Genomic DNA, 57,671 nt, shown 5'->3' with positions numbered 1-57,671 from the left:
ACAACAGCAACCCGTTCATCTAGGCCGCTTAAACGACCACCAGGTCGTCGGCGTGCACCGCGGGCCGGCGCAGCTCTCCCGGCAACTCGGAGGTCGACCGGCCCATCATCGAGGCGAGTTCGGCGGCGTCATAGGCGACCACACCGCGGGCCACCATCGCCGCATCCGGCCCGCGCAACTCGACGACGTCGCCGCCGTAGAACCGGCCGGCCACCGCGGTGATGCCCGCGGCCAGCAGCGAACGGCGTTGTTGCACAACGGCGCGCACCGCCCCGGCGTCCAGGGTGAGTGAGCCGGCCGACTCGGCGGCGTAGCGCACCCAGAACCGGCGCGCCGACATGCGGGCGGTGCGTGCGGCGAACACCGTGCCCGACGAGGCGTCGGTGAGCGCGGTCGCGGCGTCGGCGGCGGCGGCCAGCAGCACCGGCACCCCGGCGTCGGCCGCCAGCAGCGCCGACGACATCTTCGACGCCATCCCCCCGGTACCCAGCGCGCTGCCGGGCCCGGCGACCACGCCGTCTAGGTCCGCCGTCCCCGACACCTCGGGAATGAACCTGGCGCCCTCCGTCTTTCGCGGGTCGGCATCGTAAAGGCCGTCGATGTCGGACAGCAGCACCAGCGCCTCGGCGCCCACCAGGTGGGCCACCAGCGCGGACAGCCGATCGTTGTCGCCGAACCGGATCTCGTTGGTAGCGACCGTGTCGTTCTCGTTGACGATCGCCACCGCGTGCAGCGCCCGCAGTCGGTCGAGTGTGCGCTGGGCGTTGGTGTGCTGGGCGCGCATGGAGATGTCGTGGGCGGTCAGCAGGACCTGTCCGACCGTGCGGCCGTACCGGGCGAACGCCGCGCTCCACGAGTTCACCAGCGCCACCTGCCCAACACTGGCCGCCGCCTGCTTCGTCGCCAAGTCCTTGGGGCGACGGGACAATCCGAGCGGCTCCATGCCGGCGGCGATGGCCCCAGAGGACACGATCACCACGTCCGTGCCTGCCTTCATGCGCGCCTCGATCGCATCGGCGAGGGCGGCCAGCCTCCCGGCGTCGAACATCCCGGACGGCGTGGTCAGCGCGTTGGTGCCGACCTTGACCACGAGGCTGCGGGCGGTCCGGATGGCCTCACGGTGTGCGCTCACGGGGCGGCATCGGTGTCGCCCGCACGTTCGCGGCGCTGACGGCGGGCGGCCTTGCGTTCGGCGGCACCCACCCGCTCGCTCTGCTCGAGCCGCACATCGGTTCCCCGGCCGGACATGGCGACGTGTTGGCCCGCCGGTGTCTGTGGTTCCCAGTCGAAGGTCATCTCGCCGATGGTGACCGCGCAGCCGGGCTCGGCACCCAGCCGCAGCAGCTCATCCTCGACGCCCAAGCGCGCGAGCCGGTCGGCGAGATAGCCGACGGCCTCGTCGTTTTCGAAGGCGGTCTGCCGGACCCAGCGCTCGGGCCGCGCGCCGCTGACCACGAAACCGCCCTGTCCGTCGGGCTCGACGGCAAAGCCGCTGTCGTCGACGGGCACCGGACGGATCACCGGCCGCCGCGGCACGACCGGCGGGAGCGCCGCGTTGTACTCCGACACCATCCGCCACAGCCCGAAGATCAACGGCTGCAAGCCTTCCCGCGAGACGGTCGACACCAGGAACACCGGCCAGCCGCGTTCGGCGATCTCATCCCGCACGAATTCGGCGAGTTCGCGCGCCTCCGGGACGTCGATCTTGTTCAATACCACCGCCCGCGGCCGCTCGGCGAGGTCGCCCAGCGTAGCATCGCCCTGCAGCGTGGGCGTGTAGGCGGCGAGTTCGGCCTCCAGGGCGGCGATGTCGGAGATCGGATCGCGGCCGGGTTCGGCGGTGGCACAGTCGACCACGTGCACGAGCACGGCGCAGCGCTCGATGTGCCGCAGAAAATCCAGGCCAAGCCCGCGGCCCTGCGACGCGCCGGGAATCAGGCCGGGAACATCGGCGACGGTGAAGGTGTGCTCCCCCGCCGAGACGACGCCCAGGTTGGGGGCCAGCGTGGTGAACGGATAGTCGGCGATCTTCGGCTTGGCCGCGGAGATCGCGGACACCAGCGACGACTTTCCGGCGGACGGGAAGCCGATCAGGCCAACGTCGGCCACGGTCTTGAGTTCGAGCGTGAGGTCGCGGGCCTCGCCCTCCTCGCCGAGCAGGGCGAAACCGGGGGCCTTGCGGGCGCGCGACGCCAGCGCGGCGTTGCCCAGGCCGCCGCGACCGCCGGCCGCGGCCTCGAAGCGGGTGCCCGGGCCGACCAGGTCCGCGAGCAGCCTGCCGTTCTCGTCCAGCACGACGGTGCCGTCGGGGACCTTCACCTCCAGGTCCGCGCCGGCGGCGCCGTCGCGGTTGTTCCCCATGCCCTGCTTGCCCGAAGGGGCCGCGATGTGGGGGCGAAAGTGGAAATCCAGCAGGGTGTGCACCTGCGAATCGACGACCAGGACGACGCTGCCGCCCCGGCCTCCGTTGCCGCCGTCGGGGCCGCCCAGGGGCTTGAACTTCTCGCGGCGAACCGACGCGCAGCCGTTACCGCCCGAACCCGCACGCGCATGGATGGTGACGCGGTCGACAAACCGAGGCATCGCAGGGTCCTCTCAGGTATCGCCCGGCGACGATGCGAGCCGGGCGGCCCGGGAAGAGATCAGTCGGCCGCGACGATGCTGACGGTCTTGCGCCCACGCTTGACGCCGAATTCGACCGCGCCGGTCTCCTTGGCGAACAGCGTGTCGTCGCCGCCGCGCCCGACGTTCACCCCGGGGTGAAACTTGGTGCCGCGCTGACGGACGATGATCTCGCCGGCCTTGACGAGCTGGCCGCCGAATCGCTTGACGCCCAGCCGCTGAGCGGCGGAATCGCGACCGTTGCGCGAGCTCGAAGCGCCCTTCTTATGTGCCATGTCTGTCGCCTTTGCTACTTGATCCCGGTGACCTTCAGGACCGTCAGCTGCTGACGGTGGCCCTGACGCTTGTGGTAGCCGGTCTTGTTGCGGAACTTGTGGATGCGGATCTTGGGGCCCTTGATGTGCTCGAGCACCTCGCCCGTCACGGCGACGTTGGCCAGCGCGCCGGCGTCAGTGGTGACGTTGGTCCCGTCCACCACCAGCGCGACCGGCAACGACACACTCGAACCCGGCTCCGAGTCGAGCTTCTCGACCTTGACGACGTCCCCGACGGCGACCTTGTACTGCTTGCCGCCCGTCTTGACGATTGCGTAGGTCGCCATCGTTGCTCCTGCCTTCTGCTTCGCCGATTGCCCGCGCTTGGCGCGCGAACCACCGGCATCCTCGTGGTGGGTCCTGGTCGTGGATCTCAGTGCGGGGCCGCGCCGTCTTCCGGGAGTCCCGCCGTTCACCGGCCAAGGCTTGGGGCCCGGCCTGGCGACAACTGTCCAAGGGTACGTGGCCAGCGCCTACAGGGTCAAACTGGCCCGGTCACCGGCCTCAGTCGGCGTGGATGGGCGGCCCGGCCGGCCGGCCGGCGGCGCGCCGTCGGGAACGCCCGAACGTCGACCGGACCTCGACGATGCCACCGGAGTCGTCCGCGTCGGAGTCCTCGGAATCGTCGAAGTCCGAATCGTCGTCATCGTCGTCATCGTCGTCATCGCTGTCGTCATCCAACCCGACGTCCTCGTCGTCGTCGCCGAGGTCTTCCTCGTCGTCCAGCTCGTCCTCGTCGAGTTCGTCCTCGTCGTCGGTGTCGTCCGTGTCGTCGGCGCCGCCGAAGTCCTCCCGCACGGCGGTCACCTCCGCGTGCGTCCGTTCGTCGATGTCGCTCGACTCGTCCGATTCGCCGGTCTCGTCGGACTCCTCGTCGTCGCGCCCGTTACCGGCCGCCATCGCCTTGAACATCGGGTGCTCACCGGGGGCATGCGCGGGCACCTTGGCCACCGCGGGCTGGTCGGCGGACTCGTCGGACCGGCCCTTCTTCGACCGCCGGCCGCGCCGGCCGCCGGACTCGGCCTTGCGCCCGTTCGACGGCGTCGATTCGACGGGGTCGGCGTGCAGCAGGACGCCGCGGCCGCCGCAGTGGGGGCACGCCGTCGAGAACGCCTCGATCAACCCGGTCCCCAGCCGCTTGCGGGTCAGTTGCACCAGGCCCAGCGAGGTCACCTCGGACACCTGGTGGCGGGTGCGGTCGCGGGCCAGCGACTCGGTCAGCCGACGCAACACCAGGTCGCGGTTCGACTCGAGCACCATGTCGATGAAGTCGATGACGACGATACCGCCGATGTCGCGGAGCCGCAGCTGGCGAACGATCTCCTCGGCCGCCTCGAGGTTGTTCTTGGTCACCGTCTGCTCGAGGTTGCCCCCGGAGCCGGTGAACTTGCCGGTGTTGACGTCGATCACCGTCATCGCCTCGGTGCGGTCGATCACCAGCGTGCCGCCCGACGGCAGCCACACCTTGCGGTCCATCGCCTTGGCCAGCTGCTCGTCGATGCGATGCACCGCGAACACGTCGGGCGGCGGGACCCCCTCGGAGGACCCGGCCGTCTCGTACTTGTTCAGCTTCGAAACCAGGTCGGGGGCAACCGAATTCACGTACTCGGTGATCGTATTCCAGGCCTCGTCACCCGACACGATGAGCCCGGCGAAGTCCTCGTTGAACAGGTCGCGGATGACCTTGACCAGCACGTCCGGCTCTTCGTAGAGCGCGACCGCGGCACCGGCCGCCTTCTGCTTGATCTCGCTCGCCTTGGCCTCGATCTGCTGCCAGCGCTCCTGCAGGCGGGTGACGTCGCCGCGGATGTCGTCCTCTTTGACGCCCTCCGAGGCGGTGCGGATGATCACCCCGGCGTCCGACGGGACCACCTCGCGCAGGATCTCCTTGAGGCGTTGCCGCTCGGTGTCGGGCAGCTTGCGGCTGATCCCGGTGGACGACGCGCCCGGCACGTACACCAGGTAGCGGCCCGCCAGCGACACCTGCGTGGTCAGCCGGGCGCCCTTGTGGCCGATCGGGTCCTTGCTGACCTGGACCACGACGTAGTCGCCCGGTTTGAGGGCCTGCTCGATCTTGCGGTCGGATCCGCCCAGGCCGGCGGCTTCCCAGTTGACCTCGCCGGCGTACAGCACCCCGTTGCGGCCGCGGCCGATGTCGACGAACGCCGCCTCCATCGAGGGCAGCACGTTCTGCACGATCCCGAGGTAGATGTTGCCCACTAGGGAAGCGGAAGCGGCGGACGTCACGAAGTGCTCGACGACGATGCCGTCCTCGAGCACCGCGATCTGGGTGTACCGCGAACCTGGGTGCGGCGGTTCGGTGCGAACCCGGTCGCGCACCACCATGACGCGTTCGACGGCCTCCCGGCGCGCCAGGAACTCGGCCTCGGTCAATACCGGCGGGCGGCGCCGCCCGGCGTCGCGCCCGTCCCGGCGCCGCTGCCGCTTGGCCTCCAGCCGCGTCGAGCCGTCGATGCCCTTGATCTCGGCCGTCGAGCTGCCATTGCCGTCCCCGCCGCCCTTGCCCGAGCGCGGCGGCCGTTCGTGCACCACCGTGTTGGGCGGGTCGTCGGGCGACGATGAGTCGTCGTCGTCAGCCGCACCGGACTTGCGGCGCCTGCGCCGGCGGCGCCGGCGGGTGGCGCCCTCCGACGCGCCGCCCTCCTCGTCACCGGTGTCCGAATCGTCGGAGTCCTCGGAATCGTCCTCGTCCGAGTCGGATTCGGCGTCGTCGTCGCCGGAATCCTGGCCGTCGGGGCCGCCCTGCTCGCCGCGCCCGCGGCCCCGGCCGCGGCGACCCCGGCGCCGGCGGCGGTTGGCCGGCTTGTCGGCCTGTTCGTCGTCGTCGGTGTCGCCGTCCTCGGAGTCGTAGTCGGCGTCACCCTCGGAGGCCTCGCCGTCGTCGCCCCGGTCCTTCTCGATCGGCTGGGGCGCGACGAAAAGCGGCATGTACTGCGGGGGTTCGCCGGTGGTCTCCGCAGGCGGCGGCACGGGCCGGGCTGCCACGGGGGCCGGGGCACTGCTGAAGCCCGGGATGTTCGGCAGCGGCTTGGCGAAGATGAGGTCGCGCACGCGGAGCGCGTCCTCGCGGTCCACGCCCGACTGCACGTTGCGGGTCCGCCCGTCGAGCGAGACCAGGGCGTCCAGCACCTCTCTGTTGGTGCTGCCCAGCGCCCGTGCCAGCTGATGGACCCTCAGGCGGTCCGGCAGGTCCTCGTGCCCGGTCGGCTCTTGTGTCGGCTCTGTAGGGGGTGCACCGTCTACCACAAACTCTCCTTTAGCCCCCGGGCGCGTCATTTCGACGCGGCCACGCGAGGGCTTCGCTATGCGCCCGGGTCGCTTCTCCCGGGCCTGTAATGGTCTCGCCCCGAGCGGCTCGAATGAACTCGCCCGACGTCGTACTGAATGTCGGCCTGACATGCGGCGCAACACCGGCCCGATGGCAGTGGTCGCGCTTGTCTAAGTCTTCATTCGGGTGTCCGAAGCCGGTCCGGCGACGTTCACCCGCTGTCAGTATCCCATATCACTTCTCGCACCCACTCGCACCTGAGCGGGCGGTTCGTTCGGCCGAGCTAACTGTTGGGAAACCAGAGCGCGATCTCGCGCTTTGCCGAGTCGGCCGAATCCGACCCGTGCACGAGGTTGAACTGCGTCTCCAGCCCGAAGTCGCCGCGAATCGTGCCCGGTGTCGCCTTTTCGACCGGATCGGTGCCGCCGGCGAGCTGACGGAACGCGGCGATGGCCCGCGGCCCCTCCACGATCACCGCGACCACGGGTCCCGACGTGATGAATTCGAGCAGCGAACCGAAGAAGGGCTTGGCTTCGTGTTCGGCGTAGTGCTGAGCGGCCAGGTCTTCGGTGACGTGCCGAAGCTCCAGCGCGGCGATGCTCAGGCCTTTTCGCTCGATGCGGCTGAGGATCTCCCCGGTGAGACGCCGTTCGACGCCGTCGGGCTTGATCAGTACGAGAGTCCGTTCGGTCACGGCGCACAGCGTACAGAAATTGCCGCCGCCTCAGCCGGGCGGCTGGGCCTTCCCGCGTCCGGCCTCCCGCCGCCGCACCTCGGCGCGAAAGTACGCGATGAGGGCCCATAGGCCGGTGAACAGGACGCCGATGACGCCCACCCCCGGGTACACCGCGAAGCCGGCGAGCAGCGGGATCTGGACGCCGAGGTTCACCCAGATCGCCCAGGGCCGCCGCTGGAGCCCGGCGAGCAGGATCAGCAGCGCGGCCAGGCCGATCAGGTAGGCCAGCGAGGCCGACGTCAGGCCACCGCCGACCGCGCCGACCACCGGGATCGCGAGCAGCACCACGATCGCCTCGAGGATCAACGTCGCGGCCATGACCGCGCCGAAACTCTTCCACGGGTCGCCGGCCGGCGGCGGGCCCTGCTCGCTCATTGCGGATCACGACCGAACAGGGTGCGGGCCGCTCCGGCGGTGACGACCGAGCCGGTGATGACGATCCCGGTGCCGGAGAACGCCTCGACCTCCCCCTCCACCAGTCCGTCCCGCAGGGCGTCGTCGACGAGGGTGGTCGCGAGGTCGATCGCGTCGCTCAGGTTCTCGGCGCTGGTGACGCGGTCGGGCCCGAACCGCTGCTGCGCCACCAGCGCCAGCGACTCGACGTCCAGCGCCCGCGGCGACCCGTTCTGGGTCACGATGACGTGGTCGAACACGGGCTCCAGCTCGGCGAGGATGCCGCCGGCGTCCTTATCGGCGAGCACGCCGACCACGCCGACCAGGTAGCGGAAGTCGAACTCGCCGGTCAGCGTCTGCGCCAGCGCGGCCGCGCCCGCCGGATTGTGCGCGCCGTCGATGAAAACCGTTGGCGCGCTGCGCATGCGCTCCATCCGGCCGGGACTGGTGACGGCGGCGAAGCCGGCCCGGACCGCGTCGACGTCGAGCTGGCGCTGCGCGCCCGCGCCGAAGAATGCCTCGACCGCCGCGAGCGCCACGACGGCGTTGTGCGCCTGGTGCTCGCCGTGCAGCGGCAAGAAGATATCGGAGTACACGCCGCCGAGCCCCTGCAGTTGCAGGACCTGTCCGCCGATGGCAACCTGGCGGCCCAGGACCGCGAATTCGGAATCCTCGCGGGCGACGGCGGCGTCCGCGCGCACGGCCCGCGCCAGCAGCACCTCCATCGCCTCGGGCAGCTGGCGTCCGATCACCGCGACGGTGTCCGGCGCCCCCTCGGGTGCCTTGGCAATGATTCCGGCCTTCTCGCCGGCGATGCTGGCGATGTCGTCGCCCAGGTAGTCCACATGGTCGATGGCGATCGGGGTGATGACCGCAACCGGTGCGCCGATCACGTTGGTGGCGTCCCAGCGCCCCCCCATTCCAACCTCGACGACCGCGACGTCGACGGGCGCGTCGGCGAACGCGGCGAACGCCATCCCGGTGAGCACCTCGAATTTGCTCATCGCCGGTCCGCCGTCCGTTTGAGACTGCGCGTCGACCATTTGCACGAAGGGCTCGATCTCTTGGTACGTCGCGACGTACCGGGCCGGGCTGATCGGCTTGGAGTCGATCGCGATGCGCTCGACCGCGGATTGCAGGTGCGGGCTGGTGGTTCGGCCGGTGCGGCGGCCCAGGGCGGTCACCAGGGCGTCGACCATCCGCGCCACCGAGGTCTTGCCGTTGGTGCCCGTGATGTGAATCGACGGGTAGCCGAGCTGCGGCGAGCCCAGCAAGTCCATCAGTGCGCTGATGCGGGTCAGGCTCGGCTCGATCTTGGTTTCCGGCCAGCGCTGGTCCAGCAGGTGTTCGACCTGCCACAGTGCCGCGATCTCGTCGGGCGTGGGCGGGGCATCGGCCTCGGGGACTTCGGGGTGTTCGGGGTGTTCGGGGTGTTCGGGGTCTGCGGGTTCCCCGGGGCCAAAGCCCGGCCCCCACTCGGGCGACTCGCTCATCACAGGGCAGCCAGCCTGGCCGTGATCCGGTCCCTCTCGTCCTGCGCGAGCCGCTGCCGGTCGCGGATCTTTGCGACCACATGTTCGGGAGCCTTGGCCAGGAAGTCGGCGTTGCCCAGCTTGGCGGCGGTCGAGGAAAGCTCCTTTTGCGCTGCGGCCAGGTCTTTTTCCAGGCGGCGGCGCTCGGCGGCGACGTCGATGGTGCCCGACGTGTCGAGCTCGACGACGACGGTGCTGTTCGAGTCGGGCCCCAGCCGCACCTCCAACGACACCGACGGCTGGAAGTCGTCACCCGGCGCGGTCAGCCACGCCAGCGAGGTGACGGCGGCGACTTGGGCGCTCAGCCCGGCGCCCTCGACACCGCCCAGCCGGGCCGGCACCTTCTGCCGGTCGGCCAGGCCCTGTTCGCTGCGGAACCGCCGGACCTCGGTGACCAGCCTCTGCATGTCGCTGATCCGCTGCGCGGCAACCGGATCCAGCGACACCCCCGACGGCGTCGGCCAATCGGCGACGACCAGCGACTCCCGGTTTGTCAGTGCCCGCCATAACGACTCCGTGAGGAACGGGATCACGGGGTGCAGCAGGCGCAGCAGCGTGTCGAGCACCGCCGCCAGCACGGCGGTGGTGTGGGCACCCCCCTCCGAGAGCTGCGTCTTCGCCAATTCCAGGTACCAGTCGCAGAATTCGTCCCACGCGAAGTGATACAGCGCCTCGCAGGCCCGGCTGAACTCGTAGGCGTCGAGGGCCGAATCGACTTCGGCGCGAACCTCTTCCAGGCGTCCAAGGATCCAGCGATCGGCATCGGTCAGTCGGTCCGACGGCGGAAGATCCTCCAGGGCAGCGCCGTTGAGCAGCGCGTAGCGCGTTGCGTTGAACAGCTTGGTGCAGAAGTTGCGGGAGGCCCGGACATGGTCCTCCCCGATCGCCAGGTCACCGCCGGGACTGGCGCCGCGGGCCAGTGTGAAACGCAGGGCGTCGGCCCCGAACGTGTCCATCCAGTCCAGCGGGTCGACCACGTTGCCCTTGGACTTGCTCATCTTGCGGCCGGACTCGTCCCGGATCAGCCCGTGCAGGAAGACGTCGGTGAACGGTACCTGGGGGCCCCGGCGGCCGCCGAGCGTGATGGCGTCGTCGTCGCCGACGAAGGTGCCGAACATCATCATCCGCGCCACCCAGAAGAACAGGATGTCGTAGCCCGTCACCAAAACGCTTGTCGGGTAGAACTTCTCCAGTTCCGGGGTCTGCGCCGGCCAGCCCAGCGTGGAAAACGGCCAGAGTCCGGAGGAGAACCAGGTGTCCAGCACGTCGGGGTCCTGCTCCCAGCCCTCCGGCGGCGCCTCGTCCGGCCCGACGCAGACCTGTTCGCCGTCGGGCCCGTACCAGATCGGGATCCGGTGGCCCCACCACAGCTGCCGCGAGATGCACCAGTCGTGCATGTCGTCGACCCAGGCGAACCAGCGTGGCTCCATGCTGGCCGGGTGAATTACGGTGTCGCCGTTGCGCACCGCGTCACCGGCGGCCTTGGCCAACGACTCCACGCGCACCCACCACTGCAGCGACAGCCGCGGCTCGATCGGCTCGCCGCTGCGCTCGGAGTGCCCGACGCTGTGCAGGTAGGGGCGCTTCTCCTCAACGATCCGTCCCTGCGCGGCAAGGGCTTCCCGCACCGCGACGCGCGCCTCGAAGCGATCCATCCCGTCGAATTGCGTTCCGGTGTTGGCGATCCTGCCCTTGGTGTCCATGATCGAGATCATCGGCAGCTGGTGGCGCAATCCGATCTCGAAGTCATTGGGATCATGCGCGGGCGTGACTTTGACGGCGCCCGTGCCGAATTCGGGGTCGACGTGCTTGTCGGCGACGATGACGAGCCGCCGATCGAGGAATGGGTGGGGCAGCGTGCTGCCCACCAGGTGTCGGTAGCGCTCGTCGTCGGGGTGCACGGCGATCGCGGAATCGCCCAGCATCGTTTCGACTCGGGTGGTGGCGACCACGATGTGAGGCTGGGAGTCGTCCAGCGAGCCGTATCGAAACGACACCAGCTCGCCCTCGACCTCGTCATAGTTGACTTCGATGTCCGAGAGCGCAGTTTCGAGCACGGGCGACCAGTTGACCAGCCGCTCGGCGCGGTAGATCAGCCCGGCGTCGTAGAGCCGCTTGAAGATCGTGCGCACGGCCCGCGAGAGGCCCTCGTCCATGGTGAACCGGTCGCGGCTCCAGTCGACGCCGTCACCGAGGCGGCGCATCTGGCCACTGATGGCGCCGCCGGACTCGCGCTTCCAGTCCCAGACCTTCTCGACGAAGAGCTCCCGGCCGAAGTCCTCTTTGGTCTTGCCGTCTACCGCAAGTTGCTTCTCGACCACGCTCTGCGTCGCGATGCCCGCGTGATCCATGCCCGGTTGCCACAGCACCTCGTAGCCCTGCATGCGCTTGCGGCGGGACAGGGCATCCATCATGGTGTGTTCCAGCGCGTGGCCCATGTGCAGGCTGCCGGTCACGTTCGGCGGGGGCAGGACGATCGAGTACCCGGGCTTGGGGCTCGTGGGGTCCGCCCTGAAGTAGCCGGCGTCCACCCAGCCCTGGTAGATCGGGCCCTCCATGGCGCCGGGGTCCCACGACTTGGGCAGGTCGGCGGCGGAGCGGCTGTCGGTCACCGGTCAATTCTAGGGAGCGACGCGCGTCACCCACCCAGCCGGTCGACCTGCAACGACACGCCGGCGGCCGGGAACCGGGCCAGCAGCGTGTCACCCATCGCGGCCGCGGGTGTCAGCACGCCGCGCAGGTCGGAGAGTTTGTCGCGGTCCAGCGCAAGCGCCAGGCCACACTCCCCCAGCAGCACCGACGTCGCCTTGTAACCGGGGTCACCATGCTGGTCCATGCGCGCCACGTAGCGCGCACCGGTGGTCGTCGTGGTGTAGGTCTCCACCCGGTAGTAGCCGCGCTCGCGCGTCTTCGCGCTGGGCCCGGAGCCGGACTTGGGGACGACACGCTCCACCAGCCGACGCGGCAGCAGCCGGAAGTAACGGCTGCCCAACGCCATCGCCGCGTTGCCGATAACGCTCACGACGGCCGATCCCAGGGGCGCCAGGGGCGACGCCCCCAGGCTCATGCTTTCGCTGTACCGGAACTGCCGGCCGTACGGCCAGCCCAGCAATGCGTTGCTGCGGCGCACGATGCGGGTGTTGACCGGCCCCATCATGAAGCCGGCCGTCCACAGGCCGCTCAGTTCCGGCGCGATCTGACGGCCGCGGCGCCACGGCAGGTCGGGCTGGCGGCCCAGTTCCGGTTCGGCGGCGCGATCGGTGGTCAAGGTGTAGGGATCGAGCAGCTGGCTCCGCACGTCCGGGTCCCCGGAGGCGGCGTCGAACACGTCCAGCAACGAGGCGATGGTGCCACCCGACAGCCCCCCGCGCATAGAACGGACGACGAAGTCGGTCTCGCCCAGCTCGCCCGCGCCGTCGTCACGCGCCGTCCGGTAGAGCGCGTAGACGGTCAGGTCCGAGGGCACGGAGTCGAAACCGCACGCATGGACGATGCGGGCGCCCGTGTCGGCGGCCTGCTTGTGATAGGTGTCGATGCTGTCCCGCATGAACGGCGGTTCACCGGTGAGGTCGGCGTAGTCGGTGCCGGCCGCGGCGCACGCCGCCACCAGAGGCAGCCCGTAGCGGGCGTAGGGCCCGACCGTCGTGACGACGACCTGGGCGCGGGCCGCCATCTCGTTGAGCGTCGACGGCGACGCGGCGTCGGCGGCCACCAGGCCCCAGGATCGCGCGGGCTCGCCGAGGCCGTCACGGATCGCGCGCAACCGGTCGGTCGACCTCCCGGCCAGCGCTATCCGGGCGTCGCCCGCCGCGGTGGCGAGGTATTCGGCGGTGAGCTTGCCGACGAAGCCGGTGGCGCCATAGAGCACGAGGTCGAATTCACGCGGCGTTGCGGTCACGGGCCCCGACGCTACCCGAGGGTGTCGCCGTGCCGGAGACGAGGAATGCCGGGCCCGAAGGCCCGGCATTCCCACTTAACTGCGCGACGGCGGTCAGCCGCGGCGGCCGCAGACCGGCCACGCGCCGATGCCCTGGCTGTGCAGGACGTTCTCGGCGACCCGGATCTGCTCCTCGCGGCTGGCGCCGGACGGCGATCCCGAACCACCGTTGGCGTGCCAGGTGCTCGAGGTGAATTGCAGGCCACCCGAGAAGCCGTTGCCGGTGCTGATCGACCAGTTGCCGCCCGACTCACACTGCGCGATGGCATCCCAGTTGACGCTGTACGCCTTGTGGACGGGGGGCGGCGGCGGGGCGTCCGGTCCCGGCGGCGGCGGAACATTCGGATCGAAGCCAACGGGCGCCGGCGGCGGCGGGGCGTCGGGCCCCGGCGGCGGCGGAACGTTCGGGTCGAAGCCAACGGGCGCCGGCCCCGGCGGTGCGTCGACGGGCGCCAGGGCGTCCGGGACCGCGGGCGGCGGCGGAACATTCGGATCGAAGCCAACGGGCGCGGGCGCCGGAGCGTCCGGGGCCGGCGGCGGCGGCGCGTCGGGGACGACATCGGCGGGGGGAACGTTCGGGTCAATGCCCATCGGCTCCGCGGTCGCGGTGGCGGAAGGCACCGTCACCAACGTGCCCGAGATTGCGGCGAGGATGAGCGTCTTGCGGACGTTCTTCAAATTTTTTCCTTTCGCGGTGCGCGCGCGCCAAAGCAAGCCCACGGACGTGGGCTGAAGGTGCTTGGTATTGCGGAAGGGGTGCTCTGGGCCGTGCCGTCTCGTTCAGGCACGGCAGCGGGGGCCTGAATGCCCGGCGGACTATCGCCCACCGGCCGCGGTCGGGCTTTCGCCGTCCGCAGCCCCGCACACACGCGGGTCCGTAGATTCAATTTTGTTACTAATCGGTAACCCGTTTTCGGGCTAAGAGGGACCGTACGAGACCCGGAACCATTCGTCATCTTCGGAAAGCGGATATCTCGGTTCGATAACGACTCGGTCACGGCGCTATGCCGGATTTGTCGGCGCAGGTCAGCGGGATTATTTCGCCGGGTGCCCATCCGTGGAAATAGCAATCAAATCGTGAGCCGAATCACGCGGTTTTTGTGAGCTGGGCCACGGCATTTGCGGTCACGCGGCGGCGCCGTCTGGTGCAGTCCACGCTCGCGCCCTACCCGCGGTGCCCGCACCTTAGTGCATCAGGCGATGCAATCGCTACCGACACGCCGCGGAGTGCTACGGCGAGGAGAACGTCGCGAAATGGCTTGCTCGGCAGCCCTTTCCAGCCATGAGGCCGACGCGTCCGCTTCATGGCCCGGATCCGCCACGGCACCAGGATGTTTCAGCTAAAAATATTGCCGGACAATAGCTTTGACAGCCTCGATGTCGAGGGTCGGTGGCCGCGGCTTTGCCCGGGGAACCGGTCATCGCCGACCGACGGAAGCCGCCCCATTCGTCGTCGACATTTGCCGCATAACCGCGGCCGGCCCGCGACAGCCGGTCGGCGCGCGTCCGGGCCGGCCAATCCCGGCCAGGCACGGAATGTGGGCTGCGCCAGTACATTACAGATCACGCTCGGTTTATGGGGACGACCAATACCGGCCGGACGCGGAAATTGATAATCGGTGATTATCAATTTCCGCCGTCGGAATTTGCAAAGGCTTAACGGACGAGAGTTTCCACCGGATTCGCCCGAGCGTGAACGTAGCTTCACGCTGGGCCGGACACGGTCCCGGGGACCGGCCGGATCAGGCCCGCGACGGGGTCAGCGCGCGCAAATCGGCGTCGCTGTTGACGTTCGTCAGGGATCGCGAGTCGGAGGTCACGATGCGCTGGGCGTCCGAGCTGTCGACCAGAGCCCGCATCTTGCGTTCCCCCGCCGACACCAGCGCGTCGGCACGGTCGGCCAGATCGGTCCGATAAACCGCGGCGAGGTAGTGATCCTGCCCGTCCCACGGCAGTACGACCTCGGCGCCCGTCTCGACGGCCATGCGGGTGAGCTCGTCGATGAGATCGGCGGCCAGGAAGGGCATGTCGACGGCGCAGACGAAGGCGTACCGGGCGCCGGCCTCGGCGGCCGTCCGCAACGCCCGCGCGGTGGCGGCCAGCGGACCGAGACCGCGCAGCTCGTCGCGCACGATCTGGGCTTGCAGCGGCGGCAGCGGCTGGCCCTGGGCGGCCATCACCAACACCGGCTCGCAGCGCTGACGGAGAACGCCGACCACCTGCTCGACCATGGTGATGGCGCCGGCGCCGTCAGAGGACCCCGGGACCGGCATCCCAGCCTTGTCGCGGCCCATTCGCCGCGATGCGCCGCCGGCGAGGACCACCCCGGCCAGTGAAACTGCGTCGGGCATCAGTTCAGCCACCTTCAGTCGACGGTCCAGGTGTCGCGCCCGCGCAGCAGCGATTGCAGGGCGGCTGTGTCGAACGGGCTCGACGCCCGCGCGGTGCGGACCTGCGAGCGGGCCGCGTCGTCGTACGTGGGCCGGCTGACGTTGCGGAAAATGCCCAGCACCGTGTGCTCGAGGTTCTGGTCCGACAGCCGCGACAGCGCGAAGGCGTACGCGGAGTCGTCGGCGTGGGCGTCGTGGACGACGATCTCGTCGACGGCCACGTCGGCGGTCTTGGCCACGTCCAGGCCGAATCCGGAGCGCACCACGCAGTATTCGCCGTCGGCGCCGAAGGTGATGGGCTCGCCGTGGCGGACGTTGATGACCCGCTCCTCGGCGCCCTCCTTGCGCAGGGCGTCGAACGAGCCGTCGTTGAAAATCGGGCAGTCCTGCAGGATTTCGACCACGGCCGCGCCGCGATGCTCGGCGGCGGCCCGCAGCACCTCGGACAGCCCCGCGCGATCGGAATCGAGCGCGCGGCCGACGAAGGTGGCCTCGGCGCCCAGCGCCAGCGACACCGGGTTGAATGGCTGGTCCAGCGACCCCATCGGCGTCGACTTGGTGACCTTGCCTACCTCGGAGGTGGGCGAGTACTGGCCCTTGGTTAGCCCGTAGATGCGGTTGTTGAACAGCAGGATGGTGATGTTGACGTTGCGGCGCAGCGCGTGGATCAGGTGGTTGCCGCCGATCGACAGGGCGTCGCCGTCACCGGTGACCACCCACACCGACAGGTCCTCGCGGGCCAGCGCCAGTCCCGTCGCGATGGCCGGTGCCCGGCCGTGGATCGAGTGGAAGCCGTAGGTCTCGAGGTAGTAGGGGAACCGGCTCGAGCAGCCGATGCCGCTGATGAAGACGATGTTCTCGCGGCGAAGGCCCAGCTCGGGCAGGAAGTTGCGGATGGTGTTGAGGATGACGTAGTCACCGCAGCCGGGGCACCAGCGCACCTCCTGGTCGCTGGTGAAGTCCTTGGCCTTCTGCGGCTGGTCCTCAACAGACAACGTGGGCACGCCGTCGTTCTTGGTCAGTCGCCGGTTTTCCCCCCCGGGCGTCAGCCCTAGGTCCGCGCCCGCCAGATTGCCCATCAGGTCGGTCATTCGCTAGCTCCCGCTCCCACCGTTGCCGCCGACATCCTGGCGACCATGGTCTTGTCGTCTTCGATCTCGGCGAGCGTCCCCGCCAACGCGGCGCGGATGACGCGCCCGATCTCGTCGGCGAGGAACGCGACGCCCTGGACCTTGGTGACCGATTGCACGTCGACGAGGTACTTGCCCCGGAGCAGCAACGCCAGCTGGCCGAGGTTCATCTCCGGCGCCACCACTTGGGGGTAACGCCGCAGGACGTCGCCGAGGTTCGCCGGGAAGGGGCTGAGGTGCCGCAGGTGTGCGTGCGCGACCTTGACGCCCCTGCGCCGCGCCCGCCGGCACGCCTCCCCGATCGGCCCATAGGAGCTGCCCCAGCCGATCAGCAGCAGCGCGGCGTCTCCGGTGGGATCGTCGACCTCCAGGTCCGGAACGTCGATGCCGTCGATCTTGGCCTGGCGCAACCGAACCATCAGGTCGTGGTTCACCGGCTCGTAGGAGATGTTGCCCGACCCGTTCGCGGCCTCCAGCCCGCCGATGCGGTGCTCCAGGCCCGGCGTGCCCGGGATCGCGAACTGGCGGGCCAGCGTCTCGGGGTCGCGGTTGTACGGCTGGAAGGGCTCGTCCGGCTTGGCGAACGTGTGCTTGATGGGCTTGAGAGTGCCGACGTCCGGGATGCACCACGGCTCCGAGCCGTTGGCGATCGCGCCGTCGGACAGCACGATCACCGGCGTGTGGTAGGACACCGCGATGCGCACGGCCTCGATGGCGGTCTCGAAGCAGTCTGACGGCGACCGGGGCGCGAGCACCGCCACCGGCGACTCGCCGTTGCGGCCGTACAGCGCCTGCAGGAGATCGGCCTGTTCGGTCTTGGTCGGCAGGCCGGTCGACGGACCGCCCCGCTGGACGTCGATGACGAGCAGCGGCAGCTCGGTCATCACCGCGAGTCCGAGCGCCTCGGACTTCAGCGAGATGCCGGGTCCGGACGTGCTGGTGACGCCAAGGGCGCCGCCGTAGGAGGCGCCGATTGCCGCGCAGATGCCGCCGATCTCGTCCTCGGCCTGGAAGGTGATCACGTTGAAGTTCTTGTGCTTCGACAGCTCGTGCAGAATGTCCGAGGCCGGCGTGATCGGGTAACTGCCCAGCATGACCTGGATGCCGGCGAGCTGACCGGCGGCGACGATCCCGTAGGCCAGGGCGGTGTTGCCCGAGATCTGGCGGTATTCGCCCGCCGGCAGGCTCGCCCGGGACACCTCATAGGTGGTGCCGAAGGCCTCGGTGGTCTCGCCGTAGTTCCAGCCCGCCTTGAGGGCCAGCACGTTGGCCTCCGCGACGTCGGGCTTGCGGGCGAACTTCTCCCGGATGAACCGCTCGCTGGTCTCGATCGGCCGTCCGTACATCCAGGACAGCAGGCCCAGGGCGAACATATTCTTGGCGCGCTGGCCGTCCTTCTTCGAGGCGCCGATGGCCTCGACGGCCCCCAGGGTCAGCGTGGTCATCGCGACGGAATGCACGACGTACTCGGACAACTCGTCGGACTCGAGGGGGTTGGTGACGTAACCGACCTTCGTCAGGTTGCGCTTGGTGAACTCGTCGGAGTTTACGATGACCATCCCGCCGCGCGGCAGGTCGCCGATGTTGGCCTTGAGCGCGGCCGGGTTCATCGCGACGAGGACATCGGGCCGGTCGCCGGCGGTCAGGATGTCGTAATCGGCAATTTGGATCTGGAACGACGAGACGCCGGGCAGTGTCCCCGCGGGAGCGCGGATCTCGGCGGGATAGTTCGGCTGTGTGGCCAGGTCGTTGCCGAATAGCGCTGCCTCGGAGGTGAACCGGTCACCGGTCAGCTGCATCCCGTCGCCGGAGTCGCCGGCGAATCGGATGACCACCTGCTCGAGGCGCTGACGGACGGACCCGTTATTCGGGGCTCCATTGCGAGAATTCAACCCGCGAGAATTCGACCCGGCGCCGCTGCCGTTCGGATCCACGTCTCAGCCCTCCACTTAATTGACCGGACAGGCACTCCGCGTAGCTCCAGGTTACGCGCCGGCAAAGATTCACCAGCCGTCACGGCTTTGATGTCACTGGCGGTACCAATTATGGCACCGTTTGTTAGCGTACGTAGCCATCTGATTGGCCTCCCACGCAGTGAGTTTGCACTCAAACACCGAAGTCAGCGAGGCGTACTCACGGGTAGCTTGCGAAAGTGTGGTGTTGGTCACGTCCGCGGGTCGCGGGCCGCCGCCGTCTCCGGCATCGCCAGCCAGGCCCCAGCCCGTCGCGGACGTCGGCGAGCAGGAAGTTCACCGCGTCCAGCGCCAGCGCCGATCGGCGGGCGACCGCGCCGGGGCGGCTGACGATGTCGGCCATACGGGGTCAGACCCTGGCCCGGCCCCGTCGGCGAGGAGGCGCTAGGCGGTCTTGTCGCGGCGCTCGGCCCGAGAGGGCTTGCGCGGCACGATCGTTGGGAGCACGTTGTCCTGCACCGTCTCCTTGGTCACCACGACCTTGGCGACGTCGTCGCGGCTCGGGATGTCATACATGACGGGCAGCAGCACCTCTTCCATGATGGCGCGCAAGCCACGGGCGCCGGTGCCGCGGTGGATGGCCTGGTCGGCGATGGCTTCCAGCGCGTCGTCGGTGAACTCCAGCTCGACGGCGTCCATCTCGAAGAGGCGGGTGTACTGCTTGACCAGAGCGTTTTTCGGCTCGGACAGGATCTTCACCAAGGATTCCTTGTCCAGGTTGGTCACCGAGGCGACGACCGGCAGCCGGCCGATGAACTCGGGGATCAGCCCGAACTTGATCAGGTCCTCGGGCATAACCTCGGCGAAGTGGTCCGTGGTGTCGATCTCTGCCTTGGAGCGGACCTCCGCGCCGAAGCCCAGGCCGCGCTTGCCGACGCGCTCGTAGATGATCTTCTCGAGGCCGGCGAACGCCCCGGCGACGATGAACAGCACGTTCGTGGTGTCGATCTGGATGAATTCCTGGTGCGGGTGCTTGCGACCGCCCTGCGGGGGCACCGACGCCTGCGTGCCCTCCAGGATCTTCAACAGCGCCTGCTGAACACCCTCGCCGGAGACGTCGCGGGTGATCGACGGGTTCTCGCTCTTGCGCGCGATCTTGTCGACCTCGTCGATGTAGATGATGCCGGTCTCGGCGCGCTTGACGTCGTAGTCGGCGGCCTGGATCAGCTTGAGCAAGATGTTCTCGACGTCCTCACCCACGTAACCGGCCTCGGTCAGCGCGGTGGCGTCGGCGATGGCGAACGGCACGTTCAGCATCTTGGCGAGCGTCTGGGCCAGGTAGGTCTTGCCGCAACCGGTCGGTCCCAGCATCAGGATGTTGGACTTCGTCAGCTCGACCGGCTCGTGGCGGGAGTCGCGGCTCTTCTCGCCGGCCTGGATCCGCTTGTAGTGGTTGTAGACCGCGACCGCCAGGGTGCGCTTGGCGGTGTCCTGCCCGATGACGTATCCCTCGAGGAACTCGCGGATCTCGACCGGCTTGGGAAGCTCGTCGAGCTTCACGTCGTCGGCGTCGGCCAACTCCTCTTCGATGATCTCGTTGCAGAGGTCGATGCACTCATCACAGATGTACACACCGGGGCCAGCAATGAGTTTCTTGACTTGCTTTTGGCTCTTCCCGCAGAACGAGCACTTCAGCAGGTCACCGCCGTCTCCGATGCGCGCCATGGTGCTTCAGGGCCTACTTCCTTGTTCGCCGTTCGTCTTGCTCTGCCGCATGTATCCCACGACGCTACCCGCTATATCGGGCCAGATGCGACCATTACCGCCGAATCGCGTGCTTGGTATTCGTGGAGTTCATGCTTGTCCGTCTGAACATATAGCCAGACGGCACCCGGCACCGGCGTAAGACGCGCATTGCTTGTCTTTGGCGTGTCGCGGTCGTTATCCGGCCGAGGCCGGTGCGCCGCTCGGCTTCTCTCCGACCCGCTGTGGTCGGCGAGGCTGCTCGTCGCCGTGCATGCTCTGGCCGACGGGTCGGAGTACCGCGGACGCTACGGCCCGTCCGTCGCGGCCGGGGCGGGACGGCCGCGGGCGGGTAGGCCCGGGCGCAGTGGGCGGCGGCGGGGGCGTGAATCATCGCCGGGTGCTGCCGGGTGGGCCCGGCGGACATCGCCGCGTTCACCGAGCGTGTAGTCACGGCGAAAAATCGCCGGAAAAACCGCAGTGAGTGCACGCTCGGCGCGTGAACGCGAGAACTACGCGGTCTGAGCGGAAAGCTTCCGGTACTCGAGCACGGTGTCGATGATCCCGTAGTCCTTGGCCTCCTCGGCCGTCAGGATCTTGTCCCGGTCGGTGTCCTTGCGGATCGTCGCGGCATCCTTGCCGGTGTGGCGGGCCAGCGTCGTCTCCATCAAAGTCCGCATCCGCTCGATCTCGGCGGCCTGAATCTCCAAGTCGGAGAACTGGCCCTGGATGACCCCCGACAGCGAGGGCTGGTGGATCAGCACCCGCGCGTTGGGCAGCGCCATCCGCTTGCCCGGGGTGCCCGCGGCCAGCAGCACCGCCGCGGCCGACGCGGCCTGACCCAGGCACACCGTCTGGATGTCGGCGCGCACGTACTGCATGGTGTCGTAGATCGCCATCAGCGACGTGAACCCGCCGCCGGGCGAGTTGATGTACATGGTGATGTCGCGGTCGGGGTCCAGCGACTCCAAAACGAGCAATTGCGCCATGATGTCGTTCGCCGAGGCGTCATCCACCTGGACGCCGAGGAAGATGATGCGCTCCTCGAACAGCTTGTTGTAGGGGTTGGACTCCTTGACGCCGAAGCTCGAGTGCTCGATGAACGACGGCAGGATGTAACGCGCCTGGGGCTGGGTCCGGGGGTCGAGAGGATTCACTGGGCTTCTCCGTTGGTGATGTGGGCGGCGCGGGTGATGATGTGGTCGACGAACCCGTATTCCAGGGCCTCCGGGGCGGTGAACCAGCGGTCGCGGTCGGAGTCCGCCTCGATGCGTTCGATCGACTGCCCGGTGAACTCGGCGTTGAGCCGGAACATCTCCTTCTTGATGACGTGGAACTGCTCGGCCTGAATCGCGATGTCGGCCGCGCTGCCGGTCACGCCGCCCAGCGGCTGGTGCATCAGGATGCGGGCGTGCGGCAGCGCGTAGCGCTTGCCCTTGGTGCCCGCCGCGAGGAGGAACTCGCCCATCGACGCGGCCATGCCCATCGCGTAGGTGGCGATGTCGCAGGGCGCGAGCACCATGGTGTCGTAGATCGCCATGCCGGCGCTGATCGATCCGCCCGGGGAGTTGATGTACAGCGAGATGTCTTTCTCGGCGTCCTCGGCGGCGAGCAGCAGGATCTGCGCGCACAGCCGGTTGGCGACTTCGTCGTTGACCTCAGAGCCCAGGAAGATGATGCGCTCGGACAGCAAGCGCTCATAGACCGAGTCCGTGAGAGTGAGCCCCTGCGAGGGCGAACGCATGTCAGTCACGACTGAGGTACCTGCTTTCTCGAAGTTCCGTATGCACCGACCCTAACCAACCGAGCCCTGGTTTGGCGGTCCGCGCTTGGTCTGATGTGGGCTCGTTCGCTCACAGCGTCACGGCGCGTCATTCCGCCGCGTCGGCCTCGTCCTCGGCGCCCGCCTCGTCGGCCTCGTCCGCTTCCTCAGCCTCGCCCACCGGCTCGGCCTCGTCGACCTCGGGGCGCTTGCCGAAGAACTCACTCGTGTCGATCGTGTTCCCGGCAGTGTCGGTGACCGTAGCCGACTCGACCGCCGCGGCGATGGCCAGGCCGCGCCGCACATCGGAGAACATGGCCGGCAGCTGGTTGTTCTCCTGCAGGTAGCCAAAGAGCTGCTGCGGCTCGATGCCGTACTGCCGGGACGTCATGATCAATCGTTCCGTCAGGTCTGCCTGACCGACCTGGACCTTAAGCTCGTCGGCCAGCGAGTCGAGCAGCAGCTGCCGCTTGACGTCGGCCTCCGCCGCGGCGCGCGCCTCGGTCTCGAACTCCTCCCGCGACTTGCCCTGGCCGGCGAGGGCCTCCTCGAACTTGGCCTCGTCGTGGTCCAGGGTGTGCAGCGCGTTGTGCAACGTGCCCTCGAACTGGGCCTGCACGACGGCCTCGGGCAACGGCACCTCCACCAGTTCGAGCAGGGCGTCGAGCGTCGCCTCGCGGATCGCCTCGGCCTGCTCGCCACGCTTGACCCGCGCCACCTGGTCGCGCAGGTTGGCCCGTAGCTCCTCGATGGTGTCGAATTCGCTTGCCAGTTGGGCGAATTCGTCGTCGGGCTCCGGAAGTTCCCGTTGCTTGATTGATTTGACCGTGACCGTCACCTGCGCGTCCTGGCCGGCGTGCTCACCGGTCGCCAGCTTCGCGGTGAATTCGCGGGACTCGTCGACGGACAACCCGATGAGCGCCTCGTCGAGGCCCGCGATGAGGCGGCCGGAGCCGACCTCGTGGGACAGCCCCTCCGCGGCCGCACCGGGCACCTCCTCGCCGTCGACGGTGGCGGACAGGTCGATCGAGACGAAGTCACCGTCGGCGACCGGTCGCTCGACTCCGGTGAGGGTGCCGAACCGCTGCCGCAGGGACTGCAACTCGGCCTCGACGTCCTCGTCATCGACCCCGATGGGGTCCACCGTGACCTTCAACTCGCTCAGCGGCGGGAAGATGATCTTCGGGCGGATGTCGACCTCGGCGGTGAAGGCAAGGTCCTGCCCGTACTCCTTGTTGGTGACCTCGATCTCCGGCTGACCGATCGGCTGGACTGCCGATTCCGCGACGGCCTGCCCGTAGCGGGCGGGCAGCGCCTCGTTGACGACCTGGTCCAGCATCGCCTCCCGGCCGATGCGGGCCTCCAGCAACTTCGCCGGCGCCTTCCCCGGCCGGAAACCGGGCAGCCGGATCTGCTTGGCGAGTTCCTTGTAGGCCCGCTTGAACTCGGGCTCGAGCTCGGTGAACGGCACCTCCACGTTGATCCGCACCCTGGTAGGGCTCAACTGCTCGACGCTGCTCTTCACGGGTGTGCTCCTCGGTGGTCGGTTCTGGTGGCCGTGTCTGCGGCACAGTGCTGGTCGGGGTGACAGGATTTGAACCTGCGGCCTTCCGCTCCCAAAGCGGATGCGCTACCAAGCTGCGCTACACCCCGCACTGACCTCGCGATCCTACGGCGCCCCGGTACGGGGCTGGCCACCGGCTTTGCCCCGACCGCGAGGACCTCACGGGGCGATCACAAGACCGCGTCGATTAGATTTGATCTTCGCCGGCAGCTACAGTCACGCTCGACTAACACATGCGGGCGTAGCTCAATGGTAGAGCCCTAGTCTTCCAAACTAGCTACGCGGGTTCGATTCCCGTCGCCCGCTCGGAGCTAAGTGTCTGCTCGATAGAAAGGCGCCATGATCGACGCCAACCCGACCGCGGAGACGAGCACCACAATCCACGGCTCATGCACATCCGAGTTCGCCGGCGTGCGCGAGGCCTTCGAGCGCAATTTCGCGCTCCGCCGGGAGGTCGGCGCGGCGGTCGCGGTGTGGGTGGACGGCACCCTGGTGGTCAACCTGTGGGGCGGCAGCGCCGACGCCGCGCGCACCCGGCCGTGGCGGCAGGACACCCTCACCACCGTGCTTTCCGGCACCAAGGCGCTGACCGCCACCTGCGTCCATCAGTTGGCGGACCGTGGCGAGGTGGACCTGCACGCGCCGGTGGCGCGCTATTGGCCGGAGTTCGGGCGTGCCGGCAAGGAAGACATCACCCTGGCGATGGTCATGGGTCACCGGTCCGGCGTGATCGGGCCGAACAGGCGGATGCGCTGGGAGGACGTCGCCGACTGGGACTTCGTGTGCGAGCAGCTGGCCGACGCCGAGCCATGGTGGCGGCCGAACACCGCCCAGGGCTACCACATGACCACGTTCGGCTTCATTCTCGGCGAGGTCTTCCGCCGGGTCACGGGTCGAACGGTCGGGCACTACCTGCGCACCGAGATCGCCGAACCGATCGGCGCCGACGTCCACATCGGGTTGTGCGCAGCCCAGCAGCGGCGCTGCGCCGACCGGGTGAACAAGCCGCACGCGCGGGACCTCCTGGCCGACGCCCAGGCCCCCGGCTACCCGACCAGCCTCGACGAGCACCCCAAGGCCGGGCTGTCGATCTCGATGGGCTTCGCGGGCGACGACGAGCTGAGCTCCCACGACCTGCAACTGTGGCGCCAACTCGAGTTCCCCGGCACCAACGGCCAGGTCTCGGCTCTCGGGCTCTCGACGTTCTACAACGCGCTCGCGCAGGAGAAGCTGCTCAGCCGCGAACACATGGACCGCGTGCGGGTGTGCCAGGGCGGTTTCGAGCCCGACCTGGTGCTCGGTCCGCGGGTGGCCGACCATGGCTGGGGCCTCGGCTACATGCTCAACCAACGGTGCGTCAACGGACCCAATCCCGGCATCTTCGGCCACGGCGGCCTGGGCGGCTCGTTCGGCTTCGTCGACCTGGAACACCGGATCGGCTACGCGTACGTGATGAACCGCTTCGACGCCACCAAGGCCAACGCCGACCCGCGCAGCGTCGCCCTCAGCAGCGAGGTGTATGCGGCGCTGGGGGTCGTTCCTCGATAGCACCCCCCAAATGGCGCGCCCTGCCGGATGGCAGGGCGCGTTCGATCAGGGGTGCCACCCGGGCGGCGGCAGTCCGGGCGGGCCCCACGGGCCGCCCGGACGCGGCGGGCCACCCCACCCCGGAGGCGGTGGCGGCGGTCCCCCGCGCCAGTCATGGCAGCTGTTCCAGTCCCAGTTGTTCCCCCAACCCGGGTCCCAGAACTCGCCTGGGCACCATTGCGGGAACGGACCCGGCTGGGCCTGCGTCTGCGGGGCGATGCCCAAGCCCGCCAATCCCAGCCCGCCGATTGCCACAGCCGTTGCGGCCAAACGTGGAAGCGTTCTCACGAAATTTCGATACCCCGGCGGGGACCTTCGCTAAACCCGCGGAGCCGCCGGTGAGGTGGTCATCACTTCTGGCACGTCGGGCACCAGAACACGTTGCGGCCCTCCAGCACCGCGGTGCTGATCGGCCCCCCACAGACCCGGCAGGGCTCCCCCGGTCGCCGGTACACATAGGTCCGGGGCCGGCCGGGCAGGTACGACGGCGGGCCGTGGTCGTGCTCGGGTTCCACCACGACGATCTTGCCGCGCCGCAAACCGACCTTCATCAGCGCAACCAGGTCGGTCCAGGCCGCACCGAACTCCGCCTCGCCCACGTCCCGGCCCGGCCGATACGGGTCTATTCGATGGCGGAACAGCAACTCGCTGCGGTAGACATTGCCCACGCCCGCCATGACGGTCTGGTCCATCAGGAGCGCGCCGATCGGCCTGCGCGACTTCGTGATTCGCGTCCAGGCCCACGACGGATCGGCGTCGCGGCGCAGCGGGTCGGGACCCAGCCGGGCCAGCACGTCGCTGACTTGGGCCTCGTCCACGACTTCGCACACCGTCGGCCCGCGCAGGTCGGTGCCGTGGTCGGCGCCGACGATCCGCATCCGCACCTGCCCGACGGGTTCGGGGAGCACCGCACCGTCGTCGCGCGGCCACTCGGTGAATGCCCCGTACAGGCCGAGGTGCACGTGCACGATCGGCCCGCCGGCGTAGTGGTGGAAGAGGTGCTTGCCCCAGGCGCTGGTCCGCGTCAGCACCCGGCCGTCCACCGCGTCACCGTCGAATCGACCCTGCGGGCTGGACACCGCGACCGGCGCGCCGGCGAACCGGCGCTGGTGCAGCCGGGCCAGCCGATGCAGCGTATGCCCCTCCGGCATGTGTCAGGCCGGGGCGCCGGGGACCGGCGGCGCCTGATGCGTGCGCTCGTACTCGCTGAGGATGTCGATCCGGCGTTGGTGCCGTTCGGCTTCCGACCACGGCGTGGTGAGGAAGGCGTCAACGAATGACAGTGCCTCCTCGACGGTGTGCATGCGACCACCGATTCCGATCAGCTGCGCGTTGTTGTGCTGCCTGGCCAGGCTCGCCGTCTCGACGCTCCACGCCAGCGCACACCGCGCCCCCGGCACCTTGTTGGCCGCGATCTGCTCCCCATTGCCCGAGCCGCCCAGCACGATGCCGAGGCTCTCCGGGTCGGCCACCGTGCGGGTGGCCGCGGCGATGCAGAAAGCCGGGTAATCGTCCTCGGCGTCGTAACCGAACGCGCCGCAATCGATGGGCTCATGCCCGGTTCGCTTCAGGTGCTCGATGATCTGCTGCTTGAGCTCGAATCCGGCGTGGTCTGAACCCAGGTAGACGCGCATGCCCGACATCTTTGCATGCCGCGAGCCGCGCCCGAGGAATCAGTCGAACTGCGGCGGCTCGGTGCGGGTCCGCTTGAGCTCGAAGAAGTGCGGGTACGAGGCGAAGGTCACCGAGGCGTCCCACAGCTTGCCGGCCTCCTCGCCGCGGGGGATCTTCGAGATCACGGGACCAAAGAACGCCACACCGTTGACGTGGATGGTGGGGGTGCCGACGTCGTCGCCGACTGCGTCCATACCGGCGTGGTGGCTTTTGCGCAGCGCGTCGTCATAGGCGTCGCTGGTCGCGGCCTGGGCCAGCTCCGCCGGCAGCCCGGCGTCGGCGAGCGACAGCTTGATGACCTCTTCGAGGTTCTTGTTGTCCTCGTTGTGGATCCGGGTGCCCATGGCGGTGTACAGCGGCGCCAGCACGCTGGCGCCGTGGGCCTGCTCGGCGGCGATCGCCACCCGCACCGGCCCCCAGGCGTGCTTCATCATTTCGCGGTACTTGTCGGGGAGGCCTTCGCGGTTCTCGTTGAGGATGGCCAGGCTCATGACGTGGAAATGCACTTCGATGTCGCGGACCTTCTCGACCTCGAGGATCCAGCGCGACGTGATCCAGCACCACGGGCACAGCGGATCGAACCAGAAGTCGGCTTGGTTTTTCCCGGTAGCGTTTTCGGGCATCGCGCAGTCCTTTCGTCGGTCAAGACACCGTCCACCACAACCGTAGGCTCGCCGCGGGTGTTCCCGCCGTGCGCGAGAACCGCGCACACAGCACGTAAGTTGGACGCGTGGCCCTTCCTAACCTCACCCGGGACCAGGCCGTCGAACGCGCGGCCCTGATCACCGTGGACAGCTACCGGATCGATCTCGACGTCACCGACTGCAATGGCGGAGCTTCCGGCAAGCGAGCCTTCCGCTCGACGACGACCGTCACGTTCGACGCGCTCCCCGGCGCCGACACGGTCATCGACCTCGCCGCCGACACCGTGCGCAGCGCCACGCTCAACGGCCGCGAGCTCGACGTGTCGGGGTACGACGAGTCGACCGGGATTCCGCTGCGCGGGCTCGAGGAGCACAACGTCGTCGTCGTCGACGCCGACGGCCGCTACTCCAACGCTGGCGAGGGCCTGCATCTGTTTCTCGACCCGGTGGACGCCGAGACCTATCTGTACTCGCAGTTCGAAACCGCCGACGCCAAGCGGATGTTCGCCTGCTTCGACCAACCCGATCTCAAGGCGACGTTCGACATCACGGTGACCGCACCCACGCACTGGAAGGTGGTGTCCAACGGCGCCACCGTGTCGGTCTCGGAGTCGGGCGGGGCCGCTGTGCACACGTTCGCCACCACGCCCCGGATGAGCACCTACCTCGTCGCCCTGATCGCCGGACCCTATGAGCGGTGGAAGGACTCCTACGTCGACGAGCATGGCGAGATCCCGCTGGGCATCTACTGCCGGGCCTCGCTGGCCCCGTTCATGGACGCCGAGCGGCTCTTCACCCAGACCAAACAGGGCTTCGGCTTCTACCACAAGAATTTCGGCCTGCCGTACGCGTTCGGCAAGTACGACCAGCTGTTCGTGCCCGAATTCAACGCCGGCGCAATGGAAAACGCGGGCGCGGTCACGTTCCTGGAGGACTATGTCTTCCGCAGCAAGGTCACCCGGGCCTCCTACGAACGGCGCGCCGAGACCGTGCTGCACGAGATGGCGCACATGTGGTTCGGCGACCTCGTCACCATGAGGTGGTGGGACGACCTGTGGCTCAACGAATCGTTCGCCACCTTCGCGTCGGTGCTGTGTCAGGCCGAGGCGACCGAATTCACCGAAGCCTGGACCACTTTCGCGACGGTCGAGAAATCCTGGGCGTACCGCCAGGACCAGCTGCCGTCCACCCATCCGATCGCCGCCGACATCCCCGACCTGCACGCGGTGGAGGTCAACTTCGACGGCATCACCTACGCCAAGGGCGCGTCCGTCCTCAAGCAGTTGGTGGCGTACGTCGGGCTGGAACACTTCCTGGCCGGACTGCGGGACTACTTCCGCGCCCACGCGTTCGGCAACGCCACGTTCGACGACTTGGTCGCGGCGCTGGAGAAGGCGTCCGGGCGCGACCTGTCCGACTGGGGCCGGCAGTGGCTGAAGACCACCGGGCTGAACACCCTGCGCCCAGAGTTCGACGTCGATGCCGAGGGCAGGTTCACCCGGTTCGCCGTGACGCAGAGCGGCGCGGAACCGGGCGCCGGTGAGACGCGCACGCATCGGCTCGCGGTGGGGATTTACGACGACGACGCGTCCGGCAAGCTCGTGCGGGTGCACCGGGAGGAACTCGACGTCGAGGGGTCCGTCACGGAAGTCCCTGCGCTGGTAGGGGTTTCGCGCGGCCAGTTGGTGCTGGTGAATGACGACGACTTCACGTATTGCTCGCTGCGCCTGGATTCGGAGTCGCTGCTGACCGCGCTTCGGCGCATCGCCGACATCGCCGAACCGCTGCCGCGCTCGTTGGTGTGGTCGGCGGCCTGGGAGATGACCCGCGCGGCCGAGCTGCGGGCCCGCGACTTCGTCGCGCTGGTGTCGGGCGGGGTGCAGGCCGAAACCGAGGTGGGCGTGGCGCAGCGGCTGCTGCTTCAGGCGCAGACGGCGCTGGGCTCCTACGCGGACCCCGCCTGGGCCCGCGAGCGCGGCTGGCCGGAATTCGCCGACCGGCTGATGGAGCTGGCGCGCGCCGCGGAGCCCGGGTCCGATCACCAGCTGGCGTTCGTCAACACGCTGTGCTCGTCGGTGCTGTCGACCCGCCACGTCGTGGCGCTGGCCGACCTGCTCGACCACGACCCCGCGGAGTCGGGGCTGGCCGGGCTGGTGGTCGACACCGACCTGCGCTGGCGCGTCGTCACCGCGCTGGCCACCGCCGGACACATCGACGCCGACGGGACGGCGGCGCCGTTCATTGATGCCGAGGTGGAGCGCGACCCGACCGCGGCGGGCAAGCGACACGGCGCCCAGGCCGCGGCGGCACGGCCGCAGGCTGCGGTCAAGGAGCAGGCGTGGGCGACGGTGGTCGAGGACGACACCGTGCCGAACATCACCGCACGGTCGATCATCGGGGGCATCGCGGCCCCCGGTCAGCACGAGCTGCTCAAGCCGTTCACCGCCCGCTACTTCGAGGCGATCCCCGGCGTCTGGACGCGGCGGTCCAGTGAGGTCGCCCAGACCGTGGTCATCGGCCTGTACCCGCACTGGGACGTCAGCGAGGAAGCCGTCGCCGCGGCGGACGAGTTCCTGTCCGCCCCCGAATCGGAGGTGCCGCCGGCGTTGCGGCGCCTGGTGCTCGAGGGGCAGGCCGGGGTGAAGCGGTCGCTGCGCGCCCGCAAGTTCGACACCACCGAGTAGCGAGCCTGCGCTCAGCGCGTCGAAACTGCGCTCCGCGCGCGAATGACGTCAAATCACGCCATCAGCGCAGGCTCGACGCCGTAAGCGCCCTAGCGCCGTAAGCGCCCAGCAATCAGGCCGGCGAGATCGCGGCGCTCATCACGCGGATCGCGCTGACCAGCCCGTCGACCAGGTCACCGCGCTCGAAGGACGCCGACGCGGCGGCCACCCCAAGCGGCGCCGCCGACTCGGCGCCACGGCCGCGCACCGCGGAGCCGTAGACCACCTCGATGGCGCGCTGATCGGGCGAGACCGCGAGCAGCACGGCGTCGTCGGGCGTGGGCACCCGAGCGAGCAGCTCGCGCGCGCGGGCGGCGGTGTCGGCGCCGAGGTCGCCCAGATACACGGCGAACCGGGCGCGCGACGCCCGCGACCCGTACTTCAACGCGTCGTCGATGGCCACCAGGTCCTTGATCGGGAACGGGTAGTGCACCGACAGCTCGCCGGGCTCGGTGACGCCCGAGATCCGTCCGCTGGCGGTGATCACCGAACCCTTCGGCAGCTCCGCCGGGTCGACCGTTGCGACCTCACCACTTGCCACTGGCGCCACCTCCAACCGAGAACTCAGACGTGCCGTGTCCGCCGTGCGCATGGCCCACGTCCTCGTCGACCGCGGCCCAGAGGATCGGCGGGTGTGTCCACTTTTCGCCCAGCTTGTAGGTCGCGGGGTGCGGCCCCTTGCGGGACAAGGTCAGCCCCGCCAGCACGACCACCAGCAGCAACGGGATGCCGATGAAATACAGGTGGATCTCCAGCATGCTCACGACGCAAACGGTATCCCACGGGATGCGCCACCGATACACGTGATCGGCTTATGCCGCGCCTTCGCCGAGATACCGGGCCCAGGCAGGATCGAGCTCCTTGACCGTCGACAGCAGCCGCCAGTGCTGCCCGGTCGGGGGCAGCGGCGTGCGGCGCAGCGCCCAGCCGAGCTCGGCGAGCAGCTTGTCGCCCTTGCGGTGGTTGCAGGTCGAGCAGCACGCGACGCAGTTCTCCCACGAGTGGTCGCCGCCGCGGCTGCGGGGCACCACGTGGTCGATGGTGTCGGCCTTGGCTCCGCAGTAGGCGCAGCAGAACCGGTCGCGGTGCATGAGCGCGGCGCGGGTCATCGGGACGCGAGCGCGGTAGGGCACCCGCACATATGTCCGGAGCTGGATCACCGACGGCATCACGATGGACCTGCTCGCCGAATGGATCATGGGGCCGGCCGGGTCGTGGTGCACCACGTCGGCCTTGCCGCAGATCACCATCACGATGGCGCGCCGCATCGGCAGCGCGGTCAGCGGCTCGTAGGTGGAATTCAGCAGCAGCACCCGTCGGCGACTCCAGATCGAGGCGGTGTCGCTCCGCGTAAGCGGGTGCGTGTCGGCGCGGGGATAGCTTTCGACGCTGTGCAGGGCCGACGCGGTTGGGGGCCCGGTTAACCCTGCCGCGGCACCGGAACTGCGGTGGCTGCGGCGTCTCTTGCCCTGCGCCATAGATCCTCCGTGGACAGTCCACCACGATTCGCCGCCAACCGCACGCCTATCGCAGGTGCGCGCCGTGTCGAAACGGTGAACACCCGGCGCAGCTTCGGCCCGCCGCGGTTTGCTGCCCCGGCGATGCACCACAATGGAGGGCGATGGAGCAAGAGACTTTCTACGACGCTGTCGGCGGCGCCGAAACCTTCAACGCGATCGTGTCCCGCTTCTACGCGCAGGTCGCTGAGGACGAGATATTGCGGCGGATCTACCCCGAGGACGACCTCGCGGGCGCCGAGGACCGGCTCCGCATGTTCCTCGAGCAGTACTGGGGCGGCCCGCGGACCTATTCGGACCAGCGTGGCCACCCGCGCCTGAGGATGCGCCACATGCCGTTCCGGATCACCCCCCTCGAGCGCGACGCCTGGCTGCGGTGCATGCACACAGCGGTCGCCTCGATCGACTCGCGGACCCTCGACGACGAGCACCGGCGCCAGCTGCTCGACTACCTCGAGATGGCCGCCCACTCCCTCGTGAATGCGGCGCTGTGATGGCGGACCCCATGGCCTGGTGGTCGGACGCGGTCTTCTACCAGGTCTATCCGCGGTCGTTCGCCGACAGTGACGGTGACGGCGTCGGCGACCTGGACGGTTTGGCCGCCGGGCTGGACTACCTGGACCGGCTCGGCGTCGACGCCATCTGGATCAACCCGGTCACGGTGTCGCCGATGGCCGACCACGGCTATGACGTCGCCGACCCGCGCGACATCGACCCGCTCTTCGGGGGGCTGGCCGCGTTCGAGCGGCTGGTCGCCGCTGCGCACAAGCGGGGCATCAAGGTCACCATGGACGTGGTCCCCAACCACACCAGTTCCCAGCACCCCTGGTTCCAGGCGGCGCTCGCCGCGGGACCCGGCACCGAGGCGCGCGACCGCTACTTCTTCCGCGACGGGCGGGGCCCCCGCGGGGAGTTGCCGCCGAACAACTGGGAGTCGGTGTTCGGCGGGCCGGCCTGGACGCGGGTCACCGAGCCGGACGGCAACCCCGGCCAGTGGTACCTGCACCTCTTCGACACCGAGCAGCCCGACCTCAACTGGGACAACCGCGAGGTGTTCGACGACTTCGAGAAGACGCTGCGGTTCTGGCTGGAGCGCGGCGTCGACGGGTTCCGCATCGACGTGGCGCACGGGATGGCCAAGCCGGCGGGCCTGCCGGACTCGACGGACAACAGCACGGTGTTGCGCCACACCGACGACGACCCGCGCTTCAACAACCCGAACGTGCACGCGATCCACCGCGACATCCGCACGGTCGTCAACGATTACCCGGGCGCGGTGACCGTCGGCGAGGTGTGGGTCACCGACAATCACCGGTGGGCCGAGTACCTGCGGCCCGACGAGCTGCACCTGGGGTTCAACTTCCGCCTCACCCGAACCGATTTCGACGCCGACGAGATCCACGACGCGGTACAGAACTCGCTGGCGGCCGCGGCGATCGTCGACGCCACCCCGACGTGGACGCTGTCCAACCACGACGTGGGGCGGGAGGTCACCCGGTACGGCGGCGGCGAGATCGGGCTGCGCCGGGCGCGGGCCATGGCGATGGTGATGCTCGCGCTGCCGGGCGCGGTGTTCATCTACAACGGCGAGGAGTTGGGCCTGGCCGACGTCGACCTGCCCGACGAGGTGCTGCAGGACCCGACGTGGGAACGGTCGGGACACACCGAACGTGGCCGCGACGGCTGCAGGGTCCCGCTCCCCTGGTCGGGCGACGAGCCGCCCTTCGGCTTCTCGGCCAATCCCGACACCTGGCTGCCCATGCCGGCCGAGTGGGCGGCGCTGACCATCGAGAAGCAGGACGCCGACGCCGGTTCGACGCTGTCCTTCTTCCGGCGCATCATCCAATTACACAAGGAAAAGCCGGAATTCGACGGCGGCGAGATCGACTGGCTGGCCGCACCGGCCGGGGCGTTGGTGTTCCGGCGACGCGGCGGCGGTCTCGTCTGCGCGCTGAACGCGGGCACCCACCCGATCCCGCTGCCGCCGGGCGACGTGATCGCGGCCAGCGCGCCGCTCAGCGACGGCCAACTTCCCCCGGACGCCGCGGCCTGGCTGGTGTAGGCGGGACCACGTGGCAAGCGCCCGCCCGCTCGCTGCTCTATATCTAGTTAGGTGACGCCCTACGAGTGGACGGTGGTGGGGGCCGGGCCCGCGGGAATCGCCGGGGTGGGCAGGCTCCTCGACCGCGGGATCGCCCCCGACGAGATCGCCTGGATCGACCCCGCCTTCGCGGCGGGTGACCTCGGCCGGAAGTGGCGGTCGGTGTCGAGCAACACCGTCGCCGGGACCTTCCTGAGCTTCCTGCATGGCTCGGCGGCGTTCAGGTACGACGAGGCGCCGCCCATGCCGCTGGGGGAGGTCGACCCCGACGAGACGTGCGCCCTGGCCTTGGTGGCCGAGCCCCTCGACTGGGTCACCGGGCACCTGCGCGAACGGGTGCAGATCCATGAGACGACGGCGACCGCCCTCTTCCTGGAGAGACGACGCTGGCGAATCGAAACCGGGCTGCGAGAAGTCTTTTCGAAAAACGTGGTGTTGGCCGTCGGCGCCGTCCCCAAGCGTCTCTCGTATCCGCATCTGACCGAGATCCCCGTGGAGATCGCCCTCGACCCTGAAAGGCTCGCGGAGCAGCCGCTGCACGGTGCGACGGTGGCAGTCTTCGGCTCGTCGCACTCGTCGATGATCGTGCTGCCGAACCTGCTGCGCCAACCGGTCGCCAAGGTGATCAACTTCTACCGCAGCCCCCTCAAATACGCCGTCTATCTGGATGATTGGATCCTCTTCGACGACACCGGCCTCAAGGGCCGGGCGGCACAGTGGGCTCGCGAGAACATCGACGGGGTGTACCCGGACCGGTTGGAGAGGTGCTGGGTCTCAGGCCCGGACTTCGCGGCGACGCTCGACGTGTGCGACCGCGTCGTCTACACCGTCGGCTTCGAGCGCAGGAAACTCCCCGCGACGCCCCAGTGGGGTGAGCTGGGTTACAACCGGATCAACGGAATCATCGCGCCCGGCCTGTTCGGCCTTGGCATCGCCTTCCCGGAGTACGCCGAAGACCCGTTCGGCTACGGGCAATTCCGGGTCGGCCTGAAGAAGTTCATGGACTACCTCGACTCCGTTCTGCCGCTGTGGATGATCTATGGCACCTGATCGCCGGCCGCCGCCGATCAGCTCAGCACCAGCGCCGGATCGCCGCGCCGGCGGTACACCGAGCCGAACCGCGCATCTACGCGCAACCACGTCGGCGAGATTCGCACACGGATGATCTCCTCAGCGGATGGCTGCGGCAGGAAGCCCATTGCGGTTAAGGCGAACACGCATCGCATCGGCAGCCCGACGCTGGCGTCGGGCGAGCTGACCTGGACGACCTCCTGGTCGAGCAGCGAGACCGGCGGGCCATGGGCGCCGCTGTGCTCCTTGGCAAGTCGGCCACCTTGCTGCGCGAGGTCGAGCAGCACGCGGGCGGGCACGTCGTCGAGGTGGGTGAAGCCGGATTCCGGGGGCAGCGCGCCTCGCCACGCGGAGTCCATGGCGAAGCCCGGGTCGACGTAGCCGGAGGCGTCCATCGCGGACAGGCCGCGAGCCAGCGCGTCCGCGGCCACCGTCATGTCACCGGGGCGGACCGTGCCAATTACCACCCGGCTCGCCAGCACGTCGAAACCCGTTGCGACCCAGGCCGTCAGCAGCCCGTCGGACCGCGTGCGCAGCCGGATGACGGCGGTGTCGTCCATCCGCAGCGCGTTGTCGGCGAAGGCGGCCAGGTCGCCGCGCTGGGCGGCCCTGGCTTCCGGGCCGACCCATAACCCGCGCTCGGCTATCGGATCCACCGCTGCAGATACTCCCGATGGTGTGGGGAGAGCCGCACCAGGCGCTCCTCCTCTATGTGCACGGCGGCCAGTTGCGACTCGGCGATGACGGCAGGCTTGGACTCGGGATCGGCGCTGACCGAGCGGACTTCGTAGCCGAGCGTGAAGTCCACCGCCCGCAACCGCTTGGTCCACATCGTCACCTGCAGTGGCGAATCGACAAGGCGCAGTTGACCTTTGTAGGTCACCTTGACTTCGGCGATCAGCAACCCGATGGTCAAGATGTCGACCTCGAATGCTTCGCGCAGGAACTGGACCCTGGCCTCCTCGAGGATCGTGACCATCGTGGCGTGGTTGACGTGCTGATACATGTCGATGTCGGACCACCGGACGGGCACCGACGCGACGAAGCCGGCGCTCAACTCGACGATCCCCGCCCACTGGTGCGGGTCATCCGGCGGATCTGGCGGGCCGCCACCGATAACGTCGCGAGGTCCTTTTCACCGCTCTCCTGAATCTCCAACAGCGTGCGGCGGGCACGCTCCACGCGGGATGCGCTGATGTGCTCCCACTCGTTGATCTTCTGCTCGCCGCTTTCGTCGGGCTCCCCCACCGCGAGCACGTCGAAACACAGGGAGCGTAACGAAGCATAGATGTCGTCGCGAATCGCCAAGCGTGCCAACGAATGCCACCGATCGTTGCGGGGCAGTTCGGAAACCGCGGTCAACAGGCTGTCGGTGCCGAGCCGGTCCATCAGGGCGAAATAAGTGTCCGCCACCTCGGCGGCGTCAATCTCGGTGATGTCGCCGACGTCGATGATGTCCAGCAGGCTGAAGCGGTACAGCCCGGCGGCGACCGTGTAGGCCAGGTCCTCGGGCGCGCCCTGCGAAGCGAACTCCGCCGCCTCCTTCTCGACGATGGCCTTGTCGTTGCCGCGCAGCCACTGCGACATCCGCGGCGTCAGGTGCCGCACCTTGGCGGCGAACCGGTTGATCTCTGCGCCGACGGCCAGCGGCTGGGGGCGGTAGTTGAGCAGCCAGCGGCCGGCCCGGTCGATCAGCCGCCGGGTGTCCAGCGTGAGCCGGTCCGACACGGCGACAGGCAGATTCGCCGCGCGGATCCGGCGGCAGATGTCGCCCACCCCGAAGATCGCGTCGGTGGCGACGTAGGTGCGCACGGCGTCGACGGGTCTCACCCCGACGTCCTCGGTGATCCGGAACGCGTAGCTGATGCCGGCGGTGTCCACCAGGTCGTTGATCAGCATGGTGGTGACGATCTCGCGGCGCAGCTGGTGGGTGCGGATCTCGGGGGTGAACCGTTCCCGCAGCGGGGTCGGGAAGTAGAGCGGTATCCGGGAGGCGAAGACGTCCTGTTCGGGCAGCTCGGTGCCGAGCATCTCCTCTTTGAGTCCCAGCTTGACGTGCGCCATCAGCGTGGACAGCTCCGGCGACGTCAGCCCGATGCCGGCCTCGGAGCGCCGGTGGATCTCCTTCTCCGACGGCAGCGCCTCCAGTTCGCGGTTGAGCCCGCGCTCGTCGACCAGGTTCTGGATCAGCCGCGCGTGCACCGGCAGCAGGCTGGCGGCGTTGGCGCGGCTGGTGCCGATCAGGTCGTTCTGGTCCTCGTTGTCGGTGAGCACCAGCCGGGCGACCTCGTCGGTCATCGACTCCAGCAGCCCTTTGCGCTCGTCGGGCCGCACCTTGCCGGCGATCACCAGCGAGTCGATCAGGATCTTGATGTTGACCTCGTGGTCCGAGCAGTCCACGCCCGCCGAGTTGTCCATCGCGTCGGTGTTGATCCGGCCGCCCGACAGGTCGAACTCGACCCGGCCGAGCGCCGTGACACCGAGGTTGCCGCCTTCGCCGATCACCTTGGCGCGCACCTGATGTGCGTTGACGCGCACCGGGTCGTTGGCGCGGTCACCGACGTCGGCGTCGGACTCGGATTCGGCCTTGATGTAGGTGCCGATGCCGCCGTTGAACAGCAGGTCCACCGGCGCCTGCAGGATCGCCTTGATCAGGTTGGGCGGGGACAGGTCGCTCACGTCGTCATCGATGCCGAGCGCGTGGCGAACCTGGGGGCTGACCGGGATGGCCTTGTGTTCGCGGCTGTAGACACCGCCGCCCTCGCTGATCAGCGACTCGTCGTAGTCGTCCCAGCTGGACCGCGGAAGGTCGAACATCCGCCGGCGCTCCGCCCACGACGCGGCGGCATCGGGGTTGGGGTCGAGGAAGATGTGCCGGTGGTCGAACGCGGCGATCAGCCTGATGTGCTTGCTCAGCAGCATGCCGTTGCCGAACACGTCGCCACTCATGTCGCCGATGCCCACAACGGTGAAGTCCTCGGTCTGGGTGTCCACCCCCATTTCGCGGAAGTGCCGTTTGACGGCCTCCCAGGCGCCCTTGGCGGTGATGCCCATGGCCTTGTGGTCGTAACCGACGGATCCACCGGACGCGAACGCGTCGCCCAGCCAGAAGCCGTAGGACTTCGCGACGTCGTTGGCGATGTCGGAGAACGTCGCGGTGCCCTTGTCCGCCGCCACCACCAGGTAGGCGTCGTCGCCGTCGCGCCGCACGACGCCGGGGGGCGGGCTGACCTTGCCGGTGGCGTGGTCGACGTTGTCGGTCACGTCGAGCAGCCCGGAGATGAACAGCTGATAGCACGCGACGCCTTCGGCGCGGGTGCCGTCGCGGTCCGCGGCCTGGTCGCCGGTGGCCAGCGGCGGTCGCTTCACGACGAAGCCGCCCTTGGCCCCGACCGGCACGATGACGGCGTTCTTGACGGCCTGCGCCTTGACCAGGCCCAGGATCTCGGTGCGGAAGTCGTCGCGGCGATCCGACCAGCGCAGGCCGCCCCGCGCCACCGGACCAAACCTCAGGTGCACGCCCTCCACTCGCGGGGAGTAGACGAAGATCTCGTACCTGGGCCGCGGCAGGGGCAGCTCGTCGAGGAGCTGCGCGTCGAGCTTGAGCGCCAGCACGTTGCGGCGACGGGCCGAACCCTCGCGCGTCACAAAGTAGTTGGTGCGCAACGTGGCCTGCACCAGCGACGCGAACGCGCGCAGGATGCGGTCGGTGTCCAGACTCACCAGCGCGTCGATGTCCTGCGCGACCGCCGCGGCGGCGGCCTGCGCGTCGCGGCTCGCCGACGACCGTTCAGGATCGAAGAGGGCCTCGAACAGCGTGACCAGGGACCGCACGGTCGAGGGGTGCTCGCCCAGCACCGACTCGATGTAGGACTGGCTGTACGGAAAGCCGGCCTGCCGAAGGTATTTCGCGTATGCCCGCAGCAGCACCACCTGCTGCCACGTCAGCCGCGCGCGCATGACCAGCTCGTTGAACCGGTCGACCTCGACGCGGCCCTGCCAGATCGCGGTGACCGCGTCGGCGAATCGCTGGGCGGTCGACTCGCGTTCCTCGGCCGTCGACGCCACCGGGATCGTGGGGTGCGGTTGGATCTTGAACTGGTAGATCCACACCGGCAGCCCGTCCGCGCGGGTGACCGTGAACGGCCGTTCCTCGAGCACCACGACACCCATGCTCTGCAGCATGGGCAGCAGCTGGCTCAGCGAGGCGGTCCGCCCACCGAGGAACCACGTGAGCTGGGCGGCCCCGTCCTCGACCCGGTCGGAGAACACCAGCTTGACCGAATCATCGTGCAGCCCTTTGATGATCGCGATGTGGTCGATGGCCTCGCCTGGGGTGACGGCCTGCTTGTAGACCTCCGAGAAGGCGGCGGCGTAGTGCTCGGCGTCGGCGTGGGAGACCGGGCCGCCCGGAAGGTCGGCGGCGGCGCCGATCAACCGGTCGGTCCAGGTGCGCGCCGCCTCGCTGAGCAGGCCCTGAATCCGGAGCCGATTCTCCTCGGAGACGTCGACCGCGTCCGCGTACTCGGGCAGGCGGACCATGAAATGCATGAGCGCCCAAGGTGATTCGCTCACGCGGGCGGTGAATTCCAGCCGCGTTCCACCGAATTCGCGAACGAGGATGTCCTCGATCTGCAGCCGCACCTGGGTGGTGTACCGGTCGCGGGGCAGGTAGACCAGGCAGGAGACGAAATACTGCAACCGGTCGGCACGGAGGAACAGCAGCGCGCGCCGCTGCGATCCCAGATCCACCACCGCTTTGGCCATCTTCAAGAGCCGTTCGGAGCTGAGCGTGAACAGCTCCGAACGCGGGACGGTCTGGATGACGTCGAGCAACAGCTGCCCCGGGTGGATCGGGTCGCTCTCGGCCATCGTCAGCGCCTCGCGGACCCGCCGCGAGATCGTCGGGATCTCCAGCACGTCGGCGTTCATGGCGGCGACCGTGAACAGACCGACGAACCGGTGTTCCACGACGCCGTCTTCGCCGCCGGCGTAGTCGCGAACCGCGACCGCGTACGGGTACGCGCCGTAGCGCAGGTAGCTGCCCACCACCGACTGGGCCAACACCAGCAGCTTGTCGTCGTCGGTCAGGCGGGGCCGCGAACCGGTGCGGGTACGCAGGACGCCCAGGCCCGCCGATCCGTCGCCGGACACCAGACCGTCATGCACGCGGCAGCGCTGGTAGCCCAGCAGGAGGAAGTTGCCGTCGGCGAGCCAGCGCAGCAACCCAGCCACGTCGTCGCGGTCGGGCGCCGAGAATCGTCCGCCGGCATTGGCTTCGACCTCTGAAGCCAGCTCGCACAGGGTGGCGATCAGCGTCGACGCGTCGCTGGCGACCTGCTGCACGTCGGCCAGCACTTTGGGCAGCAGGCGCTCGACCTCGATGAGGCCCTTGCTGTCGACGGATGGCTCCAGCTGCACGTGGATCCACGCCTCGCCGACGTATTGCGACGCGTCGGCCGGTTTCGGTTCGACGCTCTGCAGGTCGCCCGCCGGGTTGCGCCGCACCTCGAAGACCGGGGTCATGATGGCCGCGTAGGCGACGCCGAGCCGGTGCAGCAGCACGGTGACGGAGTCCATCAGCATGCCGCCGTGGTCGGTGACGACCTGCAACGCCGGCCCGAACCCGGCCGGATCGTCCGGGGCGTAGACGGCGACACGGCTTTCGCCGGCGGGGCGGCGCTCGCCGAGGCGGTAGTGCGCGCCCAGCATCCCGGGGCTGACGATGGCGGCGGGGACGGTCAGGTCGACAGATCCGGTTGCCGTGCCGGGTTCGTCACTGTGCGGACCGCGGTAGCTCTCGATGTAGGCGGTCGAGATCCATTCGGGGATGTCCTCGAATTCGCTGAAAGCGGTCCACGGCTTGAGATCCTGCTTCGCCCCCGGATCGATCGTCATGCCGACTGCTCCCAACTCACGACGGTGCCACGCTGCCCCATCCGCCCGCACTCCAAGGCGTTCGCGGAGCGCGGCACAGCTGACCTTAGCCTCGTGTCAGCTTTCGGTGGGTCACTCTGTGCGGACGGGCGGCTTCGGCCCCGAGCCGTTCGACCTTGTTCTCCTCGTACGCCCCGAAGTTGCCCTCGAACCAGAACCACTTCGCCTCGTTGTCGTCGTCGCCCTCCCACGCCAGGATGTGGGTACAGGTCCGGTCGAGGAACCAGCGGTCGTGCGAGATGACCACCGCGCAACCCGGGAAGTTGACCAGGGCATTCTCCAGCGAGCTCAGGGTCTCGACGTCCAGGTCGTTGGTGGGCTCGTCCAGCAGGATCAGGTTCCCGCCCTGCTTGAGCGTCAGCGCCAGGTTGAGGCGGTTGCGCTCGCCGCCCGAGAGCACGCCGGCCGGCTTCTGCTGGTCGGGGCCCTTGAACCCGAACGCCGACACGTAGGCCCGCGACGGGACCTCGGTCTGGCCGACCTCGATGTAGTCGAGCCCGTCCGAGACCACCTCCCACACCGTCTTCTTGGGGTCGATGCCCGCCCGGGTCTGGTCGACGTAGCTGAGCTTGACGGTCTCCCCGACCTTGACGGTGCCGCTGTCCGGCTGCTCCAGCCCGACGATGGTCTTGAACAGCGTGGTCTTGCCGACCCCGTTAGGGCCGATGACGCCCACGATGCCGTTGCGCGGCAAGGTGAACGACAGGTCCTTGATCAGCGTGCGGCCGCCGTAGCCCTTGTCGAGGTGTTCGACTTCCACGACCACGCTGCCCAGCCGCGGCCCGACGGGGATCTGGATCTCCTCGAAGTCGAGCTTGCGCGTCTTCTCCGCCTCGGCGGCCATCTCCTCGTAGCGCTGCAACCGAGCCTTGCTTTTGGCCTGGCGCGCCTTGGCACCCGACCGCACCCAGGCCAGTTCCTCGGCCAGCCGCTTGTGCAGCTTGGCGTCCTTCCGGCCCTGCACCGACAGCCGCTCGGCCTTCTTCTCCAGGTACGTGGAGTAGTTGCCTTCGTAGGGGTAGGCGCGGCCGCGGTCGAGCTCGAGGATCCACTCGGCGACATTGTCCAGGAAGTAGCGGTCGTGGGTGACCGCCAGCACGGCGCCCGGGTAGGCGGCCAGGTGCTGTTCGAGCCATTGCACGCTCTCGGCGTCCAGGTGGTTGGTCGGCTCGTCGAGCAGCAGCAGGTCGGGCTTGGACAGCAGCAGCTTGCACAGCGCCACCCTGCGTCGCTCACCGCCGGACAGGTTCTTCACCGGCTCGTCGGGCGGCGGACAGCGCAGCGCGTCCATCGCCTGCTCGAGCTGCGAGTCGACGTCCCACGCGTCGGCGTGGTCGAGCTCCTCCTGGAGCCGGCCCATCTCCTCCATCAACTCGTCGGTGTAGTCCGTGGCCATCAGCTCGGCGACCTCGTTGAAGCGGTCCAGCTTCACCTTGATCTCGCCCAGGCCCTCCTCGACGTTGCCACGAACGGTCTTCTCCTCGTTCAGCGGCGGTTCCTGTTGCAGGATGCCGACCGTGGCACCCGTCGCCAGAAAGGCCTCGCCGTTGTTCGGCTTGTCCAATCCGGCCATGATCCGCAAGACGCTCGACTTACCGGCACCGTTGGGGCCGACGACACCAATCTTCGCGCCCGGGTAGAAGCTCAACGTGACGTCGTCCAGGATCACCTTGTCGCCGTGCGCCTTGCGGACCTTCTTCATCGTGTAGATGAACTCAGCCATGCCGCGGTATCGCCTTTCTGGTCTGCAGAGTGATCTCGCGGACCATCCTAGGCACCGCGCCGGGGTCGCCGGGCCGGCGCCTAAGCCGACAGCGGCAGCCGCGCGCCCTGAGCGGGCTCGTCCTCGCCGTCCGGCTCCTCGTCAGCGCCGCCCTCGGACGGTCCGGCGGCTGCCCCGGCGGGCGCCTCCTCCGGGGCGGGGCCCGTGTAGCCGGGCTTCTCGATGCGCACGATCGCCCGGGAGACGTCCGGTCCCACCGCCGTGGCGCGCATCTCCAACGACGACCGACGATTGCCGTCGCGGTCCTCGTACTCGCTGGTGTAGACGTGGCCCACCACGATCACCGGAGCGCCCTTGCCCAGCGCGGCACCCACTCCGGTGACCAGCCTGCCCCAGCAGCTCACGTTGATGAACAGGGAGTTTCCGGGCTCCCAGCCGCCGTCGGCGGTGCGGCGCCGGGAATTGCTGGCCACCCGGAACTTCATGACCTCCTGGCTGCCGACCTGCCGGCGCTCGGGGTTGGTAACGATGTGACCGACGACGGTAAGCGGTGTCTCGAACATGTCTGATCCCTTCTCGGTTGCTATCTCTTCCGCGCGACGACCGCGCCTCTGGCCACCATCTACGTCGGCTGCACCGACGGGATCAGCGCAGCGGGGGCTCCAAACCGGCTTCGCGTAGCGCGCTTGTGGAAGGAACCGGGACTGTGGATCAGTCAGCAATTTAGGCGCGCGTGCGGCGATAGCCGACGCGACGCAAAGCGATATGTCCACCCGGGGAGGGCGGCCGCGGTGACTGGCAGGCCTGGCACGCACTATTTACGCTTTCGCCGTGCAGCGAACGTCTCGGGTAAATCCCGACGCTGTGCGGGCGATGAGCGCGGCAGGCGCCCACCCGCCAGAACCGCTCGGCTCATCAGGTCAAACCGGTGACTCACACGTGACCGGCTGGTAGGGATGCCAGCGGCCGCGGGGATTCCCGACCTTTCAAGTCTGTTGGCCTGGCCGACAGACCATCTCACGGAAGCAGCTGATCACTGGGAGGCCGTGGGCGCGCGCTGTTACGGCTTGACGAGCCGCGTCTGGCGGGATGCGATTTCGATGGAGTGGAGAGGCGAGACGGCTGAGACGCTGCGGTCGGCGACTCACGCCGACATGACGGCCACGAGCTCGGTCGCGGATCAATTGCAGGCCGCCGCCCGCGTCGCCCGTAGCGGCGCGTCGGATATCTATGCGGCACGTTCTCGGCTGCGTTATGCAGTCGCGGACGCTCACTCGGCGGGATTCGAGGTGGGTGAAGGCCTCTCCGTCACGGACCGCACGATCAGTGGTTCATCCGCGCAGGGGGCGGCTCGGCAAGCCGAGGCGCGAGCGCTCGCGGGCAACATCCGCCAGCGTGCGGCCCAACTTGCGGGCCTGGATCAGCAGGTCGCCGGCAACATCACTGCCGCCGTAGCCGGGATCCGCGACACTTTTCCAACTGATCAAACCGCCGGCGGGCAGTCAACGGAGAACCATGTCCGCGCTGTCGACAACCACACATTCAAAGAAGATCCGCCACCACAGCCGCCAATGTCGCGTGAGCAGGCTGCCGCGGGGCTCAGGGACGTCAACCAAAGGATATGGGAGCACAACCATATCGATAAACCTTTTGTTGAATCGCTGCCGCCAAATGATCCGCGACGAGCTGAATTCCATGCCGAGACCGAACAGCTCAACGCCGAAAAGCGGGCGTACCTCGACGTTTTACCACCGCAACGCCCCCCTCCGCATGTGACCGGACCGGGTGAAGTTAACCTGCCCGGCGTTCCGCCGGGGTTAATGTCGGAGACTCCGGCAAAGTCCGGACAAGGATGGATCTACCCGATCGCTCCAAATCAATTAGGAATCGATTCCCGAGTCGTATCAATCCGCGTCATGGAACCGACCTCGCAGTACCCTAACGGGTATCTGAATTACCTCAACGTAATGGGTCAAGAAGTCGACCCATTTTCTGGTCGGACGCTGCCAGCGACAGACCCATTTGCGCACATACCATTGCCAAAGTGATGATAGGATGTCGCACGTGAGCGCTTTCCCGATCAGCGAACTGTATGAGTTCGCACCGGATCTCGGGTTGCCCGCATCCTCGCTGCCAAATCCACTCATTGAGCAAGGCGCGATGAATGAAGCCGAATTCATTGATCTGCGCCTGTCCCCTCAGCGCTCGCGAGTTGGTGTGCTCTTTGATATTCGATGGTGCGAATTCGAAGGGTCGAACGCGGCCCTCGCCGTATTAACAGGCGTCGGCAAGGTCGCATGGTCAAATGATGCCGGTCGGCAATATCCGTGGTATTCCACCCGAGGCTATTGGACGTCAACAATTGGCGACTACTCACCGCCGCCCCCTCCAGGGTCTGAGGATATGTGGGCGAAAGGCGCTGACCCGCCAGAAATCGCTTCACACCCGAAAACGAAGCCGTCCCTCAACCAATCCCCCGAGTATATTCTGACCTTTGACTGGTTATCGGTGTCGGGATTAACCGCTCGGATCTATATTGGTCATATCGACGGACTCGACGGTGCGCCGCCGGATATGACGGAGCTAACCGATGCGGAGATAATCGCGGGATTTCCCCAATGGTCCTCGGTGCTGGACGTGTGCGCGCAGTACTCGTATCCGGACGAACACCGGTGACGGCGGTGCGACTGTGGACGGATCGCGAAACCGCGAGCGTAACGGCGTTTCGAGAATTGGTGACAGAAATCGCAGTGGCGTTACGCTCGCGGATCCGGGCCCGAAGCGGGTTGGCCCGAAGCGGGACCAGGGGCGTCACCCCGCGCCAGGTCGGCCAGCATCGCGTTGTAGGCCGTCAGCTCGGCGTCGTCGTCGCGGTCGGCGGCGCGGTCCAGCCGCCGCGCGGTGCGCTCGTCGCTGCGCGCCCACTGCACCAGCAGCGCAAGCATCACGATGACCAGCGGCACCTCCCCCGCCGCCCAGGCGATCCCCCCGCCCAGGCGCTGATCCCCGAGCAGGTCGGTATGCCAGCTCAATCCGAGCGACCGGTAGTAGTCGACGCCGAGCACCTTCCGCGTGCCCATCAGCACCACCCCGAAGAACGCATGCAGCGGCAGCGACGCGAACACGACGCCCACCTTGGCCAGCGGCGGGATCGGGCGCGGGGTGGGGTCGACCCCGATCACGATCCAATAGAACACGTAGCCGCTGACCAGGAAGTGCACGTTCATCGCCACGTGCCCGGCGTGACTGCTCACCGCGGTGTCGAACAGGTTCGAAAGGTACAGCCCGTAAAACCCGGAGACGAACAGCACGGTGGCCACCACCGGGTTGGTGACGAATCTCGAGTACCGGCTGTGTAGGGCCGCCAGCAGCCACTCCCGCATTCCAGGCGGGTCGTCCCGACCGGCGGCCGGCAGGGCCCGCAGCGCGAGGCTGACCGGGGCGCCGAGCACCAACAGGATCGGGACCAGCATCGAAAGCCCCATGTGGGCGACCATGTGCACGCTGAACATGGCCGGCATGTAGCGGCCGACACCGGACGACGTGACGAAGAGCAGGGCGAAGCAGCCGAGCAGCCAAGCCAGCACCCGGCCCCGCGGCCAGCTGTCGCCGCGACGGCGCAGCCGCAGCACGGCCGACACGTAGAGCACCGCGAGGACGATCGCGGCCGTGCCGAAGATCAGGTCGAAGCGCCAGTCGAAGAGGACGCGCGCCACCGTCGGCGGCCCGTCGAAGTCGTATCCAATCTCCGCCTCGGCAATCGAAGGCAACCCGTTGGGCGGCGGTGGCGGTGGCGTGCGGCCCAGCCCGACGGCCACGCCGAACGTAACGCCGAACACCGCCGACTCGGTCAGGGCCAGCCGGACGAGGGCGCGGCGGGCGCCGGCGCGGCCCGGGTCACTTTGCAGTGCGGCCACCGCGCTGCGTCGCTGGCGCCAGCCGAGGACGCCGAGCGTGCACAGCGCGGTGAACTTGGCCAGCACGAGCCGGCCGTAATCGGTGGTCAGCAGGTCCGACGGCTGCACGCGCACCAGCGCGTTGACGACGCCGCTGAGCGCCATCGCGACCCAGCACCACAGGGCGAGCGCGGAGAACCGCCGCGCCGCCAGGCCCAGGTGGTCGCCACCGCGCAGCGCGTGCGCGAGCAGCGCGAGGAGCCCGCCGGCCCACAGGCTGGCCGCGACCAGGTGGATCAGCAGGGCGTTGGTGCCCAGGTCGTGCGAACCGCCGGCCGACGAGTGACCGGTCAGTCCGAGCGGAATGAGCGTCACCAACGCCCCGAGGAGCAGCAGTGGCGTCCACGACCAGCGCAGCACCGCCAGGCTCGCCAGGGTGACCACCGCGGCCAGCACCGCGGTCCAGCGCCACGCGGCGGCGGTGTTGATCAGGCCGGCCAGCGACCAAATCTGCACCGGGTTGAGGTGGTCACCCAAGCGCTGACCCGATACGTCGGAGACGGTCAGCGGGACCAGCAGGGCGGCGCACACGGCCCACGCGCCCGACGCGACCGTGCCCAGGCGAAGCGCTCGGTAGCCGCCGGCGTCGAGGACGCCGCTGCGTTGCGGCGGCGTCAGGAACGCCGCGAAAAGGAACGACCCGACGGCCAGCACCGCCGCGATCTCGCCCGCCGCGCGGACGAACGGCAGCCCCAGGGTGGTGGCCGGGCCGGGGTCGGGCAGGCCGGTGGCGCTCAGCGCGTCGGCCAGCGACAGCGCCCCGATGCCCGCCGCCGTGCAACCGGCGAGGACCGCGACGCCGAGCAGCAGCGGCCATACCGGCACGCGGGGCCGTGGCGGCGCCGTTTCGGTGGCCCGGTCAGCGGCTTCGCCGGCGGGCCGGGTAACGGTCATGTACCCAGGGTATGGCCGGCGAGCGCCAACTACGGAGCCTGGCGGTCCGATCTGCTCCGACGCGCCTCGGCCTCCCGGGCCATGAACTGCGCACGGGCGAGCTTGCCGATGTAGTCGCAGTCGCGCAGGATGTCGCGCAGCTCGCGGCGGAAGGCGGCGCGCCGCTCGGGAAGGCCCGGCCCGGGCGCGATCAGATCCTGGTCGGCCACCACTTGGTAGGCGGTGGTGAACAGCAGCGTCGACACCGATTCGCTGCTGTGCACCCGGTTCTGTGCCACGTATTGTCGGCCGACGCCGAGGGCCGCCTTCGTGAGCTCCTTCTGGGAGACATCGGCCGCCGCGTCACGCAACACGTCGGCGACGATCTCGTAAGCCTCGAAGAACACCCGCAGCATCGCGTCGGACATCAGCGGACGCTTCACGAACAAAAGCTCGTCGATCTCGTCGCCGCCGGCGGCGACGTGCGCCTCCCAGCCGTCGTGCCACGCCAGTTCTTCGGCGACGTTGGCCCGGAACGCCGCGGAGTCGGCAAAGTAAAAATCGAACTTCAGTAGGTCGCGCAGCCGCATCGCCTGGGACCAGAACGCCTCCATGCGGTCGCCCTCGGCCCGTTTGGCGTGGGCGAGAGCCAGCTCGACGATCGACGTCTCGAGGAAGGCGTGGATGACGGAGTTCCGGTAGAACGCCGCGGCGTGTTCCTCGTCGGGCCCGATCAGCCACACCGGTTCGCGTCCACCGTCGACGCGGGTGATCGGGTGCTCGTTGGACAGCGTGTCGACCGCCGCGCGGACGCCCTCCCGGGTGCGCAGCCGCAGCGCGCTCGTCGACATCGGAATCTGTTTGCGTTCGAGGTAGTCCAGCGAGTCCTGCAGGGTGTGGTGCAGCTGACCGAGCGTCAGCGCCGCGCCACGGGTGGTCAGCAGCAGCGCACACACCAATCCGGTCGCTGTGACCGGCGTCGACTGCAGAATCCGCCACGCCACCTCGAACGACATCTTCTGCAGGGCAAGCCTTTTGGCGTCGGGGTCATGGACCAGCGAGCCGTGCGATGGCCCCAGGTACTGGCGCATCGAGACGGCCTCGGGGAAGCGGACGTAGATCTTGCCGTAGTTGCGCTCACCCTGCGCCCGGATGAAGTTGTACAGCCAGCCCAGACCCTCGGGCGTCTTCTCACCACCGCGGGCGTACGCGGCGTACTCGGCGGTTTCATGCAACTGGTCGAAGCTGATGGACACCGGCTGCAACAGGATGTCCTCGCTGCGGCCGTCGAGGTAGGCGTCGGCTACGTAGGCCAGCAGGCCGAGCTTGGGCGGCAGCATCTTTCCGGTGCGTGACCGGGTGCCCTCGATGGACCAGCTGAGGTTGAACCGCTTCTCGACGATGTAGCCGACGTACTCGCGCAGGACGTACTTGTAGAGCGCGTTGTCGCCGATGTTGCGGCGGATGAAGATGACGCCGGAGCGGCGCAGCAGCGGTCCCATCGCCCCGAACGACAGGTTGATGCCCGCGAACACGTGCACCGGCGGGAGCCGGTTCTCCTGCATCGCCACCGGCACCACGGCGCCATCGATGTAGGAGCGGTGGGAGAACAGCAGCACCGCCGGGTGCGTCTCGAGGCCGGCGCGCATCGCTGCGACCTGGTATTCGTCGTAGTCGAATTCCGGGTCGAACCCGCGACTGAGCGCCCTGCCGAGGACGCCGACCAGGTCGACGGAGACCCGGCTCCACCCGGTGGACAGCTCGTCGAGCATCCGGCCGGCCTCTTCGACGGTGGCCCCGGGGATCTTCTTCAGGCCGGCGCGAAACCGCGCCGACGCCAGGATCTCCGGTTTGACCAGCCGCGGAGACTTGTAGTGCGGCCCCAGGATTCGGTACTCGACGCGCTCGATCGCCAGGATGGCGCGGCGGATGACGAACTGCGCGAAGTCGCTCGTGTCCTGGCCGACGGTGATGTCGCGCCACTGCTGGCGCAGTTCGGACACCTTGGCCGACTCGCCGGCCACCACCCGGGCGCGATGCGGCGCGCTGCGCAAGATCTGACGCTGCCGCCGCTCGTTGGGGTGGTAGGGGTCGCGGCCGGGCAGCAGGCCGGCCACCTTGGCGATCCGGCCGCGGTCGGCCGGCGGCAACCAGAACACGCGCACCGGCACGATCGAGCGGTCATCCCCGGACTCGAGCTGCGCCGTCAGCGCGGTCAGTGCCGCGGGCGGCGCGTCGGGCTGGGGCAGCTCGATGACGTCGAAATTCGCCGCCGGGTTGGCGGCGCGTTGCCGGGCCAGCCAGGCCGTCACCAGTTCCTTCTCGACCGGCGAGGTCATGGACGCCAACACCAGCGAGTCTTGGGTGGTCAGCACCGCGCTGGCACTCGCGGCCGACTGGGTCATGGCGGCGAGCCCGCCGATTCGGCGCTGGGCGGATTGGCCTTGGCGGGCGCGGTTTTTCGCGGCGCCTTGGCCGGGGTCTTCTTCGCCGGGGCCTTCCTGGGGGCGGACTTCTTCGCGGGGGCCCGCTGGCCCTTGGCTTTGCCCGCCGCCTTCTTCTCGGCGTACAGGTCCACCTCGGGCAGCGCGTCGACCGGCCAGTTCGCCAGCGTGTCCAGATACAGCTGACGCACCGCGGCAATGCGGTCGGGCAGGTCCTCGAGCGTCCAGTCCTGGACCGAAATCGGCGGGAAGACGGCGACGTCGACGGTGCCGGGGTTGATCGTGGTCGAGTTGCGTGCCGCGACGATCTCCGCGTTGCGGATGACGATCGGCACAATCGGAATCCCCACCGCCATCGCGATGCGGAACGCGCCCTTCTTGAACGGCCCCACTTCGGTGGTGTCGATCCGGGTGCCCTCCGGAGCGATCACGATCGACAGCCCCTTCCGAGCGAGCTCTTCGACCTGGTGCAGCGACTCCACCGCGGCGACGGGATCGTCACGGTCGATGAACGCGGCGTCCATCGCCTTGCCGATCGTGCCCATGATCGGGTCCTTGGAGAGTTCCTTCTTGCCCACCGCGGTCCAGTTATCGCGCACCAGGGCGCCGGTGATCACCGGGTCGACCTGGTTGCGGTGGTTGAAGATGAACACGGCCGGGCGCTGCGCGGTGAGGTTCTCCTTGCCGATGACGTTGAGATTCACGCCGGTGGTCGCGAGCAGCATCTGCGAGAACGTGGAGGTGAAGAAGTTGACGCCGCGGCGCCGGCTGCGGGTCAGCACGCCGATCCCGACCGCGCCGGCCGCGACCGGGAACAGCGATCCGAAACCGGCCAGCGTCCGCAGTTGTCGGCGCAGGCCCACGGGGCCGCGGCTGTTGAACCTCAGGATCGGCCAGCCGCGGCGCTTGGCGACGGCCGCCATCTTGCCCTCGGGGTTGGTCGGCCGCGGGTTGCCGACCAGGTACATCAGCGCGACGTCCTCGTCGCCGTCGGCATAGAAGTAGCTGTCCTTGAGGTCGATGCCGTGCTCGGCGGCGAATCGCTGGACCGCGGCCGCCTTGCCCGGTCCCCACAGGATCGGCTTCTCGACGCCCCCGGTGAGCAGGCCGTCCTCGTTGGTTTCGAACTTGTTGGTGAGCATGTTGGAGATGCCGAGGAACCGCGCCACCGGGTTGACCTGAATCGTCAGCGCCGACGAGCTCAGCACGACGGTGTGGCCGCGGGCGACGTGCGCGCGCACCAGCTCCCGCATCTCGGGGTAGATCCGCGACTCGATCCGCTGCACGAACAGCCGCTCGCCGATCTCTTCCAGGTCATCGATCAGGCGTCCGGCCAGCGCCGCGGCGGCCTTGCCGATCAGGTCCTCGAATTCGATGCGCCCGAGCGTGTGGCTGAGGCCGGCCTGGATCATGCTGAGCAGTTCGCCCACGCCCATGTCGCGGCGCAGGAGACGCTCCTGGGTGAGGATGACGGCGGTGAAGCCGGCCACCAGGGTGCCGTCCAGGTCGAAGAACGCCCCTATCTGCGGTCCGGGAGGGCTGGCCATGATCTCGGCCACCGAGCCCGGCAGCCGCATATCGGTTGACTGGTCGCCGCTTTCGGCGCGTTCCCCGGGGGCGCTCATGAGCCCGCCACCGTCCGCGCCGGGGTGGCCGGTTCGCCGAACGAGGCGGGTACCGCGCGGGGCGGCGGGTCGCCTGCCAGGGCCAGGATCTCGTCGAACCCGTCGACTAAGCACTGCGCGAACAGCGGCTCGTTGCGCACGGCCGCCCGGTCGTAGCGCACGGTGATGGTGCACCAGCCGCCCCGCGAGATGAGCACCACCATCATCGCCACGCCCGGCAGCGGGCCGATGCCGTACTGGCGCAGGACCTTTGCGCCGGCGATGTAGGTGTCGCCCGGGTAGACCGGGACGTTGCTGGCCTGCACGTCCGAGCCGATCACCGAGCCGGTGATGCCCTCGAGAACCGCGGTCGGCAGAACGCTGAGCACCGGGGCGATCGAACCGATGATGTTCATCGCCGGTTCGTCTCGGCGCTGCGTCAGCTGCGCGCGGATCTTCTTCATCCGCGAAACCGGGTCCTTCGTGCCCACCGGCGCCGCGAGGTTGACGCCGGCGAACCGGTTGCCGCCGGCGGTGTCCGCGTCCGCGCGCAGGTTGACCGGGACGGCCATGGGCAGCGTGCTGATCGGCACGCCCCAGGCCTCGTGGTAGCGCCGCAGCGCGCCGCACAAGCCGGCGAGGTAGGCGTCGTTGATCGATCCGCCGCCGGCCTTCGCGGCCTTGTGCAGGTCGGACAGCCGGATGTCGATCGCCTCGGTGCGGGTGGCGAGGCTGCGTCGGCGCAGCAGCGGGGACGGCTCGGAGGCGCGGTTCATCACCCGCATCCCGGACAGGGCGTAGCCGACGATGCCCGAGGCCGTCGACGCCGGCTCCAGCACCGCCCGCCCGGCCACCGACACCGCGCCGGCCACCGCACCGACGACGCCGTTGACGATCGCGATGGGCAGGTGGTTGAAGCCTTGGCGCATCAGATCGTTGGGCGTCAGGTCCTGCGGGATCGGCAGCGGCGGCGTCGGCTTGGCCGGCGGTTCGCGCTCCAAATCGTAGATTTCGGCGAACATCTCCACCCCGCCGACGCCGTCGGTCACGGCGTGGCTGACGTGCAGCAACGTCGCGGCGCGGCCGTCGGGGAGGCCCTCGACCAGGGTGGCCGTCCACAGCGGCCGGGAGATGTCCATCGGGGACTGCAGGATCACCTCGGCGAGATCGAAGACCTCGCGCAGAGTGCCGGGCTCGGCGACGCGCACCCGTCGCACGTGGAAGTCGAGGTTGAAGTCGGGGTCGACCACCCAGCGCGGCGACGCCGTCGGGAGCGTCGGTACGACCACCTTCTGCCGCAGCCGCAGCACCTTCCGGGAAGCATTCTCGAACCGGGTTCGGAACCGGTCCCAATCGGGCGTCGAGTCGAGCAGTTCCAGCGCCATGATGCCAGAGCGCGTGCGGGGATTCGCCTCCCCGCGGTGCATCAGGTAGTCGACAGGCCCGAGCTCGTCGGACAGCTTGATGATGCTGGCGGACTCAGTCATGGTCGTTGTTCCGACGCGTCAACCTTGTCACCGTCGCTCAAGCCTCCCCTCGGACCGCCAACTCGGTCGTCACAACGCTAGTCGGGTTGCCGCGTCGGTGAAAGGAGTGACTTGAGTGCCGACGACCCGGGGCGAGTGCTCAGCTGGCCGGGGCCGTCGCCAGCGGGAACGCGTCCATCAGCGAGGTAGTGCGGCGTCCGTAGACGACGCCGAGGAAGTCGGAGACCGCGTCGGCCGCCAGCCGCGAGCGGACGGTCGGGGTGATGTCGAAGGCATGGTGGGCGTTGGCCAGCTCGGCGAAGCCCACCGTCGGGGCGCCGGCCGCGCGCAGCGCCGCGCAGAAGGCCCGGCCCTGAGCGCTGGACACCAGTTGGTCCTCGTCACCGTGCAACACGAAGAACGGCGGCGCCGCGCTGTGCACGTAAGAGATCGGCGACGCCGCCCTGAACCGCCCGGAGTCCTCGGCGTACCGGGCCTTCAGGACGAAGTGCTCGAGGAACGGCAGCATCATCTCGTGCATGTTGTCGAAGTCGGTGAAGTCGTAGACGCCGTAGTACGGCACGACGGCGTGCACCGTCGTGTCGGCGTGCTCGAATCCCGGCTGGAACTGCGGGTCGTTGGGGGTGAGCCCGGCCAGCGAGGCCAGGTGCGCGCCCGCGGACCCGCCGGTGATCGCGATGAAGTCGGGGTCGCCGCCGTAGTCGGCGATGTTCTCGCGCACCCAGGCGATCGCCCTTTTGACATCGATTAGATGGGTGGGGAAGGCGCAGCGCGGGCTCTTGCTGTAGTTGATCGACACGCAGATCCAGCCGAGTTCGACCATCCGGCTCATCAGCGTGTACCCCTGGGGGCGTTTGTCGTTGACGGCCCACGCGCCCCCGGGCACCTGGATGAGCACGGGCGCGCGCCGGCCCGGAGCCAGGTCGTCGCGGCGCCAGATGTCGAGCAGGTGTTCGCGCCCGCCGGGACCGTAGGAGATGTCGGAGGTCTGCGCGGCGTAGCGGCGGCGCGGCCCGGGCCTGCTCAACAGTCCGCTGCGCGGGGTGCATCCGGGCTGGGCGCAGGTCGGGTGCGAGACCTGGTCACGGAAATCGGGCCCCAGGGAGTCCTCGAGAGCGGCGGTGAGCGCCTGGTCCGCCCGCTGCGCCGCCCAGGTGGTGGCCATCCGCCCGATCGACGGGTGCGCGACGCGGGACAGCGCGGGCCCGGTCACCACGTGCGGGGGGAATTCGGCGGCAATCCAGCCGGCGACCCAGCCCAGCGCGAACGGCGAGCCGCGCAGCAACACCATGCCGGCTCGATAGGTGTCCCTGGCATCGGACAAAAGCGCCTCGATACCTGCTCGCGAGCACCGCGAAGTCAGGTTCATGGCCACGCTCATAGCAACGCCCCTCGACGTTAGCCACACGCTTCGTTGCGGTGAACGGCTGGTTATCAACCGTTGTTGTACGTGTGTCGAGGTTCACTACGACAAACGATAAGTCCGGCGGCGGAACACCTTTGGCGCGTGGCGCGTCGCGAGAACTTCGCTGGCCGCGTCGTTCGATAGACTGACCTGCGCATTGCCTCCGTAGCTCAGGTGGATAGAGCAAGGGCCTTCTAATCCCTAGGTCGCACGTTCGAGTCGTGCCGGGGGCACTGTTTACGGGCCGGTAGGGCCGCCTAGGTGCAATGCGACCCGCCGCGGCCTCGGCCGACCCCGGCGTTGCCCCGGCGAGCGGGCGATGCGCTAGCTGCCGATTTTTGGCCTTATTGCTGACTCCGAGGCGAACTCGATCAGTTGGTTCGACCAGGATGAGAAACCGACTCGCATGCCTGGGCTTAGTTCTGGGCTGCGGTCATGCGCAAGCGCTCGCTTTCCAGCCCTGCCCTCAAAGAGCGAGTCGAATTCCACCGCAATCTGTCACCCGGAAGTGAGGTTGGTGTGAGCGATGCCCAACAGCTTCCGGTTGGCAAACCTCATGGGCTGGGCAATCCGAGCCCGGCGGCACGCTAGAGTCTGCGATGACCACATGCTGTCGGATTACCGAATTTGGAGGCGTCGGATGGAATTTGTGATGACGTCGCCGGATATGGTTTCCGATGCGGCAACAAATTTGACCAGGATCGGCGCGGCTCTCCGCGTCGCGAACGCGACTGCGGCGGCATCCACGACGGGGGCGTTGGCCGCCGGCGCCGATGAGGTGTCAGCAGCCGTCGCGGCGATCTTCAGCTCCTACGCTGACCAGTACCAGGAAGTACACGCGCGGGCGGCGGCGTTTCATGATTACTTCGTTCAGACACTTCACGCGGGGGCGGGGTCGTATGCAAGCGCCGAGGCCACCAACGTGGAGCAGGCTCTGCTCGATGCACTTAACGCCCCGACGCAGACACTGTTTGGTCGCCCGTTAATCGGCAATGGTGCGAACGCGACCAGCGCGGGCGGTGACGGCGGTCCCGGCGGAATCTTGTTCGGCAACGGCGGTAACGGAGCACCCGGAGCGGCCGGCCAGGTTGGCGGTAGTGGCGGATCAGCGGGGCTGATCGGCAACGGCGGATCCGGCGCATTAGGCGGATCCGGTGGGGCCGGGGGGCGTGGGGGAGCCGGCGGGTTGCTGTTCGGCAACGGGGGGCATGGCGGGGCCGGCGGCGCCGGCGCGGTGGGCGGGACCGGCGGTTCCACCGGGCTCTGGGGCGATGGAGGGGCGGGCGGGATTGGAGGTGCCGGTGCCAGCGGCCAGAACGGCGGGGCGGGCGGGGCCGGCGCGGCAGGCGGGCTACTGTTCGGCACCGGCGGCGCCGGCGGGGACGGCGGGGCTGGCGGGGTCGGCGGCAATAACGGCGGGGTCGGCGGCAACGGCGGCGCCGGCGGACTACTGGTCGGCACCGGCGGCACCGGCGGCACCGGCGGGGCCGGCGGGGCCGGCGGGGCCGGCGGCAACGGCGGCGCCGGCGGGGTCGGCGGCAACGGCGGCGCCGGCGGGCTGCTGTACGGCGATGGCGGGGCCGGTGGGACTGGCGGCTCGGGCGGCAACGGTCAGGTAGGCGGCGACGGAGGGGCCGGGGGTCACGGTGGCAGCGCCCAGCTGATTGGCCACGGCGGGCACGGCGGAGGGGGCGGTTCGCCCGACACCAATAGCACCAACGGTGGTAACGGCGGTGCTGGAGGCATGGGCGGCAACGCCGGCCAGCTATTTGGCACCGGCGGTGAAGGCGGAGCCGGCGCAAACGGCGGTCCGACGGTTACAGGCTCGCGTGGGGTAGGCGGTAGCGGCGGCGCCGGCGGGCAAGGCGGTTCCGCTGGGCTGATCGGCAACGGCGGCACCGGCGGGGCAGGCGGTACCGGGGGCGAAGACTTGACAACTGAACCCGGGAATGTTGGAAACGGCGGGCCCGGTGGCGCAGGCGGCGCCGGCGGCAACGCAACCCTGATCGGTGACGGCGGGGCCGGCGGCGCCGGCGGCGCCGGAGGTAAAGCGGGCGAATTCGCGCTAGGAGGCGGTAACGGCGGCGACGGTGGTCGCGGCGGAGCGCTGTTCGGCAACGGCGGAAACGGCGCGGCCGGCGGACCCGGCGGTTCCGGCGTGGTTACTTCCGGTAACGGCGGTGACGGCGGTGACGGCGGTGACGCGGTTGGGCTGATCGGTAACGGCGGTAACGGCGGTAACGGCGGCGCTGGCGGATCCGGTGGAGTCACTCAAGCCAGCGGCGGCGCCGGCGGCGACAGCGGCAACCCAGGGCGACTGGCAGGCAGCCCCGGCACACCTGGCTCTGGCGGCTAACACCCGAACACAGCTACACCACCCGGCGCGGCGAAGAATGGGCAAGGCGACAGCGCGTGTCGCACGGCTAAGGTACACGACCAAAAATGTTGTGCCGCCAGTCGGATTGCTGTTGAACTGCGCTCCGGTCTGAGTCCGGCTTTTCGAACGACCATGCCTGACCGGAGGTCCGATGCCCAGGGCGACCTACTATGCGGCCGAAATCGGGCGCCTTCCGGGTCTGCCGCACGGATAGGTGACAGCCACCATGACCAAACATGTCTCGTCGCCGCTGGCACAAGATGGAGTGCATGGCTAACGCATCTCAAGGTCCCGATGGCAAGGCTGATCATTCGGCCGAGGTGAACGATTACGACGACTTCGCTGAGGCGTATACAGCCAGCAACGAGACCAATCTGATGAATGCGTACTACGAGCGACCGGCGATGTTGACCCTCGCCGGTGACGTGACCGGGCGCCGCATTCTTGACGCCGGCTGCGGCTCGGGCGTCCTATCCGCTGCGCTGCGCGACCGCGGCGCCATTGTCACCGGCGTCGACGCCAGTGCCGCGATGCTGGCCTTGGCCAGGCGCCAGCTCGGCCAGGATGCCCCCCTGCGCCTGGTCGACCTCCGCGGCCCACTTCCGTTCCAGACCGCTGCGTTCGACGACATCGTCGCCTCGCTGGTGCTGCATTACCTAAAGGACTGGGGGCCAACACTGACGGAATTCCGGCGCGTACTCACTGCCGGCGGCCGATTGATCGTCTCGGTCGACCACCCCTTCGCCATCCACTCCCTGCACCGCCGGGCCGGACAAAAGACCAACTACTTCGCCACCTACGACTGGACAGAAGAATGGACCATGGGTGGGCGGCACACCGCCTCGATGAGCTTCTGGAACCGACCACTGCATGCCATGACTGATGCCTTCACCGACGCCGGCTTCCGCCTGGACGTCCTGCGCGAGCCTCAGCCGGTGCCAGCAGCAGAGGAGTTGTTTCCCGACGAATTCACATCTCTCACCACCAGCCTGTCAGCGGTCACGTATTTCCCCAGGTCTGAGGGGTTGTCCGTCACGTAATTCCTCACCTGCCGTCACGTAATTCCCCAACCCTGGGGCGTGTCCGGTCTGGGTTGGGGTGCTGCTCAGGTTCGCTCCGTCCAAGAGCCCCCGCCGCGGGGCCTTGGAAGGGGCCTGAGTTGGCGAGGAGATCGTGGAACGTGACCGACTTCGTGGAGATGTTCCGGCACTGGCATGCCGGTC

Annotated in this window: 46 protein-coding genes and 3 tRNA genes (1 of these 49 running past the window's edge); 12 read left to right on the top strand and 37 right to left on the bottom strand. The window is 68.7% G+C overall.

All coding sequences use genetic code 11. The features are described from left to right. On the top strand, positions 1-23 hold the 3' end of the coding sequence (locus SKC42_RS19405) for a DUF5313 domain-containing protein (RefSeq protein WP_330965899.1). The gene continues 397 nt to the left of window position 1, outside the view; the window shows 23 of its 420 coding nt (coding positions 398-420); the start codon falls outside the window, past its left edge; its stop codon occupies positions 21-23. A gap of 5 nt (positions 24-28) precedes the next feature. On the opposite strand, the gene proB is transcribed toward SKC42_RS19405, so the two are convergent. The 20 genes from proB to SKC42_RS19305 form a co-directional block, all read right to left on the bottom strand. After that, positions 29-1,132 carry a glutamate 5-kinase gene (gene proB, locus SKC42_RS19400; RefSeq protein WP_330965898.1) on the bottom strand — a complete coding sequence of 368 codons (1,104 nt, stop codon included), beginning with the start codon at positions 1,130-1,132 and terminating at the stop codon, positions 29-31. After that, positions 1,129-2,583, bottom strand: a complete 1,455-nt coding sequence (gene obgE, locus SKC42_RS19395; protein WP_330965897.1) for a GTPase ObgE — start codon at positions 2,581-2,583, stop codon at positions 1,129-1,131. The genes proB and obgE overlap by 4 nt, the downstream gene beginning before the upstream one ends. 59 nt (positions 2,584-2,642) lie before the next feature. After that, entirely contained in the window at positions 2,643-2,897 is a 255-nt protein-coding gene (gene rpmA / locus SKC42_RS19390; protein ID WP_085258006.1) for a 50S ribosomal protein L27, read from the bottom strand. Positions 2,898-2,911: 14 nt separating this feature from the next. Next, positions 2,912-3,223 (bottom strand): 50S ribosomal protein L21, encoded by a 312-nt coding sequence (gene rplU, locus SKC42_RS19385; RefSeq protein ID WP_330965896.1) that lies wholly within the window; start codon positions 3,221-3,223, stop codon positions 2,912-2,914. 217 nt (positions 3,224-3,440) lie between these two features. After that, positions 3,441-6,233, bottom strand: coding sequence for an Rne/Rng family ribonuclease (locus tag SKC42_RS19380; protein WP_442932194.1), 2,793 nt, complete (start codon positions 6,231-6,233; stop codon positions 3,441-3,443). 275 nt (positions 6,234-6,508) lie between these two features. Continuing rightward, entirely contained in the window at positions 6,509-6,919 is a 411-nt protein-coding gene (ndk, locus tag SKC42_RS19375; RefSeq protein WP_330965894.1) for a nucleoside-diphosphate kinase, read from the bottom strand. 30 nt (positions 6,920-6,949) lie between these two features. After that, positions 6,950-7,336, bottom strand: a complete 387-nt coding sequence (locus tag SKC42_RS19370) for a DUF4233 domain-containing protein (protein WP_330965893.1) — start codon at positions 7,334-7,336, stop codon at positions 6,950-6,952. Beyond that, positions 7,333-8,847, bottom strand: coding sequence for a bifunctional tetrahydrofolate synthase/dihydrofolate synthase (gene folC, locus SKC42_RS19365; protein ID WP_330965892.1), 1,515 nt, complete (start codon positions 8,845-8,847; stop codon positions 7,333-7,335). The genes SKC42_RS19370 and folC overlap by 4 nt, the downstream gene beginning before the upstream one ends. Further along, on the bottom strand, positions 8,847-11,498 hold the full coding sequence (locus tag SKC42_RS19360; RefSeq protein ID WP_330965891.1) for a valine--tRNA ligase: 2,652 nt from the start codon (positions 11,496-11,498) through the stop codon (positions 8,847-8,849). The genes folC and SKC42_RS19360 overlap by 1 nt, the downstream gene beginning before the upstream one ends. A 26-nt stretch (positions 11,499-11,524) precedes the next feature. Then, entirely contained in the window at positions 11,525-12,784 is a 1,260-nt protein-coding gene (locus SKC42_RS19355; RefSeq protein ID WP_330965890.1) for a saccharopine dehydrogenase family protein, read from the bottom strand. A 93-nt stretch (positions 12,785-12,877) separates the two neighbouring features. Further along, on the bottom strand, positions 12,878-13,501 hold the full coding sequence (locus tag SKC42_RS19350; protein WP_330965889.1) for a transglycosylase family protein: 624 nt from the start codon (positions 13,499-13,501) through the stop codon (positions 12,878-12,880). A gap of 1,064 nt (positions 13,502-14,565) precedes the next feature. Beyond that, positions 14,566-15,174 (bottom strand): molybdenum cofactor guanylyltransferase, encoded by a 609-nt coding sequence (gene mobA, locus SKC42_RS19345; protein WP_330965888.1) that lies wholly within the window; start codon positions 15,172-15,174, stop codon positions 14,566-14,568. Between the two features lie 14 nt (positions 15,175-15,188). Continuing rightward, the gene (locus SKC42_RS19340; RefSeq protein ID WP_330965887.1) at positions 15,189-16,304 is read right to left on the bottom strand and encodes a 2-oxoacid:ferredoxin oxidoreductase subunit beta; all 1,116 of its coding nucleotides are present in this window, start codon (positions 16,302-16,304) and stop codon (positions 15,189-15,191) included. Then, positions 16,301-18,277, bottom strand: coding sequence for a 2-oxoacid:acceptor oxidoreductase subunit alpha (locus tag SKC42_RS19335; protein WP_330965886.1), 1,977 nt, complete (start codon positions 18,275-18,277; stop codon positions 16,301-16,303). The genes SKC42_RS19340 and SKC42_RS19335 overlap by 4 nt, the downstream gene beginning before the upstream one ends. A gap of 199 nt (positions 18,278-18,476) precedes the next feature. Then, on the bottom strand, positions 18,477-18,659 hold the full coding sequence (locus tag SKC42_RS19330) for a hypothetical protein (RefSeq protein WP_330965885.1): 183 nt from the start codon (positions 18,657-18,659) through the stop codon (positions 18,477-18,479). 41 nt (positions 18,660-18,700) lie between these two features. Then, entirely contained in the window at positions 18,701-19,981 is a 1,281-nt protein-coding gene (gene clpX, locus SKC42_RS19325; protein WP_330965884.1) for an ATP-dependent Clp protease ATP-binding subunit ClpX, read from the bottom strand. A 530-nt stretch (positions 19,982-20,511) separates the two neighbouring features. After that, positions 20,512-21,156 carry an ATP-dependent CLP protease proteolytic subunit ClpP2 gene (gene clpP2 / locus SKC42_RS19320; RefSeq protein WP_330965883.1) on the bottom strand — a complete coding sequence of 215 codons (645 nt, stop codon included), beginning with the start codon at positions 21,154-21,156 and terminating at the stop codon, positions 20,512-20,514. After that, on the bottom strand, positions 21,153-21,743 hold the full coding sequence (gene clpP1 / locus SKC42_RS19315) for an ATP-dependent CLP protease proteolytic subunit ClpP1 (protein WP_085254965.1): 591 nt from the start codon (positions 21,741-21,743) through the stop codon (positions 21,153-21,155). The genes clpP2 and clpP1 overlap by 4 nt, the downstream gene beginning before the upstream one ends. Positions 21,744-21,870: 127 nt before the next feature. Then, entirely contained in the window at positions 21,871-23,286 is a 1,416-nt protein-coding gene (gene tig / locus SKC42_RS19310; protein WP_330965882.1) for a trigger factor, read from the bottom strand. Positions 23,287-23,337: 51 nt separating this feature from the next. Next, positions 23,338-23,414 (bottom strand) — tRNA-Pro (locus SKC42_RS19305). A gap of 146 nt (positions 23,415-23,560) precedes the next feature. Between SKC42_RS19305 and SKC42_RS19300 the strand changes: the two genes are divergently transcribed. Both SKC42_RS19300 and SKC42_RS19295 read left to right on the top strand, forming a co-directional pair. Next, positions 23,561-23,631 (top strand) — tRNA-Gly (locus SKC42_RS19300). A 33-nt stretch (positions 23,632-23,664) separates the two neighbouring features. Next, positions 23,665-24,873: a serine hydrolase domain-containing protein gene (locus tag SKC42_RS19295; RefSeq protein ID WP_330965881.1), complete on the top strand. Its 1,209-nt coding sequence runs from the start codon at positions 23,665-23,667 to the stop codon at positions 24,871-24,873. 45 nt (positions 24,874-24,918) lie between these two features. Here SKC42_RS19295 and SKC42_RS19290 read toward each other — a convergent pair whose 3' ends face one another. From SKC42_RS19290 to SKC42_RS19275, 4 genes are all read right to left on the bottom strand, one after another. After that, complete coding sequence (locus SKC42_RS19290) at positions 24,919-25,182, bottom strand: hypothetical protein (protein WP_330965880.1); 264 nt, start codon at positions 25,180-25,182, stop codon at positions 24,919-24,921. 80 nt (positions 25,183-25,262) lie between these two features. Beyond that, a complete protein-coding gene (locus SKC42_RS19285) occupies positions 25,263-26,063 on the bottom strand; it encodes an Fpg/Nei family DNA glycosylase (protein WP_330965879.1) in 801 nt (266 codons plus the stop codon). A gap of 3 nt (positions 26,064-26,066) precedes the next feature. Further along, entirely contained in the window at positions 26,067-26,546 is a 480-nt protein-coding gene (locus SKC42_RS19280) for a ribose-5-phosphate isomerase (RefSeq protein ID WP_330965878.1), read from the bottom strand. 39 nt (positions 26,547-26,585) lie between these two features. Continuing rightward, positions 26,586-27,209: an Rv2466c family mycothiol-dependent reductase gene (locus SKC42_RS19275; RefSeq protein ID WP_330965877.1), complete on the bottom strand. Its 624-nt coding sequence runs from the start codon at positions 27,207-27,209 to the stop codon at positions 26,586-26,588. 107 nt (positions 27,210-27,316) lie between these two features. Between SKC42_RS19275 and pepN the strand changes: the two genes are divergently transcribed. Continuing rightward, the gene (gene pepN / locus SKC42_RS19270) at positions 27,317-29,914 is read left to right on the top strand and encodes an aminopeptidase N (RefSeq protein WP_330965876.1); all 2,598 of its coding nucleotides are present in this window, start codon (positions 27,317-27,319) and stop codon (positions 29,912-29,914) included. 112 nt (positions 29,915-30,026) lie between these two features. Here pepN and SKC42_RS19265 read toward each other — a convergent pair whose 3' ends face one another. The 3 genes from SKC42_RS19265 to SKC42_RS19255 are packed head-to-tail and all read right to left on the bottom strand — an operon-like array spanning position 30,027 to position 31,431. Further along, positions 30,027-30,494 (bottom strand): DUF5130 domain-containing protein, encoded by a 468-nt coding sequence (locus tag SKC42_RS19265; RefSeq protein ID WP_330965875.1) that lies wholly within the window; start codon positions 30,492-30,494, stop codon positions 30,027-30,029. Further along, complete coding sequence (ctaJ, locus tag SKC42_RS19260) at positions 30,481-30,708, bottom strand: aa3-type cytochrome oxidase subunit CtaJ (protein ID WP_330965956.1); 228 nt, start codon at positions 30,706-30,708, stop codon at positions 30,481-30,483. Before ctaJ ends, SKC42_RS19265 begins: the two co-directional genes overlap by 14 nt. Positions 30,709-30,765: 57 nt before the next feature. Continuing rightward, a complete protein-coding gene (locus SKC42_RS19255) occupies positions 30,766-31,431 on the bottom strand; it encodes an HNH endonuclease (protein ID WP_330965874.1) in 666 nt (221 codons plus the stop codon). 143 nt (positions 31,432-31,574) lie between these two features. On the opposite strand from SKC42_RS19255, the gene SKC42_RS19250 reads away from it, so the two are divergent. From SKC42_RS19250 to SKC42_RS19240, 3 genes are all read left to right on the top strand, one after another. Further along, positions 31,575-31,964: a globin gene (locus SKC42_RS19250; protein WP_330965873.1), complete on the top strand. Its 390-nt coding sequence runs from the start codon at positions 31,575-31,577 to the stop codon at positions 31,962-31,964. After that, on the top strand, positions 31,964-33,532 hold the full coding sequence (locus tag SKC42_RS19245; RefSeq protein ID WP_330965872.1) for a glycoside hydrolase family 13 protein: 1,569 nt from the start codon (positions 31,964-31,966) through the stop codon (positions 33,530-33,532). The genes SKC42_RS19250 and SKC42_RS19245 overlap by 1 nt, the downstream gene beginning before the upstream one ends. 72 nt (positions 33,533-33,604) lie before the next feature. Continuing rightward, positions 33,605-34,621, top strand: coding sequence for a pyridine nucleotide-disulfide oxidoreductase (locus tag SKC42_RS19240; RefSeq protein ID WP_330965955.1), 1,017 nt, complete (start codon positions 33,605-33,607; stop codon positions 34,619-34,621). Positions 34,622-34,638: 17 nt separating this feature from the next. Here SKC42_RS19240 and SKC42_RS19235 read toward each other — a convergent pair whose 3' ends face one another. The 5 genes from SKC42_RS19235 to SKC42_RS19215 all read right to left on the bottom strand — a co-directional run bounded on the left by SKC42_RS19235 (position 34,639) and on the right by SKC42_RS19215 (position 42,865). Further along, positions 34,639-35,289 carry a hypothetical protein gene (locus tag SKC42_RS19235; RefSeq protein ID WP_330965954.1) on the bottom strand — a complete coding sequence of 217 codons (651 nt, stop codon included), beginning with the start codon at positions 35,287-35,289 and terminating at the stop codon, positions 34,639-34,641. Continuing rightward, positions 35,286-35,699 (bottom strand): acyl-CoA thioesterase, encoded by a 414-nt coding sequence (locus SKC42_RS19230; protein WP_330965871.1) that lies wholly within the window; start codon positions 35,697-35,699, stop codon positions 35,286-35,288. Before SKC42_RS19230 ends, SKC42_RS19235 begins: the two co-directional genes overlap by 4 nt. Then, entirely contained in the window at positions 35,696-40,540 is a 4,845-nt protein-coding gene (locus SKC42_RS19225; protein ID WP_330965870.1) for an NAD-glutamate dehydrogenase, read from the bottom strand. Before SKC42_RS19225 ends, SKC42_RS19230 begins: the two co-directional genes overlap by 4 nt. An 85-nt stretch (positions 40,541-40,625) precedes the next feature. Continuing rightward, on the bottom strand, positions 40,626-42,302 hold the full coding sequence (gene ettA, locus SKC42_RS19220) for an energy-dependent translational throttle protein EttA (RefSeq protein ID WP_330965869.1): 1,677 nt from the start codon (positions 42,300-42,302) through the stop codon (positions 40,626-40,628). An 80-nt stretch (positions 42,303-42,382) separates the two neighbouring features. Continuing rightward, complete coding sequence (locus SKC42_RS19215; RefSeq protein WP_330965868.1) at positions 42,383-42,865, bottom strand: single-stranded DNA-binding protein; 483 nt, start codon at positions 42,863-42,865, stop codon at positions 42,383-42,385. A gap of 591 nt (positions 42,866-43,456) precedes the next feature. Between SKC42_RS19215 and SKC42_RS19210 the strand changes: the two genes are divergently transcribed. Next, positions 43,457-44,350, top strand: coding sequence for a hypothetical protein (locus SKC42_RS19210; protein ID WP_330965867.1), 894 nt, complete (start codon positions 43,457-43,459; stop codon positions 44,348-44,350). A gap of 16 nt (positions 44,351-44,366) precedes the next feature. Beyond that, positions 44,367-44,978 carry a hypothetical protein gene (locus tag SKC42_RS19205; RefSeq protein WP_330965866.1) on the top strand — a complete coding sequence of 204 codons (612 nt, stop codon included), beginning with the start codon at positions 44,367-44,369 and terminating at the stop codon, positions 44,976-44,978. 80 nt (positions 44,979-45,058) lie between these two features. On the opposite strand, the gene SKC42_RS19200 is transcribed toward SKC42_RS19205, so the two are convergent. The 5 genes from SKC42_RS19200 to SKC42_RS19180 form a co-directional block, all read right to left on the bottom strand. Continuing rightward, a complete protein-coding gene (locus tag SKC42_RS19200; RefSeq protein ID WP_330965865.1) occupies positions 45,059-47,152 on the bottom strand; it encodes a cytochrome c oxidase assembly protein in 2,094 nt (697 codons plus the stop codon). A 29-nt stretch (positions 47,153-47,181) separates the two neighbouring features. Further along, on the bottom strand, positions 47,182-49,536 hold the full coding sequence (locus SKC42_RS19195) for a glycerol-3-phosphate 1-O-acyltransferase (protein WP_330965864.1): 2,355 nt from the start codon (positions 49,534-49,536) through the stop codon (positions 47,182-47,184). Continuing rightward, positions 49,533-51,200: an HAD-IB family hydrolase gene (locus tag SKC42_RS19190; RefSeq protein ID WP_330965863.1), complete on the bottom strand. Its 1,668-nt coding sequence runs from the start codon at positions 51,198-51,200 to the stop codon at positions 49,533-49,535. Before SKC42_RS19190 ends, SKC42_RS19195 begins: the two co-directional genes overlap by 4 nt. Next, positions 51,197-52,666: a WS/DGAT/MGAT family O-acyltransferase gene (locus SKC42_RS19185; protein ID WP_330965862.1), complete on the bottom strand. Its 1,470-nt coding sequence runs from the start codon at positions 52,664-52,666 to the stop codon at positions 51,197-51,199. The genes SKC42_RS19190 and SKC42_RS19185 overlap by 4 nt, the downstream gene beginning before the upstream one ends. Positions 52,667-52,805: 139 nt before the next feature. Then, entirely contained in the window at positions 52,806-54,047 is a 1,242-nt protein-coding gene (locus SKC42_RS19180; protein ID WP_330965861.1) for an alpha/beta hydrolase, read from the bottom strand. A gap of 183 nt (positions 54,048-54,230) precedes the next feature. On the opposite strand from SKC42_RS19180, the gene SKC42_RS19175 reads away from it, so the two are divergent. The 3 genes from SKC42_RS19175 (at position 54,231) to SKC42_RS19165 (ending at position 57,488) form a co-directional block, all read left to right on the top strand. Then, a tRNA-Arg gene (locus SKC42_RS19175) sits at positions 54,231-54,304 on the top strand. A 407-nt stretch (positions 54,305-54,711) separates the two neighbouring features. Continuing rightward, entirely contained in the window at positions 54,712-56,427 is a 1,716-nt protein-coding gene (locus SKC42_RS19170) for a PE family protein (protein WP_330965860.1), read from the top strand. Between the two features lie 290 nt (positions 56,428-56,717). Continuing rightward, the gene (locus SKC42_RS19165) at positions 56,718-57,488 is read left to right on the top strand and encodes a class I SAM-dependent methyltransferase (RefSeq protein WP_330965859.1); all 771 of its coding nucleotides are present in this window, start codon (positions 56,718-56,720) and stop codon (positions 57,486-57,488) included. Positions 57,489-57,671: the final 183 nt, after the last annotated feature.

Origin of the sequence: Mycobacterium sp. 050134 (genome assembly GCF_036409085.1) — a bacterium.
GTDB lineage: Bacteria > Actinomycetota > Actinomycetes > Mycobacteriales > Mycobacteriaceae > Mycobacterium.
Note: the sequence above shows the minus strand (reverse complement) of the source record. Positions and strands in the feature narration are given on the sequence as shown.

Bases quoted from the DNA above. Each gene is read 5' to 3' on its own strand.
- clpP1 (WP_085254965.1), bottom strand. From the start codon at position 21,743: ATGCGTTCGCCCTCGCAGGGGCTCACTCTCACGGACTCGGTCTATGAG.
- SKC42_RS19295 (WP_330965881.1), top strand. From the start codon at position 23,665: ATGATCGACGCCAACCCGACCGCGGAGACGAGCACCACAATCCACGGC.
- SKC42_RS19255 (WP_330965874.1), bottom strand. From the start codon at position 31,431: ATGGCGCAGGGCAAGAGACGCCGCAGCCACCGCAGTTCCGGTGCCGCG.
- SKC42_RS19245 (WP_330965872.1), top strand. From the start codon at position 31,964: ATGGCGGACCCCATGGCCTGGTGGTCGGACGCGGTCTTCTACCAGGTC.
- SKC42_RS19200 (WP_330965865.1), bottom strand. From the start codon at position 47,152: ATGACCGTTACCCGGCCCGCCGGCGAAGCCGCTGACCGGGCCACCGAA.
- SKC42_RS19185 (WP_330965862.1), bottom strand. From the start codon at position 52,666: ATGACTGAGTCCGCCAGCATCATCAAGCTGTCCGACGAGCTCGGGCCT.
- rpmA (WP_085258006.1), bottom strand. From the start codon at position 2,897: ATGGCACATAAGAAGGGCGCTTCGAGCTCGCGCAACGGTCGCGATTCC.
- mobA (WP_330965888.1), bottom strand. From the start codon at position 15,174: ATGCCCGACGCAGTTTCACTGGCCGGGGTGGTCCTCGCCGGCGGCGCA.
- SKC42_RS19380 (WP_442932194.1), bottom strand. From the start codon at position 6,233: ATGACGCGCCCGGGGGCTAAAGGAGAGTTTGTGGTAGACGGTGCACCC.
- SKC42_RS19165 (WP_330965859.1), top strand. From the start codon at position 56,718: ATGGCTAACGCATCTCAAGGTCCCGATGGCAAGGCTGATCATTCGGCC.
- SKC42_RS19340 (WP_330965887.1), bottom strand. From the start codon at position 16,304: ATGACCGACCTGATGGGCAATCTGGCGGGCGCGGACCTAGGGCTGACG.
- SKC42_RS19190 (WP_330965863.1), bottom strand. From the start codon at position 51,200: ATGAGCGCCCCCGGGGAACGCGCCGAAAGCGGCGACCAGTCAACCGAT.
- SKC42_RS19225 (WP_330965870.1), bottom strand. From the start codon at position 40,540: ATGACGATCGATCCGGGGGCGAAGCAGGATCTCAAGCCGTGGACCGCT.
- clpX (WP_330965884.1), bottom strand. From the start codon at position 19,981: ATGGCGCGCATCGGAGACGGCGGTGACCTGCTGAAGTGCTCGTTCTGC.
- SKC42_RS19280 (WP_330965878.1), bottom strand. From the start codon at position 26,546: ATGCGCGTCTACCTGGGTTCAGACCACGCCGGATTCGAGCTCAAGCAG.
- SKC42_RS19210 (WP_330965867.1), top strand. From the start codon at position 43,457: ATGACGGCCACGAGCTCGGTCGCGGATCAATTGCAGGCCGCCGCCCGC.
- SKC42_RS19285 (WP_330965879.1), bottom strand. From the start codon at position 26,063: ATGCCGGAGGGGCATACGCTGCATCGGCTGGCCCGGCTGCACCAGCGC.
- SKC42_RS19180 (WP_330965861.1), bottom strand. From the start codon at position 54,047: ATGAGCGTGGCCATGAACCTGACTTCGCGGTGCTCGCGAGCAGGTATC.
- SKC42_RS19195 (WP_330965864.1), bottom strand. From the start codon at position 49,536: ATGACCCAGTCGGCCGCGAGTGCCAGCGCGGTGCTGACCACCCAAGAC.
- ettA (WP_330965869.1), bottom strand. From the start codon at position 42,302: ATGGCTGAGTTCATCTACACGATGAAGAAGGTCCGCAAGGCGCACGGC.
- folC (WP_330965892.1), bottom strand. From the start codon at position 8,847: ATGAGCGAGTCGCCCGAGTGGGGGCCGGGCTTTGGCCCCGGGGAACCC.
- SKC42_RS19215 (WP_330965868.1), bottom strand. From the start codon at position 42,865: ATGTTCGAGACACCGCTTACCGTCGTCGGTCACATCGTTACCAACCCC.
- SKC42_RS19370 (WP_330965893.1), bottom strand. From the start codon at position 7,336: ATGAGCGAGCAGGGCCCGCCGCCGGCCGGCGACCCGTGGAAGAGTTTC.
- obgE (WP_330965897.1), bottom strand. From the start codon at position 2,583: ATGCCTCGGTTTGTCGACCGCGTCACCATCCATGCGCGTGCGGGTTCG.
- SKC42_RS19275 (WP_330965877.1), bottom strand. From the start codon at position 27,209: ATGCCCGAAAACGCTACCGGGAAAAACCAAGCCGACTTCTGGTTCGAT.
- SKC42_RS19170 (WP_330965860.1), top strand. From the start codon at position 54,712: ATGGAATTTGTGATGACGTCGCCGGATATGGTTTCCGATGCGGCAACA.
- SKC42_RS19250 (WP_330965873.1), top strand. From the start codon at position 31,575: ATGGAGCAAGAGACTTTCTACGACGCTGTCGGCGGCGCCGAAACCTTC.
- rplU (WP_330965896.1), bottom strand. From the start codon at position 3,223: ATGGCGACCTACGCAATCGTCAAGACGGGCGGCAAGCAGTACAAGGTC.
- SKC42_RS19330 (WP_330965885.1), bottom strand. From the start codon at position 18,659: ATGGCCGACATCGTCAGCCGCCCCGGCGCGGTCGCCCGCCGATCGGCG.